The organism is Erythrobacter rubeus, from assembly GCF_014705715.1.
Lineage (GTDB): Bacteria > Pseudomonadota > Alphaproteobacteria > Sphingomonadales > Sphingomonadaceae > Erythrobacter > Erythrobacter rubeus.
This window is the reverse complement of the sequence record NZ_JACXLC010000001.1, coordinates 2347203-2403102: the sequence shown is the minus strand read 5'-3', so window position 1 is coordinate 2403102 and position 55900 is coordinate 2347203. Positions and strand designations below refer to the sequence as shown.

Below are 55900 nucleotides of genomic sequence, written 5' to 3'. Positions count from 1 at the left end.
CTGCCCGTGCTGTGGTTCATCGTCGCGGTGAAATACTTCTCCGGATGAGCGAGGCCATGGCGATCATCACCGCGATCGTCCTGATCGCTACCGGGATGGTTTTCGGCTGGAGCGGCTGGACGGTCTTGCGCGGGCGAAACCGCCAGGTCCAACCGTCTGCCAGCGCCTACAATCAGACGCCGTTCAACCGCGCGCTGCTCTTCTGGACGGCGCGGATCGCAATTGTCTTCGGCCCGGCCTTCGCCTTGCTCGGGGCTGCAATGCTGCTGGTCGAGATGTCATGATCGGACGGATCGCCGCCGCTTTCGCGCTCGCATTGCTGCTGTCGGCTTGCGCGTCGCAGATCGATGCCGGGGTCAGCGCAGGCGCGGAGGTGCCCGGTTTCTGGTGGGGCCTGTGGCACGGTTTCATCTTTCCATGGGCCTGGATCGGATCGCTCTTCAGCCCGGACATCGCCGTCTACGCCGTCCCTAACACCGGCGGCTGGTACGATTTCGGCTTTTTCGTCGGGATTACCGTGCTGGGCGGCGGCAGTTTCTTCGGGTCTAAGAAACGCGGTTCGGGGTAACGCAAACGGCCCCGGAAAGGCACGCACCGGCCCGCACTTGCACAGCCCGCAAGCAAGGGTGTTGAGGCCCGTGCAAGTCAGCCGAACACCCGCTCTGTTCGACTCAGATTTTGCACGGTTTATCCCCGCCGAATTATACCTGCTTGCCTTCGAATTCCGGCTCTGATTCCCTATATGAGTCGTTCACGCCAAACAAAGGGACCACAACATGTCGTTGCTCGAAGCCAGAAAGACCTACAAGCCCTTCGAATATCCGTGGGCCTACGACTTCTGGAAACGCCAGCAGCAGATCCACTGGATGCCCGAAGAGGTGCCGCTGGGTGAGGATTGCCGCGATTGGGCGCAGAAAATCACCGAGCATGAGCGCAATCTGCTCACCCAGATCTTCCGCTTTTTCACCCAGGCCGATGTCGAGGTGCAGGATTGCTACCACGACAAATACGGCCGCGTGTTCAAGCCGACCGAAATCAAGATGATGCTCACCGCGTTCTCCAATATGGAGACGGTCCACATCGCCGCCTATTCGCACCTGCTCGACACGATCGGCATGCCCGAAAGCGAATACAGCGCCTTCCTCGAATATGAGGAGATGAAGGACAAGCACGATTACATGCAGCAATTCAGCGTCGACAGCGACGAAGATATTGCCCGCACGCTCGCCATGTTCGGCGGCTTCACCGAAGGGCTGCAGCTGTTCGCAAGCTTCGCGATGCTGATGAACTTCCCGCGCTTCAACAAGATGAAGGGCATGGGCCAGATCGTATCGTGGTCGGTCCGCGATGAAAGCCTCCACTGCGAAGGCATCATCAAGATGTTCCACACCTTCTGCGAGGAACGCAACTGCCTGACCAAGGCGGTGAAGGAAGACATCATCGATGTCTGTCAGAAGACCGTGCGGCTGGAAGATGCCTTCATCGACCTCGCGTTCGAAATGGGCCCGGTGAACGGGATGACCGCGACCGAGATCAAGCGCTACATCCGCTACATCGCCGACTGGCGGCTGAAGCAGCTGGGCCTGCAGCCGGTCTACATGATCGAAGAGCACCCGCTGCCATGGCTCGCCCCGCTGCTGAACGGCGTGGAGCACGCGAACTTCTTCGAAACCCGCGCAACCGAATATTCGAAAGGCGCAACCACCGGCAACTGGAACGACGTGTGGAGCTCATTCGACAAGCGCCAGAAGGCGAAGGCGGTCAATGAGGACGAAGAGGCCGATGGCGGGCCGGATATGTTCGGGGAAGTTGAAGCGGCGGAGTGAAGGGCTGTCTCCAAATTGTCACAAAAGAGTCCTCAATTTAGAACATCTAGTGGCTAAACCGCGAACATCACGAAAACTTAGGAGTTCGTCATGTCGAATGGTAAGGATTACTGGACCGCACCACATAAGGATGGTTGGCAAGTGAAACGCGAGGGCGCTTCAAGAGCGACTTCGGTCCATAAAACGCAAGCCGAAGCGTGGGCAGAAACAAAGTCCCGCGCTCGCGATGCGCAAAGCGAAGCATATTTGCAAAATCAAGAAGGTCGGATCAGAGAACGCAACACCTACGGGAACGATCCGCGGAAGACGAAGGGTTAATGCGATCGCGACCGGCCAGCATCCTTTAGATGGTAGAGACGACTGGGAGTGCTACGACCAACATATTGCGGAGCGGAATAGGCTAATTGACAGTAAGCGGGCGGCAGAAGACGCTTTCGTAAAGACGGTAATTCAACTGTCCTCGGCGATAGCGCTTCTTGTGCCAGGATTTATGCTAACCCAGCAAACTGAACTTCTAGAGCCCTCGGCTATTTTGCTTGTGGGCATCAGCCTCATCTTCGTCTCCCTAGTCTCTGGACTTTCGGAGCAATTCGTCAGTTCGCTAGCGTACGGCAAACAAATCCAGAAAACCGACGATTACTACACTCGCAAGAGCGCCGATGCATCAATGCCAGCTCTTTCGAGAGTCGTTCTGTTTCTGCTTTTCTCGACTTTCATTTCATTCCTTCTGGGGGTGGTCGTGACTAGCTTTGCTTTGCTTTCAGGCCCTTGGAGCTAATCATGTCAGATAAAAATCGCCCGACCCCTAGACCCACGCCACGACCGACCCCTCAACCTCGTCCAAATCATGACAGTCCGGGCAGATCCTCGCCCGGCAAATCAGTCCCCCCGACAACACCGCCGCCGCCTCCAACTAGCCCGCGAAAGTAGTAGCTGCTGAGCTTTGCGCTGGATGTGTCGTCATCGCGTCTAAGGTGCATAAATGTGGCTTTAACTCAATCATCGCCCCGGGACTTGATCTGGGGCCAACCTCTTTCCGCGAAGCTCGTTTAAGAACAAGCGGGATCCCGGCTCGGGGGCCGAGATGACGGATGGAGGGGTATCTTCAGGATTTGCCGCTATTCGCGTTGAGATGGGTAGCCTTCATAAATTCAACCCCGATAAGCCAAGAAAGCTCGGCCAGACCGAATGGACCGAGGGCGGCATGCGGCTCGCGCCGGTGAAACGCGTTGTCGAGAGTGACTGGTTCCTGCCTGCTATGCTGACTTTACCGGTCGGCGCGTTCGTTCTCGTGTTCTTCTGGTAGCTAGACCCCACCCAACAGCACCCGCGAATACCAGACATGCGCGTGCATCAGCCCGCGCCAGCCGGATTGGTCGATCCCTCCAACCCATGAACCAAAGTAAAGGCGCGTCCCGTCCTTTCTCGGCTCCACAGCGAACCAGCTTGCGGTGTTTGTGTCCTTGGACTCGAGCAAAATCTCTTCGAGTCTTGTTTTGCGCAGCGCCTCCGCGCTGCGATTTCCTCGGCCCTTTCGGGCCTGCGGGCGCCCGGTCGGGCTTGCGGACCCTGCGGGTCCGTGCTCCGCGACTTCCCCTCCAGCGTTGTGATCTCGCCGCTCCACCACCCTCCAAGCGCCGAACCTGTCCGTCTCGCCTCTTGCCAGCGCGCGGATGTCGGCGCGTGAGGCGGGGGTGCCGAGGGCTTTCAGGATCAGGCGTTCGGGCAGGAAGGCCGTGCTGGAATAGAACCGCTCGATAAACTGCGCGAGCGAGACCTCGCCCCCGTCGACATTGGGTACGTCACGGATAAAACAATCGCGGTAATCCTCGGGCCCGCCGAATGCGGCGAGAAGGCTCCCGGGCGGCACCTCCGTCTGCCTGACTTTGCTGTGCGAGGCTCTACCCATAGGCGGCATTGTATCGCAGAAATCTGCCGCATGCAGGTGGTCCCTGATCGCGCTCTGCATCGGCCCCAAGCCGCGCTGAAAAACGCCTGCAATTCAGATACCTGCTCTTCGGTTCCCGATTACTTTTCGGAACACGCGCGGCCGCTTTCGCATTGATTAACCAAAACACACATCATCAGGAATCAATCATGCGAACCACATTCAAACCCATCGCTGCCGTCATGACGGCATTCAGCGCGGCCAGCTTTGCGCTCGCCGCCTGCACCGCCGAAACCGCCGACCCCGCCGCCGATGCGGGCGAGACCGCCGCCGCGCCTGCCGACAATGACGCGCTCACCGGAGCCGAAATCGAGCAGGCCGTGCCCGGCATCGAGGACGCCGATCCAGAAGGCGAAACCGGCGTCACTGCCGACCTCGGCGAAGAAGAGAACGTCGAATACACCGACGACGCAGACAGCGACCGTGAAGCCGAAACCGCGCGCGACTGACGCACCGCAATCGCGGGCTGCGCGCGCCGGCTTTCCTACTGCAGACCGTCTGCGATAGGACTGGTGCATGGCCCGCGCCTTACCTTTCTCCCCCAAGTTTTCAGAGCCACCGCGCTGGCGGCTCATCGTGCGCTGTGCGGGCGGCGAAACCCGCAGGGAACCGCCGAATTTTTCTTCTCCAAGACCGTGTAACATGCGGTCCATGTCTCCCCCGGCGCTCTCGATGGCCGGAAGGCGGGGAGCGCTAACGCTTTCTTCACGCCCCGCGGCGATAGGGGGTTTGGTTAACGGCCTTTCGGCCCATAGACGGGGGTTCTCACATGGTGTTTCTGGAAGCAGTCGGCGGATGCGTGCTCGGCCTGATCGGCGGGTTGTGCGTGTTCGCCTATGTGATGTAACGCGATGCTCCAGCCCTGCCGAACCGCTTTGCGCAGCGCCTCGCAGGCGCTTTGACCCATATCAAAGACAGGCCCTGCGGCGGCGCATAGGCTCTCCTTCGCAATCACAGGAGAACGCCTCTATGTCCGCACACACGCCGCATGAACTGCACGACGAGTTTCCGCACGATGTGGAGGCCATGCGCTGGCTGAAGCTCGGCAATGCGCGTTTCAGCAAGCTTGCCGATCATTACCATGCGCTCAACCGCGCGATCCACCGGTTCGAAACCGAAGTGGAACGGTGCAGCGATTTCCACGTCGAGCGGCTGAAGAAGCAGCGGCTGAACCTGCTGGACGAGATCGCGGTGATGCTTGAAAATGCGGAGCCTGAGCGCGCCCATGCCTAAGATCGTCTTCCCCCACCGCCGCCGCGCCAATCCCATCACAACGCTCGCGCGGCGGCGGCGATTGCGACATGCGGGTGTCGCGGGAATCGGCGCGGTGATTGCCGCACGGCGTGCGGCGAAGGCTGCGCGCACCCTCGCCCGGCGAATGGGCTGATCACGCGAATATCGCCCTGTCGCCTCGACGAAAAGGGCGTCATCCGCGCCGGGCCAAGGCCTGTGGGAGAGAGGCGCGGATCCCATGAGGACAGCGCATGAGGCGATGCGCTGTCCTCGCCAATTGGGGCAGGCTGACGAGGTATTTCGGACCTCAGCCGCGCTTTGGGCATTGATGGTGTGAAACGATCACAACAGGAAAGCCCAATTATGCGAAATCCTCTCAGATACGCCGCGCCGCTGTGCCTCACCATTGCCGGCCTGACCGCCTGCACTGGCGAAACGATGCCCGATAGCGGAGACGATGTGAGCGACGAGGTCATCGATGCAACGTCCAGCGATCTCAATGTCGAACAGCCGGTCGTGCGCGAAACGCCCCTTCCGGTCGATGCCAACGGCGCAAAGAGCGCGGACACCGAGCAACCGACTATCGGCGCGGACGCTGTCTCAGGTGAAGTGGGCTCCGGAGCGGAGGCGCCAAACCCTCCCGGAGGCTGAGCCTAAGCGGCGGCAGAGTCATTCATGCCCCCAGGCGGGCGGAGGCGGCGCGACCTCATCTGTCAGATCGTACTCGACGCGGAAGAAGCGGGGTCCGGGCGCGCCGCCGTCGACGGTGCGCTGCAATTGAAAGGCGAAAACGCCGTCCTCGGTGCCCGCGGGATCGACTTCGACCCGCCAGACATTCGTGACGGACGCGGTTAGATCTTCTGCGCGAAACAGCGCTACGCTCTCCGCGTCGACGGGAAAGTCCTGCGCGTGGGCGGTACCATCGCTCGCCGTATCACCGCCATACATCGTGACGGCATCGCTCTCGCCGTCCTCATGACGGTGATCGTGTTTTAGCCGCAGCCCGTCACCGGTGCGGGTGATCACCCACGTCCGCGACCGATCCCATTCACCGTTCAGCTCGACATGGAAGGGCACGGCGATCCGATCCTCAGAACACTCGCGCACATGCATCACCATATCCGCACCGGCGAAATCCGCATCGGCCTCGTCGGTGCTGACCAGACTGCCGCGATAGGCCTTTCCGCAATGGCTCGACAGCGCATCCCAGAACTCGTCCTGAGCGCTTGGCGGCCGATCGGGCTGAGGCTCGTCGGCTGCTGTTTCGGCGCAACCGGTAAGAATGAGCGCGGGGACGACTGTCGATAATGCGAAATGCCTATTGATCATTTCCGGTGTGTACCGCGTGCGTCCAAGCTTTCCTACTCGCAAAGATAGGCCGCTTGCGGTTGCCGGTGTCTGTACGTTCTCTATACCTCGGCCTGGGACGCTAGGTTTGAGAGCACATTATGAGCAGCGAGAAAATCGGCCGGGCGCGTACCATAGAAGGATTCGGCGAAGTGATGGGCGCCGCGGCGCAAGGCGAGCGTCCGAGCCACCGGCCTTACAGTCCGCAGCGCGGTGACACCTTCATCACCAGCTGGGCGAAAAGCGGCACCACGTTGATGCAGCAGATGTTTCATCAGCTGCGCACCGGCGCGGCTGGCGGCGATATGGAGTTCGACGATATCAGCCGCGTGGTCCCCTGGGATGACACGGCATATCTCCTCGATTTCGACATGGAGACCGAGCAGGCCGGCACCCCGCGCGGCTTCAAGTCGCATCGCGAGTACGAGCGGCTTCCCGCCGGAATGCGCTACGTCGTCACTTTGCGCGATCCGAAGGAGACCTTTGTATCGTTCTACCGCTTCATCAATGGCTGGCATCTGGAACGCGGCGCCGTATCGATGGAGGAATTCATGCCGCTATGGATGGGCGGCGGTCCCGGCGGGTGCGACTACTTCACGCACCTGCTCAGCTGGTATGACCGGCGGCATGAGCCGGATAGCCTCGTCATGACCTATCGCTGGGCGGTCAAGAACAAGTCTGCAGCGATCCGCGCCTTGGCTCAGCTTTGCGAAATAAATCTGACTCCGGAGATCGAAGAGCTCGTAATGAAGCGCACAACGCGCGAGTTCATGCACGAGCACAAGGACAAGTTCGACGATGGCATGATCTGCCGCGTGCTCGAGGAAAAGTGCGGAATCCCGGCGGCGAGCGATTCGAGCAAGGTGCAATCCTCCGGCAGCAGTGCGGACGCCCTACCTGCATCGGTGGCTGACGCGATCGATGCGATGTGGGCCGAGCGCCTCTTACCTGTCACCGGACATGCGGATTTCGTATCGCTCGCGGCGGAAGTGGATGCGGCTTTCGGTTCGTCTCGAGCCTGACAGCGCCAGGATAGATGGCCGCAGTCAGGTTGGCGGTGCTCAGCGGCACCAATCGACTTTGACCGCGTCCCAGCCATTTTCCGAGGCCAGGTTGCGCTCAATCAGGACGCGGCCGACATATTCACGCGATCCATCAGGCAGAACGCGCCGAACCTCCCGCAGCTCTCTTCCATATTGGTCGCGCGGGGGATCGGCATCGCCGTTCCACTCGAACGGGCCGCGGGAAAGCCATTGATGCAGCGCTGTGCGCGCCTGCCGGGCTCGCTCCGCCTCGGCTGCGCAGGCTCCGTTCAATTCTGGCGCGTCGAACCCAAGGAGCCTGATCCGCCGCCGATCCCTTCCGTTTCCGAGGACAAGCGTATCGCCATCGACGACGCAGCCGTCCGCGCCCGACCAGGCTTCACCGCACAGGGCGAAATCATCGGAAACCGGGACCCAGCCCTGTTCGTGCGCGTAGGGGCGATAAAGAAACCACCAGGCTGCGCTGACAACTACGAGCAGGGTCGGCGCGCGCCAAAGCAGCCACCATGATCGAAGTTTGGAATGCCGACTGGGTCTTCGGCGACGAGAGCGGCGCTTGAGCATTGGGTAGGCAGCGTAGCAGGATCGGCGGTCAACCCAAACGCCGGAGGTCGCAAGGCGGCTGCTGCACGCTCCATCGCGGCCAACAAAAAAGCCGCCGAGAATCAAACCTCGTGCGGCCTTCTGGTCGGCACGGTGTTAGCCGTGCTGCCTGGCTCGAAGCTTAGGCTTCGATCGGCTCAAGCGAACCGGTGCCGTTCGGCGTGGTGATATCGAGGCAGGTGCCCGCGTCGACATAAGTCCATGCGTTGCCCTGGTAGTCGACGACCGACGTACCTGCACAGCTGGTGCCCGGGCCTGCAGCGCAGTCGTTCTCGCCGGCTTTGGAAACACCGTAGCATTTCTCCTTTTCGCCGCTGCCCGCTGCTGCAAGAGCGGCTTCTTCGGTGTTGGCTTCAGCGCTGGTACCCTCGGCAGGCGCGTCGGCGCCGCCCGAACATGCGGCGGCAAGGCCGGCGGCTGCGGCAAGGGTAATCGTACCTTTGATACGTGCGGTGTTCATAAAACTTCCTCCAATCCAAGATCTCAACGAAAGCGCGTGAAGCGCCGTCACCAAGCGATTCGCATAGAACAGGCAAAAGGTTACGGTGCCAAGCGCAAAATGTTCAACAGTGCCTGAGGTGCGGATCGGCGCCATGGTGCTTTGCAGTCGGCGAACGAAGCGGCTAAGCGCGCGGCATGTCCGAAGCGAATTGCGGCGCTTTCAAGCCAAAGGACGGCCCGAATGACGATGAAGAACGACCTTCCTGCTGACGAGAATGTCCGGGCGCTGGACCTGTCGAAGGCAGAGACGCTGATCGAGGCTCTGCCCTATTTCCAGCGCTATGCCGGACGGACTTTCGTGGTGAAATACGGCGGTCACGCCATGGGCGAGCCTAAGGCGGCGCGCGATTTCGCCGAGGACATCGTCCTTCTGAAAGCCGTGGGCATCAATCCCGTGGTTGTGCATGGGGGCGGTCCGCAAATCGGCGATATGCTCTCGCGGCTGGGCGTCGAGAGCACGTTCGTCGACGGCTTGCGAGTGACTGACGAAGCGACGGCCAAAGTCGCGGAAATGGTGTTGTCGGGCGCGATCAACAAAGAACTCGTCGGGTGGCTTTCGGGTGCCGGCGGGAAAGCCATCGGCATTTCGGGCAAGGATGGCGGGCTGGTCACCGCGCGCAAGGTAGAGCGCACGACACGCGATCCGGAAAGCCTCATCGAGCGCGTAGTCGATCTTGGCTTCGTCGGCGAACCGGCTCAAGTCGACACCAGCGTGATCGATACGGCGGTTACAGCGGGCATGATCCCGGTGATCGCTCCGATCGCAGGCGGCGAGGACGGGGCAACCTACAATATCAATGCAGACACGATGGCTGGCGCGATCGCCGCCGCTTTGGGCGCGGCGCGGCTGTTCCTGCTGACCGATGTTGCGGGCGTTCTCGACGCGGATGGCCAATTGCTGTCCGATCTGACCCCGGCGGATATCGCGAAGCTGCGCGAAAGCGGCGTGATCACGGGCGGCATGGTGCCGAAACTGGAGACATGCGTGTCCGCGGTCGAATCCGGCTGCGAGGCGGCTGTTGTGCTCGATGGCCGCGTACCGCATGCAATGTTGCTCGAATTCTTCACCGCTCGCGGCGCGGGCACTCTGGTGCGCGCCTGACCACGCTGCTAGTGGCTTGATACTGGATTTTAGCGTATTACATCGGTAACACGCCTGTTGTCCGTTTGCAGGGCGCATTGAACTAAAAAAGTAGGAATTCTTGAATGTCCGGATTGGTTGCAGTTCAACAGATTATCAGCTTGATCACCAGCGCGTTCATCATGCTGATCATCATCCAGTTCGTGATCGGCCTGCTGTTTGCATTCAACGTGGTGAACACCTCGAACCAGTTCCTGATGCAGGTGTACGAATCGATCAATCGTCTCCTCGATCCGGTCCTGCGTCCGATACGCAATCTGATGCCCAACACCGGCGCGATCGATTTCTCTCCGTTGGTGCTGATCATCCTGCTGCAGATCCTCCAGATCGTCGTCGGATCGATCGTCAGTTCGGCCGCTTATTGATGAGCGCAACCCGGATCGACGGCAAGGCGTTCGCGGCCCGCTTGCGCGAGCGTGTGGGCGAGTACGCCGCGCGCTTCGCCGAGGCAGCTGGACGCCGTGCCGGGCTGGCAGTGGTGCTGGTGGGCGATGATGCCGCAAGCCAGGTCTATGTCGGGGCAAAGAACAAGGCGACGGTCGCTGCCAACATGGCGAGCTTCGAACATCGCCTGCCCGCCGATACCTCTGCCGCAGCGCTGCTTGCTCTGGTCGAGCGGCTCAACAACGACGACAGCGTCGACGGTATCCTGGTGCAATTGCCGCTGCCCGATCACCTCGACGAACAAAGCATCATCGCAGCGATCAGCCCGGACAAGGATGTCGACGGGTTTCACGTCATCAACGCGGGGCGCCTCAGCGTCGGCCAGAGCGGGTTTGTGCCCTGCACGCCGCTTGGCTGCATGATGCTCTTGACCGACCGGCTGGGCGATCTCTCGGGTCTGGAGGCAGTCGTGATCGGTCGCTCCAATATCGTGGGCAAGCCGATGGCGCAGCTCCTGCTCGATGCCAACGCCACCGTGACGATCGCGCACAGCCGGACCAAGGACCTAGCCAGCGTCGTGCGCCGCGCCGATATTGTAGTTGCGGCGGTCGGGCGACCGGAGATGATCCGCAAGGACTGGCTGAAAGATGGTGCGACGGTGATCGATGTCGGCATCAACCGCCTTCCGCCCGAACCGGGCAAGGACAAGGGCAAGCTCGTCGGCGATGTGGCCTATGACGAGGCGAGCGAGGTTGCCGCAGCAATTACGCCTGTTCCAGGCGGCGTCGGGCCGATGACCATCGCCGTTCTCCTGCGCAACACGCTGGTTGCTGCTCACCGCAATGCCGGTCTGGACGTCCCCGAAGGTCTTTAGCCGCGGCGCAGGTTGCGCTGGCGGTCAGCTGCGGTAAATCGGACGGGCTGCATTCCTGCGGCGACAGTCTCCTGGAGGATCGATGAAGAAACTGCCTCTCGCCCTGACAGCCGGTGCCTTCACACTCGCGCTTGCCGCGTGCGGCGGTCAGCCGCGTCCCGCTGGCCCTCCTACCCAGGTCATCAATCGCGTGTTGCAGAACGCGCCCGGTGCGGCGCAGCCTAGCGCTGTCGTGAAGACCGAGCTCGCCTTTGCAAGAGCGGCGAGGGAAGAGGGACAATGGACAGCCTTCCGCCAGTATGTCGCACCCGGCGCGATCCTCCATGGCCGCAACGGTGGCATCGACGCCGCTACGTGGCTGGCTCCGCTTAGCGATCCCGAACAGGCGGTTCAGTGGGCACCGAAAACGGTTGTGATGAGCTGCGACGGCTCGCTCGCCGTTAGCCTCGGCCGGTATCAGGACCCCGAAGGAATCGTCGGCGATTTCGTCACGGTGTGGGAACGGCAGCCCGATCTACAATATCGCTGGGTCTACGATGTCGGAGGGCCCGACGTACCCCAGCCGCCCCCGCGCAGGCAGTTCGAGGATGGCGATATCGTCGTCACCGCTATCGATGCGGTGGAGGGGCTCGTCGCGACCTGCCCGCGGGCCGGCACAGCAATTCCGCCGCCGCCTTCGGATTCCGCCGTTGGCATGCGCGCCGAGGACGCGAAACTCTCAGGCGATGGCACATTGCGCTGGCGCTGGCAGCACCGCGGGGAAAGCGAGAAATACGTTGCCGCGGAGTATTTCTACAACGGCGAGTGGGTCACTGCGGTCGAAGAAGTGCTTGCATCGCCCGCCGAAGAGTGATGAGGGCGGCGCGACTTTCCTAGCGCAACTTTTCGGGTGAGCCCGGCCCATGGTCCTGACCGAACTCTTCATTTCCGCCTTTATCACGCTGTTCGTCGTGATCGATCCGCCAGGCTGCGCGCCGATCTACGCCGGGCTGACCAAATCCGCGCCGCCGGCAATGGCGCGCAAGATGGCCCTGCGCGCGACGGTTATCGCGACCATCATCCTCACGATCTTCGCTTTCTTTGGCGAAGACCTGCTCAAAGCGCTTCATATCGAGCTCGACAGCTTCCGCATTGCAGGCGGGCTGATGCTGTTCTTCATCGCGTTCGAAATGGTTTTCGAAAAGCGTACACAGCGCCGCACAGAACGTGCGGAGAAAGTCTCCGCGTCCGAAGTCGAGGACGTATCGGTCTTCCCCATGGCCATGCCGATGCTCGCAGGACCGGGCGCAATCGCGGCGATCATGCTGCTGATGAACGAGGCTGACGGGGTAGAGCAGACAATCGAGGTCTTCGCCGCGCTTGCTGCGGTTTTGGTCATAACGGCCGCGGCCCTGGTTGCGGCAGGCCCTTTGATCCGTCTGCTCGGGGATAAGGTCGAGGCCGTGATTACCCGGCTGCTGGGCGTGCTGCTCTCAGCGCTCGCCGCGCAATATGTGATCGACGGTCTCAGGGGCAGTTTCGGCTTCTGACGCGCTGGCTGGCGAGCGCGCTTAGGCCAGAGCGCTCGCAATGCCGAACGCCGAACCGAGCGCCACGCCGAGAGTGCCGAAAGCGCCCATGGCGCGCATCCCCGCAAAGGCCTTCCTCGCGCCGGTAAGGTCATCGCCGTGCGATCCCGCAAGCGAAGAAAAACCAAAAGCGTGCAGCAGGCGTGCGACCGCGAATGCCAGGCACAGCACAAGCACGTAAGTCGTCTGCCCGACCAGCATCTCGAACAGGGCGATCACCACCAGAAACAGCCCGGAATTTTCCGCTAGATTGCCGTGGCGCCGAACCTTCCGTTCAAGATCGCGGTCCTCTCCGAGCCCGATGAACTGCCCCTTGGTCCGATGGAAACCTACGCTAAGCATCAGTGCGACCTGAAGGACTATAACGAACGCGCCGAGGGCAGCGGTGTATACGGGCAAGTTCATGAGCTGGGCTGCTCCTTGTTGAGTATCGGTTTGTCGGGAAATCCGATCAGCGCGAGTGAAGCGCGGCCTGCATCGAGAATACGCGAAGGATCGGATGCGACCCGGGCGGAGGCAAACGCGCCGTGGAGAAGCTGGGTAAGGGTTCGGCCTTGGGAGATGGCGTTGACCTCTCGGCCCAGGATCGCCGCAGCAGTCTCGGCGATGTCGCAAAGATAAGTCTCGACCTGGTCGAAAATGCGCTGCGCTTCCTCGCGGATCTCCGGCATGTCCTGCCCGAGTTCGAGCGCGAGCCCGACGATAGGACAGCCGTGAACATCTCCGCTTTCCTGCTGCATGCCGACATGCGCGCAGTAAACCATGCGGTAAATCGCGGCGAGGCGGTCCTGCGGCGCATCGAATGTTTCGAAATTGGCGACGAACACTTCGGCCAGTGTCATCTCGCCATTATAACGGATCACCGCGAGGGCGAGATCGCGCTTGTCGGCGAAATAGCGATAGACGGTCGCCTTATTCACTTCGGCCGCTTCGGCGACGAGATCGACCGAAACGCCGTGGAAGCTATGCCGCCAGAACAGGGCCGATGCCGAAGCGACAATATGCGCCCTGGTGCGTTCACCTTTGGTCGGGAAAGCCGCGATGTTCATAGGTAACTGGATAGTTACTTTTGGTCGCTGGGCAAAGCGCTCTCATGCGACAGATTGTCGCGCTCTCGTCTCAACGACGCGATGCTATTGCAGCGTCATTATTTCTTCGCCGCCATCACTGCGACCGAAGAATTGCATGAGTTGCACGAGCAATTCGCAGCGAGCCGACAGGTTCTCCGCTTCCAGCAGAGCCTGCTTCGATGCGGGATCGAACGGGGCGATCTGCGAGACACCGTTGATAAGGGATTGATCGTCGAGCCGCTCGACCGAATCCCAATCGACCGAATATCCCTGCCGATCGGCGAACTTGCGCGCCTCTGTCTCGAAGCCGCCGCGCTGGGCGTAGCTGAGCGTTTCATTCTCATCGTCTTCGATCAGCTCGCCCTCGACCTGGCGGAAGGCGGTCGCCACATCGAGTTCGCGGATGAGTTTGAACCGGCTCTGCCCTTCAAGAATGAGGTTATAGCGGCCATCGTCCATCGCCTCGATCTCGCCGATCCGGCCGACGCAGCCCACAGTATAAAGCGGCGCTCCTTCGACAGGCTTTTGCGGCTGGATCATCGCGATCTGGCGGTCGCGCACCAGCGAGTCCCCGATCAGCGCCTGATAGCGCGGCTCGAAGATATGGAGCGGCAATTGCAATCCGGGGAAAAGGACCGCGCCAGGCAAGGGAAAGATCGAGAGGCGGGTTTTCATGGTTTTGTTTCGCGAGCTCACCCGAACAGTATCTTCGACAGGCGGCGACGGGTCGCGACAACCCATTCATCCTCGAGCCCGACCGCCTCGAAAATCTGGAGAAGCTTGGCGCGCGCAGCGCCCTCGTTCCATTCGCGGTCTTCTTCGATCATCGAAAGCAAGGTGTCGGCGGCGGCATCGCGCTCGCCCGCTGCGAAGGCTGCTTCGGCATAGGCCAGCTTTGCATCCATACCGGCGCCGTCCGCTTCCGCTGCGGACTTGAGGCTGGCCAGTTCGCCGTCGTCGACCTGCGTCCCCGCGAGATCGAGCGCGCTCTTCGCCGCAGCGATTGCAGGGTCTCCGGCCAGTTTCGGGTTGGCCTCGATCGCTGACATGACTTGTTTTGCTTCATCGACCTGGTCGAGCTGCACCATTGCACGCACAAGACCCGCATGCGCAGCAGCGTGGTCGGGCGCGAATTCGGTCACCTGCGCGAAGATGCCTGCCGCGCGCTGGGCGTCGCTTTCGGACAAGGCATCCTCGCCCATCTTCACGAATTGTTCGATTTCTTCTGCCGATGGTCCTTGCTGGCCGTTTGCGCCAGCGTCGCCTGCTTCGATGGGGAGCTGCGAAAGCAATTGGTCGAGAACCTGTTTGAGCTGGGATTCGCTGCGAGCATTGGTCAAATCGGCAACCGGCTGACCCTGAAACATGGCGTAGACCGTAGGGATCGACTTGACCTGAAACTGGCTGGCGATGAACTGTTCTTCATCGACATTGAGCTTCGCGAGGACGACGCCCTTATCCGCATATTCGGCGGCGACTTTCTCAAGCATCGGGGCAAGCGCCTTGCACGGCCCGCACCATTCCGCCCAGAAATCCAGGATCACAAGCTTGGTCTGCGAGGGGTCGACGACCTCAGTGCGGAACCGCTCGACTGCCTTTTGCTCTTCGATATTCAGACCCATGCTGGCCAAGTGTTCGCTCCTGAAACTGATCTGTTGAGTTTACGCGTGCTCTATGTGGGGCGTTTCGGCCCGATTTGAAGCGCGCTTTTGCCGTGCCCGATTTGCTGACCTGTTGCCTTCGGGCGATCAAGGCAAATTTGCGTGAACTTTGGGCTTGCAGCGTCGGCGCACCGCTGTTAATTGCCCGCCTCCCCAGCAGATGGATTGGCTTTGGCCCGAATCTGCTGAGCGCCAGTGAGCGGGCGTAGCTCAGGGGTAGAGCACAACCTTGCCAAGGTTGGGGTCGGGCGTTCGAATCGCCTCGCCCGCTCCATTTTCATCACAAACGTGGAAACATCGATGAAGTGGCTGCGCGCCATCGCTTCTGTTTGCCATGCGCGCGTCTGCGCGCCTACATCGGGAAGATCGACTGTCCGCCATCGATGACGAGCGAATGGCCCGTCACCAGATTGCTCTGCTGCGAGGCCAGGAAAACCGCGACGCCTTCCATGTCCTCCAGCGTTCCGAGCTTTCCCGAAGGCGTTCGCCGCAAACAGGCATCGCGGAAGGCCTGCGGAGTGTTCAGCGACATTTCGGTTTCGATGAAACCGGGAAGGATGGCGTTTGCCTGGATTCCGGCAGGCGCAAGCTCGACCGCGAGGCTGCGAACGAGCCCTGAGACGGCGGCCTTGGTCGCTGAATACCCGCCGCCGGGTATGCCCATCAGCGCGGCAATGGAGGATGTCACGATCAGCTTGCCGCCGGTGCCCTGAGCGATAAATTGTTTGGCCGCCGCCTGAAAGGTCGACACCACGCTGTTTACATTGAGATCGGTGGTCGATTGCCAATCGGCGAGCGTGTGCTCTGTAAAGGGCTTGCGCACGCCCGATCCGCCGGCATTGGCAAAGCAGCTGTCGAGCCTGCCGAAGCGAGCGACGGTTTTCTCCATGGCCGAGACGACTTCGTCCGGTTTGGTGACATCGCAAGAGAAGTCGGCGGCTTTCACTCCCATCGCCTGCAATTCTTCAGCGGCGGCCAGATTGCGCTCTGGGTTGCGGCCCCAGATGGCAATGTCCGCGCCTGCTTTGGCGAGACCGCGTGCCATGCCAAGCCCGAGGCCGCCATTGCCTCCGGTCACAAGTGCTACGTGACCGCGCAGGTCGAAAAGTCCGCTCATGCTGCTGTCCCCCAAGGCGTCTTCGTCCAGTCAGTGGTGATGGTGAAACCCGGCCCGCATTTGCGAGGCGGACCGGGCTCGATTAGTCAGTATCCGACGCGCAAGGCCACGCCGTAGATCCGCGGGTCGATCAGGAAGGCGCTGCGGAAGCTGCCGACCAGGTTGGAGTTTACTTCTAGGAAAGTGATGTCGTCATTGTTGGTGACATTCTTGACGAAGCCCGTGAGGCTCCAGTCACGGTCCTTGAGCGCAACCTGCACCGATATATCGAGCTGTTCCCAGCCGTCCACGCGGTCAGCGGGCACATTGAATTCGCGGCTGAAGAAGCTGCTCTGGGAATAGAAATCCACACGCGGTCGGATCGTCCAGTTGTCGCCGCCGTCGAAGGTGTACTCGCCGGCCAGTTTGAGTGTGTAATCGGGCGCATTGGGCAGGTCGTTACCCTGCAGATCGAAGAATTGCCCGCCGCGCGATGGATCGGACGAATCGAACTGGCTGCGGATTTCGGTGTCGAGCAGGCCGAGAGCCCCTTCGAGACGCAGTCCGTCGACGGGTTCAGCGACAGTCTCGAGCTCGAAGCCCTGCACGCGCGAAGACGGAATGTTCACATTGGTCGCAAGCGTCCCGACGATGTTGCCGACGATCAGGTCGGAATAATCGTAACGGAAGATCGCAGCGTTCACCGTCACCCGGTTGTTCAGGAAAGTGTTCTTCGTGCCGAGCTCATAGCTGTCGATCGTTTCCGATTGGAAAGTCGGCGTGCCGAAATTGCCCGGGTTGAACCCGCCGGATTTGAAGCCGCGCGAGTACGTGAAGTAGATGTTGTTGTCGGGCGCGGGCTGCCAGCTGATGCTCGCCCGACCGGTCACATCGTTGAATGACGCCTCGTCGGAGAACGGCTCTCCAAGCGATACGAAGCCGCTCGCTGTGGTGATCGACTTGTCGTCATTGGTGTAACGAAGGCCGCCCAGAACGCTAAGCTCCGGCGTGATGTCGAAATAGACCTCGCCAAAAACTGCGGTGCTCTCCACGTCGGCGTCGTCGGTCTTGCCGCTCGTGGTGAAATCGCCGACCGTGCGCGTGACCGGGAGATAGGTGGTAACTTCGCCGGAGAAATCCGCCCACAGATAATAGCCGCCGACGATGAAGTTGAACGGCCCGTCGAAATCCGATGCGAGGCGCAATTCCTGGCTGAACTGTTCGCGCGTGCCGAATGCTTCCTGCGTGGTGATGTAATCGGTCGTCGTGACCGTCTCACCGCCAGCGCGGATGAGGTAGGTCAGCACTCCGTTTCCGTTGCCGTCATCGGTGATGGTCAGAGGGCCAAACGGCGTCAGGTAGTCTCCGGGTTCGAAGGCATTGGGACGGATGCCCTGGTCGAAATCGCGAAAGGATTCGCTGTTCCCGTCCCGGTAGCCAGTAACCGAAGTCAGGCGCAGATTGCCGATTTCCTGATTGATTTCGAGCGTGGCGAGGAAGTCCTCATTGTCCTGCAGCGGATCGGTATCGATGCGTACTTCGCGCAGATCGTCCGGGTTGTCGCCGAATGAGCCGACCCGCACGGCATTGCTGAGCAATCCGAAGTCGAGCGGGAAGAAGTTCGGGAACAGCGTATCGACTGTTTCCGAGGAGCAAACGAAGGTCGCGTCCGGCGTGCAAAGGCTCTTCACCGCATTGGCCCGATCGCTATCCTCGCTGAAATAGTTGAGCACGAGGTCGATCGTGGTGGTCGGTGTCGGTTCGAACCGTGTGCTCGATCGCAGGCTGAACTGATCGCGGCCATCGATCTGGCGACCGTTTTCAAGGTTCAGCGTGTAGCCGTCACGATTGAGCGTGTGGGCCGAGAAACGCTGGTACAGTCCGTCCGCTAGAGGAATATTGACCGCACCTTCCAGCCGCCGCCCGTCGAAATTTTCGAGCTGGACCTGCACGTAGCCTTCGAATTCATCGGTCGGGCGCTTGTTGACGATGTTTATGAGACCGCCAGTGGTGTTGCGTCCAAACAGCGTGCCTTGTGGACCGCGCAAGACCTCAATCCGTTCAAGGTCGAAGAATTCGCCGAAGGTGCTTCCCGCCTGCAGGAATACGCCGTTAATGAGAACGCCGATATTGGTGTCGGCGCTGCCGCCAAAAGACTGCGAACCGACACCGCGGATCGTCAGATTCCGGTTTGCCGACAGAATCACGTTCGGCGCATTGAACTGCAGATCCTGCGAGTTCTCGATACGCGCAGCGGCGAGCGTCTCGTCCGTGATCGCCGTGATCGAGATCGGAACGTCCTGGATGTCTTCTTCGCGCAGCTGCGCGGTCACGATGATGACGTTGTCGTCTTCGAAGTCGGTCGTCGCCGTTTCGGCATCCTGCGCGAATGCCGGTGTCGAAGCCAATGCCGCGCCGAGCGCGACGAGCGAGCACAAAGGTGCCCCGTGATTGAATTTCATGAAACCTCTCCCCTTCCGATCAGAGAAGTGACACGAATTGTACATATAGTCAATAAGAGGCAATGTTGGTGCAGAAAGCGGCGCGCAGATGTGGCTTTCGCGCCGCTTATTGCGGGCGTTGTCACTAAGCACGTCGAATGTCGGAGCTTAAAAAAGAGCGGGGATTAGCAGCAATGCTGCGAGCAGCGATGCGAGCGTCGCGAACGCGATCGGCACGATCGGCCGCCACCCTTGCACTAAGGCGATTCGAAGGTTTGCTCGCAAAACCGTCGCAATGATGCCTGCAAGGATCAGAACCTTGGCTACATCGAGCGCCGCCTCGCCGATCCATGGGGGCATGGTCGCTGCCGAATTAACGATAACCACCGCGATATATGCAATCACGAAAAGAGGCACTTGCAGGGCGCGTTTGGCCTCGCTCTGCTCGCCCCCTGCATTCCTGCTCACCCACGCCGCTATTCCGAACGCGATGGGCGCGAGCAGCATCACCCGCGTCATCTTGACCGCTGTCGTGGTTTGACCCGCACTATCCGAAATCCCGTAGCCCGCTCCTACAGCTTGAGCCACGTCGTGGATCGTCGCTCCGGTCAGGAAACCGGCTTCGATATCGGTGTAGGCGAGCGCGGCGGCGATAACGGGATAGGTGATCGCGGCCAGAGCGCTCGCCAGCAATATGCCGAGAATGATCGCAGCAAACTGGTCGGGCCCAACCTTGTTCTTGCCGATAAGGGCGTAGAGCAGCAGCGCTGCCGACGCCCCACAAATGGCCGTTGCCCCTCCGACGATAAGGCCGAACTCAGTCGAGAGCCGTGTCATACGGGCGGCAAGGATCGCGGCGCCCAACGCCGCAGTCATCACTGCCAGCAGGGCTAGCAATGCGCCCAGACCCAGAGCACCCAGAGACCCAAGCGAGACCTGAAAGCCGAGCAGCACGATGGCGAAGCGCAGCAGTGTGGAACTGCAAAACTCGAGCCCTGGCTTCGTCGACTGGACGTCGGAAAGGAAGTTCAGCGCGAAACCGACAAGCAGCCCGGCAAGCACGAGCGGCACAGAGTAATAATTCGAAAGCCAGCCAGCTGCGGCAGCTGCGGTCGCCACCAGAGCCAATCCGGGAAGCAGGGCAACCAGCCGAGGCTTCTCCGCGCTCGCGCCGTGCTGGTCCGCGATGTATATCTCGCCGTAGAGATCGCCCGCGGTAAAAACCGGATCGTGTTTGTGTGGCTTCGACATCATCCTGTTCCGGCTCGGCGGCTCGCGATCCCCCAGATCGCCAGGTTGACGATAACCAGAGCCGAGCCAAGCGCGTAAAACATGGTGCTGAAGCCGCCAGTCGATGCCAATGCCAGTGGCGAGAACAGCAGATACAGGCCAACGACACAGGAAAAGAGCGTGACCGCCAGCGGCTTTGCGAAGCGCCACTCGGTCAGGTCCACCTCATCGCGCGTGGTGAAGCGCCAGGCTTCCTTCAACGGCTTCCAATAGCCGACCGCCAGCATGATCGCGACTTCGGCCACGAACAGCAGCGCGTATTGGTGGATGAAGTGCAAAGTCACCACGTCGTCGAAAACGAAGCGCAGCAGACCGTAGGTCACGACATGGAAGACGATCACGATCTTCGCACCGAGCGCCGGAACGCGCGCCGTGAACAGGCCGACGATTACGATGGCGATGGTCGGGATGTTGTAGAAGCCGGTGAAGATGCGAATGACCTGCCACAGTCCGGCTTCGGCAAAATGGAGCAGGGGCGCGACAGTGAAGGAGAACAGCGCAATGACCACGCTGGCGATCTTGGCGATCCGCACCAGTGACTTGTCGTCGACCTTGCCGCCGCGTGCGGGCGCATAGACGTCGAGCGCAAACAGGGTCGCCGCGCTGTTGAGCAGTGAGTTGAACGAACTGAACACTGCGCCCAGCAGCACGGCGAGGAAGAACCCGGCGAGCCAGATCGGCAGCAGGTCGTTCGCGAGCCGGGGATAGGCTTGGTCGATGGTCGCAAAACCAGGACCGTAGAGATGGTAGGCGATGACCCCTGGGATCATCATCATGAAGGGCACCATGATCTTGAAGAACCCGGAGGCGAGCACGCCCTTCTGCCCTTCGGCGAGCGACTTTGCGCCTAGTGTGCGCTGGATCACGTACTGGTTGGTGCACCAGTAGAAGAGGTTGGCGAAGATCATGCCGGTGAAGATTGTGCCGAACGGCGTCGGATCAGTGCTCGATCCGATGGCATTGAGCTTTTCCGGGTGGTCGGTGGTGAGTGTGGCCAGCCCTCGCGCGAAGTCTCCTCCGCCCAGCGCGATCAGGCCGAGCACGGGGATCAGTATTCCGATGATCAGCAGCCCGATGCCGTTAATCGTGTCCGAGATCGCGACTGCCTTGAGCCCGCCTAGCACCGCGTAGATCGCGCCGGTCACGCCGATCACGATCACCGTGGTGATCAGCGCCGGGACATAGTCGAGGCCCGTCAGTCCCGGCACGTCGAACAGCTGCATGACCGCGATCGAGCCCGAATACAGCACGGACGGGATCGTCACGAGCCCGTAGCCGAGCATGAACAACACCACCGACATGCGGCGCACCCCGTCATCGAACCGGTCGGCGAGGAATTGCGGCAGGGTAGTGAAGGCGCCAGCGAGATAGCGCGGCAGGAATATGAGCGCCATCGCGATGGTCGCGACCGCCGCGGTCACCTCCCATGCCATGCTCGACATGTTGAAGCCGTAAGCCGACCCGTTGAGCCCGATTAGCTGTTCGGCCGACAGGTTGGTCAGCAGCAATGATCCGGCAATGAAGGTCGCACCAAGCCCGCGCCCGGCGAGGAAATAGCCGTCCCTGTCCTCCACCGTTCCGCGCGTCTTGTACCAGCTGACAAATCCGACGAGCCCCATGAAGAACACGCAGGATGCCAGCGTGAAGATGATGCTGCTTTGCACCCGTTGCCCCTCGTACCCTCGACCAAACGCCGCTGGGGTTGGCGTGAATTCGCAGGCTTGGCAAGGCAGGGGACGAAAGGAACACGTGGGGCGCAGCCTTACCTTGCACGGTCTGCGCGCCTCGGATTGCCCACCAAATGGTGCCTAATCGTCACAAAAACGCCCTTCGTCGAAGGGATTGCCAAATTATTCTCGGAGAGGGTTGCGAAACGAAATCATCCTGCTAGGCGAATGATACGTTATCACATACTCGGATCGACTGGACGGGGTCATCATGAAAATACTCACTTCTCGCATTGCGGTTGCGACCGCCATTTCCTTTGCTGTCGCGGCAAGCCCGGCGCTTGCGGAGACGGCGGAAGATACCGAAACCTCTGCTGAAGCCGACGAGCAGTCGGAGCGCCAGATCGCGCGAGAAGAGGCAGCCGCGGAGGATCCGCATTATCGCGGCGACATCCTTGTATCGGCTGACGGTCTGGAAGAACTGGACTTCATCGCCGGTCAGGACGTCATCGGGCTCGACGAAATACAGCGTGACCTCAGCGGTCAGATCGGCGAACTGCTGGTCAAAATCCCTGGCGTCTCGGCGACGAGCTTTGCGCCCGGATCTTCGCGTCCGATCCTACGCGGCCTCGATGCGGAGCGCGTCCGCGTCCTGATCGACGGCGTGGGGACTGCCGATGTCGGCAACACCTCTGCCGATCACGCAACCACGATCGATCCGCTTACGACCACGCGTGTGGAAGTTCTGCGCGGCCCGACGGCGCTTCTTTACGGCAGCCAGGCAATCGGCGGTGTGGTCAACGCCATCGACCGCCGCATCCCCATCGAAGTGCCGGAGAACGGCGTCCACTTCGACGCGCTCACCGCGTTCGACACAGTCAGCGACTTGCGGAGCGGTGGTGCGTCGATCGATGTCGCGGTCGGCGAGAGTGTGGTGTTCCACCTCGACGGCTCTTTCCGCGAAACCAACGACCTGGAAATCTCCGGCTTCCAGCTTTCGCCCGAGCTGCGCGCGGAATTGCTTGAGGAAGCGGCTGAAGAGGAAGCGGAAGGCGAATTCGAAGAGGCGGCCGAAATTCGCGAAGCGGCAGGCCAGACCGAATTCATCCCGAACAGCGCGACCGAAACCTGGACGGTAAACGGCGGCGTCGGGTTCTTCTTCGGAGATTCCAGCATTGGTGCTTCCGTTGGTTATTTCGACACCGATTACGGTGTCGTTGGCCGCCCAGGTGCCGAGCATGCCCACGGTGAGGAAGAGGGCGAAGAAGAAGAGGAAGAGGGCGAGGAAGAAGAAATCGTGACGATCGGGCTCGAGCAGCTGCGCGTCGATTTTCGCGGTGACTTCGGCCTCGGCGACGGCTTCCTGTCGCGCCTAAAGGTGCGCGGCGTCTATTCGGACTACGAGCACACCGAGTTTGAAGGGGCCGAAGTCGGCACAGTCTTCGACACCGAGACGGTCGAAATCCGCGCAGAGCTTCTGCAGCGCGAAGGCGGCGTCATCGGCGCGCAATTCGTCTCGCGGGATTTCGAAGCGGTCGGCGAGGAGGCTTTCGTTGCGCCAAATGAAACCACATCCTTCGCGATCTTCACCGCGCAGGAGCTTGATTTCGACGGTTTCCAGATCGAAGGTGCAGCACGGTACGAGAATGTGGACGTGGAATCCGACGTGTTCGGTGTGGATCGCAATTTCGACCTGTTCTCAGGCGCCCTTTCCTTCGTCGCCGTTCCCGGTGATGGAGATGTGCGACTGGGCGTAACCGGCTCACGTTCCGAGCGTGCCCCCGCAGGTGAAGAGCTGTTCTCCGACGGTCCGCACATCGCGACGCAGGCCTTTGAAATTGGCGACCCAACCTTCGATGAGGAAAGCGCATGGGGACTCGAAGCCTTCGCGCGCGGCAATATTGGCGCGGTACAATTCAGCGCATCGGTCTACGCACAATGGTTCGACGATTTCATCTTCCTCCAGCCCAACGGAGAGGAAGAGGATGATCTTCCGGTGTTCCTGTTCCTGCAGGACGATGCGAACTTCTTCGGTTTCGAAGGCCAGGTGACCTTCCCGCTTTTCCAGAGCGACACCTTCGGCCTCAACGCCGATCTTCGTGCCGAATATGTCGAGGCAGAACTCGACAATGACGACAATCTGCCGCGCATCCCGCCGCTCAGCCTACTGGGCGCGCTCGATGCGGAGTTCGGGCAGTTCGATGTGCGCGGCGAAGTGCAATGGTTCGCCGAGCAGGACGAGATCACCGACTTCGAAACCCCGACCGACGATTTCGCTTTCGTCAATCTCTACATTTCCTGGCGGCCGCTGGAGAACAACCAGAACGTCGTCCTGCAACTCGCTGGCGAAAACCTGTTCGACACGACCGGTCGGCGTCATTCGAGCTTTACCAAGGACTTCGTGCCGCTACCGGGCCAGAACATCCGGGCGAGTGTGCGCCTAAGCTTCTAAGCTTCCCAGAGAGAGGGCGGGGGCGGCCATCACCGTCCCCGCCTTTTCGTCCTATTGCGTGCCGATCAGTTCTCTGCCGCGAAGGTCAGCTCGGCGCGCTCTTCCAGCCGCTTCACTAGATCCTCACCCAGGAAGGACCCCGGCGTGCCGATCCCGCCAGGCGCATCGCTCTCGGTGAGCGCGATGGCCGTCTCCGCAATCATGCGGCTGGTCGAACCGTAGCCCGGATCGTACTTGCCCTTCACGCCGTAATGGAGCATCTGCCCGTCGGGCATTTCGCACACGAACAGCACATCGTAGAAGCCGTTCTCGCGCTCTTCCGCCGTTGGACCTTCGCCCGGCTTGGGCGGCTTTGCACCGAACGGGTTCTTCATCATCTCCGCCGCAGCTTCGGCCATCTTCTTGCCCGCTTCGCCGGGGCTGGTGAGCACCATTTCATCGTACTTGAAGTCCTCTCCATAGGGATGACCAAGCAGGAAGTTGGTGCGGTGGACGTTCTTCGTGTTGATGGGCGCCATCACGAACGGCGCGGCCCATTTGTCGATGTCCTTCTCGTATTTTGGCACCATGCCCGATGGCTGGTCCGGCCCCTCGAAACCGGGCGTCAAGGCGAAGGGATCGCGCAGCACATTGATCAGCTTGGGGTTCTTCGCCGCGGCCTTCATCGTCGCGCCAAGGCTCGCTGCCGTGCCGCCCGAGAACGTGCCCTGCATCGCGCGCACGCGCCCGCGAACGCGCGGTGCCGGTTTGCCGAAGCGTTTCTTCGCCTCCTTTTGCGCCATGAGAACACCGAGATCGAACGGGATGGAATCGAAGCCGCTCGAGAAGCAGATGCGCGCGCCGCTCTCCTTGGCGATGTCTTCCAGTTCCGCGATCTTCTCCGCCATCCAGGCGGGTTCGCCGGACAGGTCGGTGTAATCGGTGCCGGTGCGCGCACAGGCGGCGACCAGCTCGTCGCCGTAGAGCTGGTAGGGGCCGACCGTCGTGATCACGACCTTGGTGCGCTTGCACATCGCCTCGACCGCTTCGCGGCTGTCGGCATCGGCAACCACAAGCGGCGTATCGTCCGGCGCGCCGATCAGGGTGCGGACGTCTTCGAGCTTTGCCTGGTTGCGTCCGGCCATGGCCCATTTCGGCCCATCGGCCGTGCCCCCATATTCGCGTACGAAGTGCTCGGCGACGAGACGGCCGGTATAGCCGGTTGCGCCGTATACGATGATGTCGAATTCGCGGGTATCGTCATTATTGGCAGCCATTGGGGATCTCCTTCATGAACGCCATGCGCGTGTAGCAGGCATGTGTCAAAGGCCGATCCAGCGTACGGGCAAGCACTCGGTTCGTCGCAGGTGAGAGGCACATGGACCGCCTGTTACACGGCCCTGGAGAGGAAAATCCTGAGGGGCGGTGGTTTCGCGGGGACGGGGTATCCAGGCAGGCGGAACGAGAGATCGGATGAGCGTGCGTCATGCCCGAACCCTAGCGTTTCCCTGCCGCGTAGGAAAACGGCGAATGCCGCTTTGGGGGTGGGGAGGCGGAAGTTCCGCTCTTAAGGAAGCCGGACGCCTATTCAACATCGGCTTTCTGAGATAGTCTTGCTTTATGTTCGCTACTGCGACCTCGCGCCGTTACTCGATTGCTCTGGTCGGCCTTTTTGTTGGTTTGGCGCTCGTTTACGCGGGGCAATGCTGGCTGTCGGCGACGGCAGCAGGACTATCAGTCGGCCCGAAAGCACCCTTTCGCTGGGGTCTGATTGCAGGCCTTTTGACGACGATCGTGATTGTAATTGGGTATAGGCAAAGGCGCCGGCTTTCATCAATGACCGCGGATTGCGGCTCGCAGTTCGTTGCAGCGGTTTTCATTTTTTCGACCACAATAGTTGGATATGCCGCCGCACATCTTTTGGCGGCCGCGCCCGGGACGACGTCTGATGCCCTTCGGCTCATCACCTACGGGTCGATTGACCGCTGGCCGGTAGCCGCGCTTGCTGCTGCGGTTGCGCTCCTACTCGTGCGCGTCCACGCAATGAGCGTTGAGCCCAGCATTGATGCTGCCGCGCGAGAGGCCTCGCCCTGGATCACCTTTCCGAGTGAGCCTAAGCTCCGGCTGCACGTGAACGATCTGATTTGCGTAAGATCCGCGGGCAATTACTGCGAAGTCAGAAGCGTATCGCGCGCCTATCTTGTGCGCGCTACCATGCGGCAGATTGCAGAGATGCTTGTCCCATTCGGGTTTGTGCAGGTTCACAGAAGCGCGATCGTGAACGCAGCACGAGTTTGCTCGGTAGAGCGGCAGGGAAAATCGGGTGCTATTGCCATTACGCTCGATACTGGAGAGCGGCTGCCCCTATCGCTCAAACGCTTAGGGCAACTTGATGACGCGCTAAGTAGGGTTTCATCACAGATGGGGCTCTTTCGTCCCTAAAGCTTAGCTCAAGCTCCACTCGCACGTCATGACTTAGAGATGACCGTTAACCGAACCTCCGGCGGCGCTCTCGCACCTACGTGGCCTTCTCGTCTAGCCTCGCTGCGAGTTGCCGCCATCTGAGCCTTGCTTTCGGCCGTAACGACGGTTTTGCTCTGGTGGCTGCCGCAAAACTACTCCTCTCCGGCAAGCTTCGAAGCTGGCGTAGCACTTGCGGCAAACCCGGCATATCTCGCTCGCCTATGGGTCAACTTCCTCCACGTTTTCATCGCGCTCGTGGCTTATGGGGGGCTCGCCGCAGTGCTGGCTCGCCGGGCACCCGCCCTGGCATGGACGGGACTGGTGGCGATGGCCTTCTGGGCGTTTGCCGAAGCGCTTGGCCTTTCAATCAATATCTGGGCTCAGAACGGTGCATGGCGTTCTGGCTATGCGGCTGCCGATCCGGCAACCCGTGACCTGATTCGCAATGCGGTGTTCGTCTATCAAGGAATCTGGAATGGCGTTTTCTTTGTTGTACTCGTCTGCTTTGCACTAGGCAGCTCAGCCTTGGGTCTAGCCTGTTGGGCGCCGGCGCTATCCGACCGAATTCTATCGACGCTCTTGCTGCTGGCCGTGCCGCTCACCCTCGTCATCACGGTGGATGGTTATTTCGGTGCACGTCTGGGAATTTGGATCGACTGGTCCTACCCGATACTGCAACCTGTGAGTCATACTGCGATGGCAGCTTGGCTTTGGCACGCGGCAGTTAATCCCGGCCTTGACGGAAGGCAGCTCGTATAAGTCATCTCTGACGACGGCATCGGCCGGAGGCGGGGCGGCAAGCTCACAAAAGGCACTGCTCAACCAGTGACGCTTGGCCTTTACAACCGCGGCAACGTCACACCCTTCTGGCCCATATATTTGCCGGCGCGGTCCTTGTAGCTCGTTTCGCAGCGCTCGTTCCCTTTGAGGAACAGGAACTGGCAGGCGCCTTCATTGGCGTAGATTTTCGCAGGCAGCGGGGTGGTGTTGGAAAACTCAAGCGTGACGTGGCCTTCCCACCCCGGTTCCAGCGGGGTCACGTTCACGATGATCCCGCAGCGCGCATAGGTGCTCTTGCCGAGGCAGATCACCAGCACGTCTTCAGGCACGCGGAAATATTCTACTGTGCGGGCGAGCGCGAAGGAATTGGGCGGGATGATGCAGACATCGGTTTCCCGGTCGACGAGACTTTCTGCATCGAACGACTTGGGATCAACCGTCGCCGAATTCACATTGGTGAAGATCTTGAATTCGGGCGCAACCCGCGCGTCATAGCCGTAGGAGCTGAGGCCGTAGGAGATCACACCCTCACGCCGCTGCGCCTCCACGAACGGCTCGATCATGCCGTGCGTCTGCGCCTGTTCCCGAATCCACTTGTCTGAAAGAATCGCCATGGAGAAGTGATTCCCGATTGTGGGGAGAGCGGCAAGCGGCGGCGAGGTTTTAGGTGTGGGAGTCTTGGGTGGGAGCCTTCCTCAAACCCTCTCAAGCGGATGAAAGGGCGGATCTGGCAATATCGCCATGATCGTGTCGCCGGCCTCAATCGGTCCTCCCTCGATCACGGTGGTCATGATACCGGATTTGCGGATCAACTCGCCATTGGGACCCTTATCCAGAACGGCCGCAAGCAGCCCCTTCTGAAACGACTCTATCTGTGCGCAAGGATTGCGCAGACCGGTGACACGCAGGCGAACGTTCGACCCAATTTCCAGAATGGTATCCCGAGGGAGCGCGAGAAGATCGATTCCCTCTGTGGTTATGTTCTCTCCCAAATCGGCTGGCCTAACGTCGAAGCCTTTCTCTTTTAGTTCTGAAAACAACTCCGAATGAATGAGGTGCACCTGGCGAAGATTTGGCTGCGTCGGATCAGCCTTGACCCTAGACCGGTGCTTCACTTTGACGCCGTTATGCGCATCGCCTTCGACGCCCAGCCCGGCGATGATATGGATTTGCTGCACAACCAGCTTCGAGAATCTGTGGTCTGCGTCTCTGGCGACCGCTATCACTCTGCCCGGCATGGACTGATTATCTCCCGTTTTTTCCAAGGGCCGCAATCGAGCCATTGACGTACACCGTCCAGAGCCGCGTCCCACCTTTTCGGTCAGCTCGCCAGCAGACTTGCGTTTCCTCCCGCAGCGGTCGTGTCGATGCAGGTCACGCGCTCGGTCGCGAAGCGCGCGAGGTAGTGCGGGCCGCCTGCCTTGGGGCCGGTGCCCGACAGGCCTTCGCCGCCGAAGGGCTGGCTTTCCACGATGGCCCCGATCTGATTGCGGTTGACGTAGAAGTTTCCGACCTTCGCCCGCGCCTGGACGAAGCGGCGCGTGGCCGCGATCCGGCTGTGCAGCCCCAAGGTGAGCCCGTACCCGGTCGCGTTGATATCGGCGATCACTTGCCCGAGATCCTCTGCAGCGTAGCGGACTACATGCAGCACCGGCCCGAAGTTCTCGCGCTTGAGATCGAGGATCGAATCTAGTTCGATGATCGTCGGCGCGACGAAACAGCCTTTGGCTGTCGAAGGGTCGAGATCGAGCCTCCAGACTGTGCGATCGTTCTGCTGGCGGCGCGCGACGTGGCGTTCCAGAGCGGCCTGCGCGTCGGGATCGATCACCGGGCCGACATCGGTTGAGAGCAGCGCTGGGTCGCCGACATGCAGCGCCTCAAACCCGCCGCGGATCATCTCCAGCATCTCGTCCGCGACATCGTCCTGCAGGTAAAGCACGCGCAGCGCCGAGCAGCGCTGGCCTGCGCTCTGGAACGCGCTCGCAAGAACGTCGCGCACGACCTGTTCGGGCAGCGCGGAGGAATCGACGATCATCGCGTTTTGCCCGCCGGTCTCCGCGATAAGGGTGGCAATCGGCCCGTCGCGCCCCGCAAGCGCCTGATTGATCAGCCGCGCGGTTTCGGTCGATCCGGTGAAGGCGACCCCGGCAAGGCGCGGATCGGCGGTGATCAGCTGGCCGACTTCGCCCGCGCCGGGCAGCAATTGCAGCGCCTCGGGCGGGATGCCAGCCTCATGGCACAGCTTCACCGCGAGCGCGGCGATCAGCGGCGTCTGCTCGGCAGGCTTGGCGATGACGGCATTGCCGGCGGCCAGCGCAGCCGAGGCCATTCCGGTGAAGATTGCGAGCGGGAAATTCCAGGGCGATATCGTCGCGAACACACCGCGGCCATGCATGCACAAAGTGTTCTCTTCGCCGGTCGGGCCGGGGAGGGTAAGCGGGTGTTCGAACTGACGCCGCGCCTCAGAGGCGTAATAGCGGAGGAAATCCACCGCCTCGCGCACCTCGGCAACCCCATCGAGCAGGGTCTTTCCCGCCTCGCGCTGGCACAGGGAGAGAAACTCGTCGGTGTGGTCCTCGAACAGCTTGGCGGCTTCTTCGAGCAGGAGCGCGCGCTTCTCTCCGCCCAAAGCGTCCCATCCCGGCTGGATCAGCTCGGCGCGGGCGAAGGCGGCGTCCACTTCCTGTTCGGTCGCATCGCGCCGCGTGCCGACCGTCGATGTGAGATCGTGCGGCATGGTGATCGGCGCGGTTTCGCCCTCCTCTTCGCCGAGGAAAGTCGGTTCGGCACGCCACGGGGTTTCGGCAAGCTCTGCAAGGCGTGCCTGCAAGGGGCCGATCACCAGCGGATCGGACAGATCGACCCCGGCGCTGTTGAGGCGCTCACCCAGGATATCGCGGGGCAGCGGAATTGCAGGATTGCGGCGGGGGTCGAACGCGGCGAGCTCGCCCACAGGATCGCCGACGAGTTCCTCTGCCGGAATGTCGGCATCGCCCATCCTGTTCACGAAGCTGGTATTGGCTCCGTTTTCGAGCAGGCGGCGCACGAGATAGGCGAGCAATTCCTTATGCCCGCCAACGGGCGCGTAAATGCGAACAGGCGTGGGATCATTGCCCTCCAGCTTGCGCAGCGCATCGTATACTTCCTCGCCCATGCCGTGGAGGCGCTGGAACTCGAAGAACCGCCCCTCACTCATCTCCTTCACTGCCGCAACGGTGTAGGCGTTGTGCGTGGCGAAGGCGGGGCGGATCACGTCGTCGTGTTCGAACAGGCGCGTGGCGCAGGCGAGGTAGGAGACATCGGTCGCGATCTTGCGGGTGAAGACCGGGTAATCGGTGTAGCCGCCGACCTGGCTGATCTTGATCTCGCTGTCCCAATACGCGCCTTTTACGAGCCGCACGAACAGTTTGCGTCCGTGACGGCGCGCGAGTTTTGCCGTCCAGTCGCACAGCGGCACGCCGCGCTTCTGATAGGCTTGGATGGCGAGGCCGAACCCTTCCCAGCGCGATCCGTCCGGGCGGATGAAGATCTCATCGTCGGAAACGAGATCTTCGATAATGTCGAGCGACACTTCGAGCCGCTCTGCCTCTTCGGCATCGAGGGTGAAATGGATGTTCGCATCCCGCGCTTTCAGCGCCAGCCGCTTGACGATCGGCACGATATCGCGCCGCGCCTCATCCGCGTGGAAATGCGTGTATTTCGGATGCAGCGCGGAGAGCTTCACCGAGATGCCGGGCGAAGGTCCGATGCCGCCGTCAGCCTCCCGCGCCAGTCGGTCAAGCGCGCCTTCATAGGCGTCTGCATAACGCTGCGCATCGGCGAAGGTCATCGCTGCCTCGCCGAGCATATCGAATGAATGGGTGAGGCCTTTCGCACGCTCGGGCTTTGCGCGTTTCAGCGCTTCACCGATATTGCGCCCGAATACGAACTGCCCGCCAAGGATGCGCATGGCCTGCAAAGTGGCCTTGCGGATCACCGGTTCGCCCAGCCGGTTCATGGTCCCCTTGAGCACGCGGCCCATGCCTTTCTGATGCGCTTCGGGTTGTTCGAGCACCTCACCCGTCAGCATCAGGGAGAACGTCGCGGCGTTTACGAAAGTCGATGAGCTTTCGCCGAGATGGTCGCTCCACTCGATCTCGCCGATCTTGTCGCGGATCAGCGCGTCGGCGGTGTCTTCGTCCGGCACGCGCAGCAACGCCTCGGCCAGACACATGAGAGCGATGCCCTCTTCGGTATCGAGCCCGTATTGCTGCAGAAACGCATCGATGCCGCTCGCCTTTTGCGCCCGCGCGCCTTCGATGAGATCGATTGCGAGGCTTGCCGCTGCATCCTTCACCTTGCGTGCCGGGGCGGCCTGTTCGATCCGCTGGGCGATGCACGCTTCCTCTTCCGCGCGGTAAGCGCGGCGCAATTCGGATCGATCGAGGTAATGGGCTGAATTCATGGGCAGGCTGCTGGTCGTCACGTGGCGGTTTTCTCTTTCCTCATTCGCGCCGCTAGCGGCGACTCGGGATGGGGAGGGACTTGGACCCAGCCGCTTTCGACTTCAAGAAAAGTCGCTCTTTGTGCAGGTTGAACAGCCCTGCAAATTCACGCTACGGCATGGGGATGAGCAAGCTTGAAGGCATCCGGGTAATCGACCTGACGCAGTTCCTGCCCGGCCCGATGATGACCGTAATGATGGCCGATCAGGGGGCGGAGATCATCAAGGTCGAACCGGTGGGCGGCGATCCGGCGCGCGAACAGGGGCCGTTCGATAGCTATGGCGGCACCCAGCATTCCGTCTGGTTCGCCAATCTCAATCGCGGCAAGAAAAGCGTGACTCTCGATTTGAAGAGCGAGGGCGGCAAGCAGGCGCTACGCGAGCTGATCGAGACTGCCGATGTCTTCGTTGAAGGCTTCAGACCCGGCGTGATGAAGCGGCTGGGCTTCGATTACGACCGCGTGAAATCGATCAAGCCCGATATCGTCTACTGTTCGATCTCCGCCTTCGGACAGGAGGGCGCACTGGCGCATCATCCTGCGCATGACATGGCGGTGCAGGCGCTCGCCGGGTTTCTCAGCGTGAATGACGGACCGGACGGCGCGCCGGTCGTCCCCGGCGTGGCGAACAGCGACATGGCCGCCGGTCTCACATCGCTTTCGGCAGTGCTGATGGCGCTGATCGGACGCGAGCGAACGGGCGAAGGTGCGTATGTGGACTGCGCGATGTTCGACAGCCTGCTGCCATGGTGCGCGCACACGGCGAGCAGCGCGATTGCAGGCGGGCCAAGCCCGGTTTCGAGCACGCAGCGATCGCTCGGCGGGGCGGCGTTCTATCAGGTCTATCAAACGAAAGACGCAAAGCATGTTGTGCTCGGCGGGCGGGAGATGAAATTCGCGCGCAACCTGCTGACCGAGCTGGGGCGCGAAGACCTAATCCCGGTCGCAGAAGCACCCGCCGGCGAGCAGGGCGTGCTGATCGATTTCCTGCGCGACACTTTCCGGCGCAAGACGCGCGATGAGTGGACCGAATGGTTCGAAGAACTCGACGTCGCTTTTTCGCCTGTGCTCGATTTCCGGGAGGCTCTGGATGAACCGCACGTGGCACAGCGCGGGCTCTGGGTCGCGGCTGAAGACGGAGGCAAGCACATCGCTCCTTCAATACGCTTTGCTGGCGAGGACTGGACGCCCGCTCCCGTGCCGCAGCTTGGTGCCGACAACCGGGGCGAAGACTGATGGCGCTGTTCTGCTTTCACTGCCGCGATGGCGAGTTCGGCGAACGTCTGCGCGGTCTCCACCGCGAAGCGCACCTCGCGCATGTCGCCGCCAATGCAGAGGATTACGCGGTCGCCGGGCCGCTCAAGCAGGATGGCAAGACGATCGGATCGCTGCTCGTCATAAAGGCCGAAGATGAGCAGGCCGCACGGGCCAAGCTTGAAGCCGATCCCTATTTCTCGGCCGGCGTATGGCAGGCGATCCGGGTGAACCTTTTCGAGCCGCTGCTCGGCGACTGGGCCGGGCCTGATGCGGGCGAGACCTAGGGGATCAGAACGGTCGATCCAGTCGTCCGGCGCGCCTCAAGATCGCGGTGCGCCTGCGCCGCTTCGACAAGCGGGTAGGTCTGTCCGACGGTGATCTTGACCTTTCCGCTGCCGATCATGTCCCACACCCGCGCCATTCCCGCTTCGCGGTCTTCGGGCGTGGCATAGTAATGGAACAGGGTCGGGCGGGTCACGAACAGCGATCCCTTTTGCGCAAGGATGCCGAGGTTCACGCCATCGACCGGGCCGCTGGCATTGCCGAAACTGACGAGGAGACCGCGGGGCGCCATACTGTCGAGTGAGGCTTCGAACGTGTCCTTACCCACCCCATCGAAGACGGTCGGCACGCCTGCACCCTCGGTCAATTCGCGGACTTTCGGCGCGATGTCTTCGCGGTCGTAGCGGATCACGTGATCGCACCCGGCCTCGCGCGCCAAAGCCTCTTTCTCTTCCGAGGAGACGGTGCCGATGACGGTGACGCCGAGCGCTTTCAGCCATTGCACCATGATGAGGCCGACGCCGCCCGCAGCCGCATGGACGAGCACCGTATCGCCTGCCTGCACATCGGCGCAGCGTTCGACCAGTCCTTCGGTCGTGGCGGCTTTCAGGATGGCGGCAGCGGCGATCTCATCCGAGATTCCGTCTGGCACCTTGAACAGCGCAGAGGCGGGCATGATCCGGTGCGTTGCATAAGCGCCAAAGCCCGGCCCCATATAGGCGACGCGCTCGCCGACCGCGTAATCGCTCACCCCGTCGCCCAGCGCACTGATCGTGCCCGCTGCCTCAAGGCCGAGGCCGCTCGGCAGCTCGACGGGATAAAGCCCGGTGCGGTGATAGGTGTCGATGAAGTTCAGACCGATCGCGCTCTGATCGATCAGCACTTCGCCCGGTCCGGGCGTGGGCACATCGCCCACTTTCCAGTCGATCACCTCCGGCCCGCCATGCGTGCCGATAAAGGCGCGTTTCCAGCTCATTCGGCGGCTTCTGCGAACTGCGGATGTTCGCCCCATTCGGGCTGGATCGGCGCGGGAAGGCCGGTCTCCTCCTCGCAATTGGCGCGAAGCTCCTCGATGCTCGGCCCGTAATCGAAGAGTGGCAGATCGCCCCGCGCGTTCTTCATGTCCTTGCGCAAGGCGTCTGTGGCCTCGGTGTCCACAATGCCCTTGTCGTCGGCGACGACGCCGTAGGCTCGCGCCCCCTCGGAAGTGACGAGACCCTGGCGTATCTCGAGGCCGACCAGATCGGGATCGCGCTCCAGCGGGTCTCCCCAGCCTCCGCCGCCCCAAGTGATGAAGTGGAGCAATTCGCCGGCCTTGACCGCCACATCCTCGATCTTGTTGCCGACGATTTCGGTCGTGCTGTCCTCGCGCTCGAGGACTTTCTTCGCCCGCGCGCCGGGATGGCCGCCATTGACGCCCCAGGGCGGAACGAACCAACGATCGTCATGGATTGCAATCTCACCGTCCGCGAGGAAGCGGTATGTCATGTGGATGCCATTGCCGCCGCGGTGCAGGCCCGCGCCGCCGCTGTCGGGTTCGGTCGAATAGCGTTCGATCCGCAGGGGGAAGTACCGCTCGAGGAACTCGTTCGGCACATTGGTGAAGCCCGGCCAGAGCGAATGCCCGTCCGGCCCGTCACCCAGCGGCCTGCCGGGAATTCCGCCAAAGCCGATCTGGAACAGCTGGAACCAGTCGCGCTTGCCCGGCTCACGCGTATCCCAGCCCGAATAGAACAGGTGCGGCGAGGACGAGAAACCGGCGGCATTGAGGAATTCAGGCGTGCCCTGACCCAGCAACCCGCCAAGAATATCGAAGATCCGCCCCAGCGCGTGGGTGCGGCCTGAAAGCGCAGCGGGAAATTGCGGCTTCAGCAGCGATCCTTCAGGAATGCGCACTTCGATGAGATCGTAGAACCCGTCATTGAACAGGATCTGCGGGTCGAAGACCATGATCATGTAGATGCCGAAAAACATCTTGAACATGTTCTCGTTGAGCAGGAAATTGATCGAGGCGGCGCTTTGCGGGTCGGTGCCTTCGAAATCGAGGATGACCTTGTCGCCCTCGCGCCACATCGTGCATTTCATCTTGTATGGCCCGTAGCCCTTGCCGTCATCGCACAGGTAATCCTCGAAGCTGACCGGCTTCTCACCGACAGCCTGCGACAGCAGCGCCTTCATCGCGCGGTGGTTGCGGGCGAGAAGTTCCTGCGTGGCGGAGACATAGACATCGTCTCCGAACCGTTCTGCCATTTCGATCACCCGCTTCGACGCGACGCGGCACGATGCGATCAGCGCGTTGAGATCGGCGGCGCACCAGTCCGGCTTTCTCGTCTGGTGCATGACGAGCTTCATCAGGTCGTCATTGTATTCGCCCTTTTTCCAGATCTTCACAGGCGGGATGCGGACGCCCTCCTCGAAAATGCTGGAAGCGCCGATGGGCATCGATCCGGGCACCGATCCGCCGATGTCCGATTGGTGGCCGAACATGGCTGTGTAGGCGATCAGGCGGCCATCCTTGAAAACCGGGAGCAGCACCAGCCAATCATTGGAATGGCTGACCGCTCCGTCGCAGGAATAGGGGTCTGACAGGAAGATCATGTCGCCGTCTTCCAGCGTATCGTCGTACCCTTTCAGGAAGCCGTCGATGAAGCTGCCGAACTGGCCGACGATCATCTTGCCGGAAGGATCGGCGATTAACGGGAAGGCATCGCCCTGTTCCCGAATGCCGGGGCTCATGGCGGTGCGCACGAGCGTGGCGTCCATTTCGATCCGGGCATTGCGCAGCGCGTTCTCGATAATGTCGAGCGTCACTGGGTCGATATCGATCTTGTCGAACGGCGTGTCGTTGGTTTCGATGATTTGTGCAGGCATCGGATCAGCCCTCGCTCGTCAGGTTGATAAGGATATTGCCGACCGCATCGACGGTGGCGGTGCAGCCGGTTTCGACCAATGTGGTGGAGTCCATCTCGGTGATGATGGCCGGGCCGGGGATGGTATCGCCCTGCCTGAGCTTCGACCGGTCGTAGATCGCGCCGTCCTGCTCCTTCCCGTCCATCCAGAGCTTGTGATCGCGGATTTTCGCTGCCGAGGGATCACCATCGCCTTTCGGCAATTCGTTCGCGGGCAGGGCGGGCGCTTCACCCAGCGCGACCGCGCGCAGGTTCACGATTTCGTGCGGCGTATCCATGTTGAAGGTGAACAGCCGCAAGTGCTCCTCATCGAAGCGGGCAAGGATGCCCTCGATACCGTCCGCATCAAGCACCTGCTTGTCGATCGTTAGCGGGACTTCGAAAGCCTGCCCGGCATAGCGCACGTCGACTTCGAACTGCACGACGATCTGGTCTTCGGGAACGCCATCGGCCAGCAGCTCGCCGCGCGTCTGCTTTGCCATTTCGTCGAGCACAGCCTGAAGGTCCGCGATCGAGGTGTCGCGCGCGAGCTTCGAAAAGCTGCGCGCCGTCTCGGTCCGCATCTGCGTCGTCGCATCGCCGAGCGCGCAAAGCACGCCGGGGGAAACGGGCGAGACCGCAGGCCAGCTACCCATCAGCCGCGCGACGGCGTTGACATGGAGCGGGCCCGCGCCGCCAAAGCCCATCAGCGCGAATTCGCGCGGGTCGTAGCCTTGCTGGACGCTGATCATCCGCAGCGCGCCGAACATGTTCTCGTTGACGATATCGATGATCCCGCGCGCCGCTTCCATCAGGCTGACGCCCAGCGCATCGGCAATGGTCTGCACCGCCGCCTTGGCACCGTCGCGGTCGAGCTGAAAACTTCCGCCGAGCAGGTCCTCGGGCAGATAGCCGAGCACCACGTTCGCATCCGTCACGGTCGGCAATTCGCCGCCCTTGTTGTAAGCTACCGGGCCGGGAACAGCGCCTGCGCTTTCCGGGCCGACGCGCAGCGCCTTGGTAAGCTCGGGAACGTGCGCGATCGAACCGCCGCCTGCGCCCACCGTTTTGACATCGAGCGCAGAGGCGCGGACCGACAGGTGGCCGACATCGGTTGTGCGCACGCGCCTTGCTTCCAGTCCTTCGATCAGCGCAACGTCGGTCGATGTGCCGCCGACATCGAGGGTCAGGATGTTCGAAAGGCCTGCGTTCTTGCCGACCCATTTCGCGCCGGTGACGCCGCCTGCCGGTCCGGACATCAGGATATTGACGGGATGCTCCTCGGCCTTCTGGCTGCTCATCAACCCGCCATCGGAGCGTAGCAGCGAGAGCCGCCCTTCCAGCCCCTCATCCTCCAGCTTGTCGCGCAGGTTGGAGACGTATTTGCTAACGACGGGACGCACGGCTGCGTTGGCCACGGTGGAAAGCGTGCGCTCATATTCCTGCATCTCGGGCAGCACTTCATGGCTGAGCGAAACGGGTACACCGGGCAGTTCTTCGGCGGCGATTTCGCCGATGCGGGTTTCGTGCGCGCCGTTGACGTAAGCGTTGATGAGGCTGACGGTCAGTGCCTCGATACCCTGATCCTTCAATTGGCGAAGCGCAGCGCGCACCGCGTCCTCATCCAGCGGGCGTACCTCTTCGCCATCGGCACCCATCCGGCCCGGCACTTCCAGAGTGTCTTCGAGATGGGCGAGCGGCTGCGGCTTGGGCCAGACGATCCATGCGGCCAGACCGCCCGGCACGAAGCTGCGGGCGATCTGCATGATGTCGCGGTACCCCTCGGTCGTGATCAGGCCGACTTTCGCGCCTTTCCCCTCCAGCACGGCGTTCGTTGCAACCGTGGTGCCGTGGAGGAAATAGGCGATGTCCTTCGCCGAAACGCCCGCCTCTTCGGTGATCGCCTTCACCCCGTTGAGGATACCCTCGGAGCTATCATGCGGGGTCGATGGCGTCTTGTGCCGCCAGAACTTGCCGTTCTCCTCGTCGAACAGGAGCAGATCGGTAAATGTGCCGCCGACATCGACGCCCAGCCTGTAAGTCATAAAGTCACCCTGCTCCTCAAACGTATTCAGGCCGCGCGGGCGACCCGGGAAGGCAATTCGCGCCCCAACCGCCCGGCGAACCAGCGGTTGGCAGCGATGGCGGCATCAAGATCGATGCCCGTGTCGATACCCGAACGCTCCATCATGTAGATGAGGTCCTCGGTCGCGATATTACCCGTGGCATTGGGTGCGAAGGGGCAGCCGCCCAATCCGCCCAAGGACGCATCGAAAGTGCGTACACCCGCGCCGAACGCCGCCCATGCGTTGGCAATGCCGGTCGCGCGGGTATCGTGGAAATGGCAGCGCATGGGAATGCGCCCTTCGAGCAGCTCGCCGAGCCTGCCGAACAGGTCCTCTACCTGCGCGGGCACCCCAACCCCGATCGTATCGGCAAGCGCGATCTCGGCAGGGTCTTCGGCGGCCATTTCCTCAGCGATGGCGAGCACGGTTTCCGGTTCGACCTTGCCTTCGAATGGGCAGCCGAAGGCCGCGCTGATCGTGACCTGCGCGCTCAATCCCTCGGCCTTGGCAAAGCGAATCATGTCGCGGTTTTCCGCGATCCCTTCGGCGATCGTCTGCCCCTGGTTTTTCTGGCCGAACGTATCACTTGCGACGAGTACGCAGCCCGCCTGATCGATGCCGCGCCCTCTTCCGTCTTTCGTGCCGCCTTCTCTGGTCGCAAGGCCGCGCATAACGCCCCGCTTGTTCAGCGTAAGGCCGATATAGGTCACGTCGTCGCGGTCGGGCAGGCCCGCAATGACCTCTTCGGCATCGGCCATCTGCGGCACGCGCTTGGGATGGACAAAGCTCGCCACTTCGAGCCGCCGCGCACCGTAATCGATCATCCGCCCGATCATCGCCAGCTTGTCCGCGGTGGTGACGACTTCGGCTTCGTTCTGGAGCCCGTCACGCGGACCGACTTCGACCAGTTCGATGCTGTGTGTTGTCATGACCGGAATCGCTCTCGGGTGTTGCGCTATGTCGCGCCTGATACGCAAATTGTATACAAATGCAAATGGCCAGCCTATAGGCCCGTCCCACCAGATCGGTATTCGTGTTGCGATGGCGGCGGTGCCGGTCCCGGCAGAGCCCCGTGCAAGTGAGTGGCAGGACGCGCAGAGAATCAGAAAGGCAGCAAATGGCTCAAGGTGCATTGGACGGACTGCGGCTCATCGAGATGGGACAGCTGATTGCCGGTCCGTTTTGCGGACAGCTGATGGGCGATCACGGCGCGGAAGTGATCAAGGTCGAGCCGCCGAAAGTCGGCGACGCCATGCGCAATTGGGGGCAGGGCATTCCGCTGTGGTTCTCGGTCGTCGGACGCAACAAGAAATCGATCACGCTCAATCTGCGCGAGAAGGAGGGCCAGGCCATCGTCAAGCAGCTTGCCGCAAAGGCGGATTTTCTGCTCGAAAACTTTCGGCCCGGCACGCTGGAGCGATGGAATCTCGGATGGGACGAGCTTTCTGCCGTTAACCAGGCGCTGATCATGATCCGCGTTTCGGGCTACGGGCAGACCGGTCCGTACTCCAGCCGCGCAGGCTATGGCGGCATCGGTGAGGCGATGGGCGGCATGCGCTACATCGCTGGCGAGCCCGATCGCCCGCCGAGCCGGGCGGGGCTCTCGATCGGGGATTCGCTGGCGGCCACCTATGCGTGCCTGGGAGCGCTCATGGCGCTCAATCACCGGCACAATACCGGCAAGGGGCAGGTGGTCGATTCCGCGATTTACGAATCCGTGCTCGCTATGATGGAATCCACCATTCCGGAATTCACCGTGGCGAACCATATCCGCGAGCGCACCGGATCGATACTGCCCAAAGTCGCCCCTTCCAATGTCTATCCAACGAAGGACGGCAGCGTCCTTGTCGCAGGCAATCAGGATAGCGTTTGGAAGCGCATGGCGACCATGATGGGGATGCCGGAGCTGGGCGATGACCCCCGCTACAATTCGCATATGGGCCGCGGCGAACGTCAAGGTGAGCTCGACGACCTGATCTCGGAATGGACCAAGAAGCACACCAGCCGCGAAGTGCTCGATCTGTGCGAAGAGCACGGTGTGCCGGCAGGCAACATGTACCGCGCGCCGGAGATGCTGGAGGATCCGCATTTCGCCGCGCGCGAAGCCATCATCGAAGTGCCGCATCCGCGCCACGAAAATTTCAAGATGCAGAACGTCGCGCCGAAGCTCTCCGAAACGCCGGGCCATGTCGATCATGTCGGCCCGGAGCTCGGGCAGCACAATGAGGAAGTTTACGGCGAACTGCTCGGCATGGATACGAGGACGATGAGCGACCTCGAGGAGCGCGGGATCATCTAGGCGACTTCTTGCTGGATCGCGGCATGAGACAGCGGAATGTCGCGGATCACCCAGACTGTACCTGCACCGCCGGGTCCATTCGTGCGCTCGATCGTTGCCCTGATCTGCGCGGCAAGGTCATCGATCAGCGATAGTCCGATACCGTCCCGACCTGCAGTGTCTTCAAAGCCGATACCATCGTCCACCACCGTAACCATCGCGCGGCTATCGTCGGCTTCAAGACGCATCGAAATAGTGCCGCCGGTCGATGGAAAAGCGTGTTTGTAAGCGTTGGTGACGAGCTCGCTGACGAGCAGTCCGAGCGGGGCGGCGATATCAGCCTCTATCAATGCTTCGTCGAACTCCGCATCTAGCGTGACGTTCTTCCGCCCGAGACTGTTTTCCAGCAAGTCCTTAAGCTCGGTCAGGAACACGTCGGTCCCAACCAGTGTCCCGCTTTGCCGCGCGCGCAATTTCTCGTGCAGCAAGGCCATGGTCCGCAGCCTGATCGCAGCAACGGATTCTGGCGCGCCGTCATCGTCCTCATTCGCAGACCTGCGGCGCGCCTCGATCCTGAACAGGCTCAGCAGGGTTTGCAGATTGTTGGCGACCCGGTGATGCATCTCGGTGAAGAACATGTCCTTCGCTGCCGATGTCGCCATCTGTGCGCGATAAGCGCGGTACGCCGCAAAGGCGACCAATGCCGCCGCCAGCAACAGCGTCGCAGCCAGAGCGGCCATAATGGTTGCACGCTGGCTCGCTCCTGCTGCGAGCTGCCGTTCCTTCTCAGCAAGTTGTGCCGCCTGGGCGAGGTTGAGGGCGCGCTCCTCCTGCTCTTGGAGAGCGAAAACCAGATCGGCGTTACCCACTGCACGCAATTGCTCTCTTTCAAAGCGTTGTTCGCTCAGGTCGAGCGCGGCTGCGGCATATTTCGAAGCTTCCTCATATTCGCCAAGGCTGCGCTGGAGTCCGGCCATGGTGCTGAGATAAGGCAGCAGAAAAGCGCGATCCTGATCTTCGGGCTTGATATTGTCCGGATCGATTTCAGTGCCGAGAGCCTCCTCGGCCTGCCGCAGCATTTCCATCGCATCCTGATAGCGACCTTGCTCCAGATAGCTCTCGGCAAGCCATGCGAATGCCTCTGCATGGACGGATTCGGTGAAGTAATCGGCCTCATACAATTCGGTTGCGGCCTCGCGTCCCAGAGCCAGAGCGTTGGCGACTTGCGGTCCGCCTTGTCGATACTGAATCCGCGCGAGTTCGAAGCGTGAGTTATAAAGGCCTGGCTTTGCTGCCCCCTCGGTGCTGCCTGCCTCGACATGATCTGCGAAATGGCGGATCGCGACCTTTACAGCTGTTTCCGCCTCTTCGAGGCGGTCAGCAGCCGAAAGCGCCAAGGCCCTGTTCAACTGCAACTGCCCTGTCGTCAGAGGGTGTGCATCGCTCACGTCCAGGGCGCGATCGAAAAGCGCCACGGCACGTTCGTGATCGCCGATCTCGTAAAAAAGATAGGCAAGCGACCCCAGGGCGTTCATCCGCACTAGGGTAAATCTCGGCTCGTCCGAGTCATCGATCACCTTGTTCAGCAGCCGGACCGCTTCGGCATAGTCGCCCGATTGCTTGGCCAGCGTCGCTTTGAAGTTTAAGGCAAACAAGCCGATCCGCATCACGCCACCGCGGCGCCCGGCGTCGAAGGATTCCTCCAGCAGAGCGTCGCGCTGCTCATCGGTCTGTTCGACTTCTTCTTTGACGGCCCGGTAATACGCCCAGTAATAGGCGAAGCGCGACCGGGACCGATCGTCTTCGAGTCGGCGGGAATCCTCCAACCATTGGCCCAGTTCATCACCGTCCTCGACAAATGGCGACAGAATGAAGGGTACCCGAACCGCGTTGACTTTGAGCCGCGCTCTTTCGGACCAGTCCAATGACGCTTTGCGAAGGTTCTCCGGATTGATGAAATTCTGTGCCGTCAGTAGATATGCGTCGAGCGTGCGCAGGCGCTCTGCGTCGCTCATTTGGGATAGGGCATTGATGCATTCACTACTGGCTTGACGAAACTCATCGGTGATGGACGCAGCATTTTGCCAATTCCCTCGCACACCGGCGTTCATCCACTCCGTGCACGTGTGAGCCGAATCCTGTGCCGTGACCGAGTTGGTCGCGCCGATCATGGCTGCCGCGAAAAACGCTGCAATTATGAATAGCCTTCGCACGTTGTCTGCCCTTCCGCCTTCGCGCGAGTCGGCCCGGGACGGTGCGCCCGGCATCAACCAGTCCTGTGTTGTGCAACACTATCCGCCGCGAGGGAAGAGGTCCTTGCGGGCCGGCTGCTTTGTCCGCATGCGGGGTTCGTTGGCGAGCTAATCGCCGTCTGCGCCGTTCTCGTCGGCGCTGACGAATGTGTGGAAGGCGCGCCGCAGATGGCCGCCCATGACCGCCTTTGCCCACCCCGGATCGCCTGCGCGGAAGGCTGCGATCAGTTCATCGTGATCGCGCGCGGACTGCTTGAGATCCTCTGCCGAATATTGCCGCGCTGTTCGCAGGACGACCGGCTGTTCGACCAGCATCGCGAGAACCTGGCCCAGGCGCGGTGAATGGGCGGCCTCGGTAATGGCTTCGTGAAAGACGCGGTTGGCATCGAGGAAGCGCACGATATCGGGCGTGTCGCCATCGACCGCTTCGTGAAGCTCCCGGTTGACCTCTTCAAGACGATCGATTTCGGCCGGCGTCAGTCGTTCGGCCGCACGTCTGGCTGCGTGGCCTTCCAGCATTTGCCTGAGCGTGAACATCTCGTCGATATCGTCGCGCGACCAGTCGGCAACGAAGATCCGCTTGGATGGGCTGCGCACGAGCAGCATCTCGGTCTCCAGCCGACGCATGGCCTCGCGCACAGGCGTTCGGCTGACCCCCGCGACCTCCGCCAGCTGTTCCTCGGTGAGCTGCGAGCCCGGCTGTACCGTTCCGCCCAGCAGAAATCCCCTGATCTTGGCATAGGCCTGTTCGGATGCCTTGCTCATCGCGCGCTGCGAACTCTCGAAGTGTGGCTGAAAATCATCATTGGCAGTCCCATACCTATGCAATTTGACAAGGCTATCAATTCTCCTTGACGCAGGCAAATTGTATACAATAGGAGGCCTTCGCAACGGAGACCGCCTTGATGGCCGAAGACCAGCGAATAAAAGTGATTGTGCCCATCCCGATGGATGAGGCAGGGGTCGCGAACCGCGCCCAGCAATTGCCGGATGATTTCGTTCGCCCCGGTTTCAAGCCCGAATTCGAAGCTGTCCGCTGGGGCGCGGCGCTCGGCGATTCCTATCACGACACCATGCTGATGGACTGGACCGTGTTCCAGGCGGGCGTGAATGCCGAGCAAGAGGGCTATTCCGGCGTCCTGATCGATACCGTCAGCGATAGCGGTCTTCGCCCGCTGCGCAGTGCCCTGTCGATTCCCGTGGTCGGGCCGGGTGAAGCGAGCTTCGCGATGGCGATGATGCTCGGCAAGAAATTCTCGGTGCTGACGATGTGGCCCGAATGGTTTCCGCTCTACGAAAAGACGCTTACCGAATATGGCTGGAGCGGGCGCTGCGCATCGATGCGCTCGATCGACACCCGGCCGGATGTCACCGAACTCCTTGAAGGCAAGGAGGAGATCGTGTTCGAAAAGCTGAAAAAGCAGGCCATGATTGCGATGGAGGAGGACGGCGCCGACGTGATCGTGCTGGGTTCGACCACCATGCACCAGTCGGCCGCCTTCCTAGACAGCGAGCTGCCGATCCCGGTGCTGAACCCCGGTCAGGTCGCATACAAAATGCTCGAGACGCAGATCGAGCTTGGCCTGTCGCATTCGAAGAAGGCCTTTCCAGCACCCGAAGCGCCCAAGCACGAAGACATCCGAAAGGGGTGGTACTGATGAGCGAATGGAGCGAAGGCGGCCCCGGTCAGCATCCGCTGCCCTACCCTTTCTACGTCGACATCGTGACCAAGAGGTATTTCGACGGAGTCGACAACAAGAACCTCGACAAGGTGCTGAACTGCTTCACGCCAGACGCCATATTGCGCGAAGCGACCAGCCAGACCGTGCATGACGGACGCGATGCGATCCGGTCGATGTTCGAAAAACTTTTCGCCGATTTCGAAAGCATCTGGCACGGCAATTTCGTCCACACTGCCGATCCGCAGACCAACACCATCAATTCGCAGTTCACCGTGCTCATCACGCCCAATGGCGGTGACCAATTGCGCTATGAAAACTGCAACCGATTTTATCTCAAGGACCGCCTGTTTCACCGTGTCTACGTCTACATGAGCGGCGACAACCTGCTGAAGGAAGGGGACGCCTGATGCAGTATGAACCCACTCTCGGCCGCGAAGAGCTTATCCACTTTGCGACCAAGCAATATTTCGGAAACGTCGATGCGAAGAATATGGAAGCGACGCTCGATTGCTTTCACGACGAAGCGTTGTTCTGCGTCCAGACCGATTTCACCAGGCACAGCGGCATGACCGAAATCCGGCGCATGTTCGAAGATTTTTTCGGCGCTTACGAAACCATCATCCACCGCGATTTCGTGTGCACCGTCGATGAAGCCAACGGAAGGATTTCCGCTTGCTTCGTCGCCGAGCTGCACGATGCCGACGGGCAGGTCACCCTGCTCAACAACACCAATTTCTGGCGGTTTAGACCCAGCAGCGAGGAAAGCGGGCAGGGTCCGAAATTTCAGGAAGTGTACGTTTACATGAGCGGGGCGAACGTCCTCACGTAATTCACAGGACCGGCGGGGGCCGGGCAAGCAATACAGGTTCGTTTCAGGGAAGGACCGGCAATGAAAGATCTCAAGTTCAACCTCGTCAGCGGTACGGCGCTGGCTGCCATGGCAATCGCCGCGCCCGCCCATGCACAGGACAGCGCTGCTCCGGGCGCGCAGCCGGTTGCCGATAATCAAAGCGCGGCGAGCGACAACGCGATCATCGTGACGGCCCGCAGGCAGTCCGAAACGCTGGCCGAGGTGCCAAGCTCGGTCACGGTCTTCACTGCAGACACGATCGAGAAGACCGGCATCGAGCGCGCGGACGAATTCGTGCAGCTTACGCCGGGGGTCACCATCGTCAGCGGAACTGCCGAGGCCGGCGATACCCAGATCAACATTCGCGGGATCAACGGTGCGCGCGATGCGGAAAGCTCGGTCGCACTGGTGGTCGACGGTATCCTCAAGACCAATACGGCTCAGCTCAACCAGGATCAGGGTACGCTGCGCCAGATCGAAATCCTGAAAGGTCCTCAGGGCGCGCTGTACGGCCGCAACGCAGCCGCGGGCGCGATCGTCATCCAGACGCTGAAACCCTCCGACTTCCTGGAGGGCGGGATCGAAGTGTCCGCTGCGGAAGACAACACCTACAATGCCAACGGGTATATCTCGACCCCGCTCGGCGAGAATGCCGGTCTGGTCCTGTCCGGCAGCTATTTCCACACGGACGGTTTCTTCTTCAACCGGTTCCTCAATGACAACGTGGTGGACGATCAGGAGATCTGGTCGGTCGACGGGCGCTTTGTCGCCGATATCGGCCCTTCGACCGAAATCGACATCAAAGCGCGCTATGCGGACCTCTCTGGCGCATCGATCAACTTCAACGCCGCGTTTCAATTGCCGAACTTTGCGGCGGTCGATCCGGCATTTTTCGAAGACGTAAACGAGCATCCCTTCGACTTCTTCTCGAACATCCGCCCGACCAACGATCAGCAGACTTTCGAAGTCTCGGCCAAGATCGAGCATGAATTCGACACGATGACGTTGACCGCCTGGGCGCTGTATTCCGACGTGGATCAGGAACTGACCGCCGATGGCACGTCGGCGGACTTTGCCCGCTTTACCTTCCCGGGGGTCACGCAGGCATCGATCGATGCGTCCAATGCGTGCTTTGCCTCGACCGCCGCACTTACCGGCTTCCCGATCAACCCGCCGACCTTCATCGGGCAGACTCCGGTTCCGTTCATCTTCGATCCGGTGACCGGTTCGACCTTCGGGCCCTATAGTCCGACGACCTGTGACGGCACGCAGTTTCAGATCCGCGAGCAAACCGATATCAGCGGGGAAATCCGCCTCGCATCGAACACCGATGCGCCGCTGCAATGGCAGATCGGTGCCTATTACCTCCATATCGACCGCGAAACAGGCGTGAGCCTGGGGGCCGATCTGGGGCAGGGCATCACGCGGCAATTGTTCAACGGGCCGGATTCTTCGAACCCGACGACGCAGCTCTACAACGATGACTTCTCGACCGACGTCTATGCCGCGTTTGCTGCCATCGACTATCAGGTGACCGACCGGTTCGAAATCGGCTTCGCGGGCCGTTACGATATCGAGGATCGCTCCGTCACCAGCCTCGTGCCGGATGCGGTCGATCCGTTCAGCCCAACCGGTGCGCCGATCAATCCGGGGCAGGTTTTCGGACCGCTGCCGGATCAATCCGAAACCTTCCGCCAGTTCCAGCCGAAAATTTCGCTCCGTTACGAGCTGAGCGACAACCTTAACCTCTACGCGAACTGGGGCATTGGCTTCAAATCGGGCGGTTTCAACAACCAGGGTTCCGCCGCGATCGTCGATCAGGCGTTCAACCAGTTCATCGGCACGAACGTACTGATCGAAGACTTGTACGACAAGGAAACGTCGAGCGCCTTCGAAGCAGGCTTCAAAGGTTCGGCCGCCAATGGGCGGGTGACCTTCGACGTCGCCGGTTACTACACCGAGATCGACGACATGCAGTTCTTCGAATTCTTCGTGGGCGGGTTCGGTCTGCTGCGCGTTGTCTCGAACATCGACGAGGTCGAAGTGTACGGGGCCGAGGCGAACCTCAATTTCGAGATCGTGCCCGGCTGGGATTTCTTCGGCGCGTTCAACGTGACCGAGAGCGAGATCAAGGAGAACTCATCGCGCCCTGTGACCGTGGGCAACGAATCTCCCTACACCTCCGACTATACGATCAACCTCGGCACGCAGGTGGTGGCGCCGCTGGCCCAGACGTTCGATTTCGTGATGCGCGCCGATTATCGCATCACCGGTCCGACCTGGTTCCACACGGTGCAGGACAACACCTCGCCAACCCTGTTCAGCGGGCTGCTTCCCGGCTCGGCGCTGGCGCTTCCTGCATTTGTCGGCGATGCCGATTACTCGATTACCGAACGCGAAGCCTTCGGCGTGCTCGATCTACGCGTCGGTCTCGAAGGGGAGAGTTGGCGGATCACAGCGTTTGCGGATAACCTCCTCAATCGGGAATATCTGAACGAGGTGATCCCCGCCATCGAGTTCGGCGGATCGTTCATCTCGCCGGGCGGACGCCGCCGCTTCGGAGTTGAGCTGGGTTACAATTTCTGAAGGAGCCGTTCGGGTGGAAAATAGCGAAGACGTAGAGAGCAATTACGCCGGCGTCTTCGAAGGAAGGATAGGGTTCGGGCAGCGCCCGGCGTTGATCCTGATCGATTTTGTCGAGGCGTATTTCGCGCCCGGCAGCCCGTTGTTCGCGGATGTAGATACCGCGCTCACAGCCGGGATCGCGCTGCGCGATGCAGCGAGGGACGCCGGTGTTCCGGTGATCTACACCAATGTCGAATTTCATCCCTCGATGCGCGATGGCGGGGTGTTTGCTAAAAAGATTGGCGCGCTATCCAGCTTTGCGCGCGGCAATCCCCTTGGCGCATGGCCCGATGGATTGGAGCCGGGTGAGGACGAGCTTGTCATCACCAAGCAATATGCGAGCGCGTTTTTCGGGACTTCGCTCGCCTCGACGCTGACGGCGAATGGTCACGACAGTCTGGTGATAGCGGGCCTATCGACGAGCGGCTGTGTGCGCGCAACCTGTGTCGATGCCTGCCAGCACGGCTTCATTCCGATCGTGGTCGAAGAGGCCGTGGGAGACCGGCACGAAAACGTCCACCGCGCCAACCTGTTCGACATGAACGCGAAATACGGCGATGTCGTAAGCCTTGCCGAAGCGCAGGCGCACTTCGCCAGCCTAGCGTAAACTCAATCCTGGTCCAGCAGGCGTCCCGCGACCGCATCCAGCTTCGCCAGCAATGCCGGGTCGTGCTCATCGGGCGCGGTGATAACGGCATCGTCCAGCACCGTGTCGATCGGTGAGGGCTTGCGCTTTTTGGGCAGGCTTTCGATGAACTTTGCGACCATATCGCGGGCAAGCTCTCCGTTTGCCCCCATCTGCGCGATGACCTGCGGAACATCGACCTCCGTTGCATCGCCGTTTTCATCGACGCGCCAGCAATCGTAATCGGTCGCCATGCCGATGAGCGCATAGGGCAGCTCGGCTTCGCGGGCGAGCTTCGCCTCGGGCATGGCGGTCATGCCGATGACGTCCGCGCCCCATTGGCGGTAGAGGCGGCTTTCGGCGCGGGTGGAGAATTGCGGGCCTTCCATCGCGAGATAGGTCGCGCCCACGGCGACCTTGCCTTTGCAGGCCGAGATCGCCTTGGCGGCCATTTCGGATAGGCGCGGACAGACGGGATCGGCCATCGATACGTGGGTGACAAGGCCGCTGGTGAAGAACGTGCTGTCGCGCTGAACGGTCCGGTCGATGAATTGTTCGACGACTGCGAACCGCCCCGGCTCGATCTCTTCGCGCAAGCTACCCACGGCGGAAATGGCGAGGATATCGGTGCAGCCTGCGCGTTTCAGCGCGTCGATATTGGCGCGCGCATTTAGCTCGGTCGGGCTGATCGGATGGCCTCGGCCATGGCGCGGCAGGAAGCGGACTTTGACATCGCCGATACGGCCGCACAGCACTTCGTCTGACGGGTCGCCCCACGGGGTTTCGATCGCGATCCACTGTTCGTCTTCGAGCCCATCGATATCGTACAGGCCAGACCCACCGATGATCCCGATACACCATTCGCTCGCCATGTGTGTGCGCGCCTCGTCAGATACTTGCAGTCGGTCGGCCTTAGGTCAGGTCGAAGCGCTCCGGCAAGGCCCTGCGGATAAAGCTGTAGGCTTTGGCAAAGGGCCCCGCAATCGATGGGCGCGCCTGCATCCGCTCCAGATGCGCGGCGAGAGCGGGATAATCGTCAAGCGGTGTTTCCGCGACCAGCGAAATCTGCATGAAGACACAGGCGACGGTGATATCGGCTATGGAGAGCGCTCCGCCCGCGAAATACTCGTCATCGCCCAGTGCTTCGTTCAAATACGCAAAGATCGGCGGCAATTGCTCCGCCCAGGTCTGACGGGCTTTCGCAAGGTCCGGCTCCTTGCCCTGCGACACGGAGAAGAAGATCGGACGAAAGATACCGAGCCCGCCCGATGCGGCAAGGTTGGTATCGGCGAACTCTTCTATGAACAGCGCACGCCCATATGCATGGGCGTCCTCGGGATAGAGCGACGGGGAAGGGTGCTTCTTCTCGATATAGGCGCAGATCGCCGAACTGTCCGGGATCGTACCCTCAGCGCCCTCCTTGGCGATAGAGCGGTCGCGCATCACGGGGATGCGCTTCATCGGCGATATGTCGCGAAACCACTGCGGGGGATTGAACACGTCCACCGGCTCGACATCGAAAGCGACGTCTTTCTCGACACACACGGCGGAAACCTTCCGCACGAACGGCGATACCGGGCTGCCATAGAATACGAGGTCTGCTTGTGAATCGGCCATGGTTCTCTCCTGTGGCGCCCTGCATAATCTTCAGCTTGCGCAAGGCAACTGGTATGGCGCAACTGATAGGCGAACCCGCTCACCGCAGCCGGTAAGATCGCTTTGCAATTCACGATTGATTTCTTCCCGCGAATGGCCACCTTTCATGGCAAGGGAACAATCGCAGATACGAAATTCACGGAGAGGATTTAGACATGGTCACCCAGTACAAGAACCTGATCAATGGCGAGATGGTGGACACCGGCGAATGGCTGGATGTCGTCAATCCCGCGACCGAAGAAGTGATCGCACAGGTCCCGGCCTGCGGTGCGGCAGAACTCGACAAGGCTGTTGCCGCGGCGCGCGCTGCGTTCAAGACCTGGAAGAAAACACCGATCGAGGAACGTCGCAACGCGATCCGCGCGATCGGCAAGGCGATCAGCGACAATTCCGACGAGCTGTTCCGCTTGCTCACTAGCGAGCAGGGAAAACCGCACGCACAGGCTCAAGGCGAGATCGGCGGCGCTGCCTACATGGTCATGAACCAGGCCGAGCTCGATCTCGATGACGAGATCAACGAAGACAACGAAAAAGGCTCGGTCCGCACACGCCGCGTGCCGGTGGGCGTGGTCGGCGGCATCGTGCCGTGGAACTTCCCGGTGTCGATGGCGGTGCAGAAGATCGTTCCGGCAATGCTGTCGGGCTGCACCATCATCCTCAAGCCATCGCCCTTCACGCCGATCACCACTCTGCGCCTTGCCGAGCTGATCAAGGACGTTGCGCCTCCGGGAGTGGTCAACATCATCACTGGTGAAGATTCGCTCGGGCCGCTCATCACCGAGCACCCTGATATCGACAAGATCACCTTCACCGGCTCGACCGCGACCGGCAAGAAGATCATGGAAGGCGCCAGCGCCGACCTGAAACGCATCACGCTGGAGCTCGGCGGCAACGACGCCTCGATCGTGATGCCCGATGCCGACCCCAAGAAAGTGGCCGAGCAGCTGTTCTGGTCGAGCTTTACCAATGCCGGGCAAATCTGCATCGCGGCCAAGCGCATCTATATCCACGAGGATATCTATGACGAGCTGAGCCAGGCGATTGCCGAATACGCCAAGAACGTGAAAGTCGGCGACGGCGCACAGCAGGGCACCGGCGTCGGTCCGATCCAGAACAAGAAGCAATATGATCGCGTGATCGAGCTGATCGAGGATGCGAAGGACAGTGGCTACAAATTCCTGCTCGGCGGTGATGTCGACCCGTCGGGCACGGGCTATTTCGTGCCGCTGACGATCCTCGACAACCCGCCCGAAGACGCGCGGATCGTCGCCGAGGAGCAGTTCGGCCCGGTCATGCCGCTGATGAAATTCTCGACCGAAGAAGAAGCGATCGAGCGTGCCAACAATTCCGAATACGGGCTGGCTGGGGCGGTATGGACCGCGGATCAGGACAAGGGCGTCGAGATCGCCGAGCAGCTGGAAACCGGCACGGTTTGGGTCAACCAGTTCCTCAAACTGACAGCGCACACGCCGTTTGCCGGCCACAAACAGTCGGGCTTTGGCGCGGAATATGGCAAGGAAGGCCTGCTGGAATTCACCTACCCGCAGGTCATCATGGTCAACAAGGCGGCAGAGGTCGCCTGAGACCCGCAATGCATCGGTAAAACAAGCGGCCGCTAGGGAGACCCGAGCGGCCGTTTGCTTTCAGGCGGGTAGGCCGCAGCGCCTATTCGCCAGCAGGTTTGCTGTACATCTCGAGCCCTAAAGCCCAGCGACGCTGAAAACCGCGCCAATGCTGCGCCTCGTCATCGCCCGCAAGCTTCCCGTTGAGCTGTTCGCCGAAGGCGGTCTCCCACTGGCTATCATTCGAATTCTCGGTCGGCACATCGAGGTAGGCGGCCTTGCCCCCGTCCCTTTTCAGATGAAGATCGAGGAAAGCCGCGACGAAATGCTGGTTGATCCCGTTGATCCGGTCCTGCCGCCACACCGGTTCGTTGACGAATTCGATCGCCTGGAACGGGACGTCCTGTGACTGTTCGAAAGCGTTGCCGACGATGTTGTGGCGTGCCTCGCGAAACACGAGCATGTGCCGGTCCGCACCGGTCATGGACTCGAAAATCCAGCGAATGCCGTTCTCGTAATCGGAAACATCGTCCTGATTGCCGGCGACGATCAGCGTCGGTGCTTTGACGGCGGACAATGTCTCTTCACTCCAAACGCGGTTGTCTGGGCCGCCGCCCCACGGGGCAAAGGCCACCAGCGCATCGATCTGCGCATCTTCTTTTGCCGCCGCGCGCACCGGGGTCAAAGCATCGCCGGGTACTGTCGAAAAGGTGCCGCTGTCGTAATCGTAGTCCCCGCCTGCCGTCGCGATGGCGCCATAGCCGCCCATCGAATATCCGATCAGGGCAATCCGATCGCTGTCGATGAGCGTATAGGGACCTGCAGCTTCGCTGTCCGTTTTCGCCAGGATTTGCGCGATAACCTGTCGCTGATCGAGCGAACGGCTCGCCAGCACGGTCGAAAACGAATGGACGAAATCGGTCACGCCTTCGAGCTTGCGGTCGGCATGGTCGATCGATGCGACGACATATCCGCGCGAGGCAATGTGCTCGGCGAGATTGCTGAACTGAGTGCTCCACCCGTTGAAGCCGTGGCTCATCACCACCAATGGCAGGCTGCCTGCCTCGCCCTTGGCCGGTGCGCGCACAAAAGCGCGCCCGGAATAATCGAGCGTCACCGGCTCCATATTGGGCGGGTCGAAGGTGTGGCTGTAGCGCACTTGCTCTTCGCTGCCGGCTACCTCCGCCGGGTAATAGAGGCGCACTTTGAGGCTCCGCTCTTCCGGCTCGGTGCTGCCCGTCACCATTCCCGCCTTGGTGAACGTCACCCGGTCTGGAAGCGCGAACTCTACCTCTTGCGTGCCCACCGCAAATTCGCCGTATCGGCCAAGCTCCGGCATCTCCCCCGGCGCGCCTTCGTGGATGGTCGGCGCGGCTACGTAGGCGGCTGTGCCCGCGCCGATGCCGATCACGGCAAGGGCGGCGAGGGCGATATGGCGTTTTTTCATGAATGCATTTCCGATTGTGAAACTGGCATTTGCGAGGCTTGCAGCGGCACTCGCGGCGGTGCACTCATTGCAGCGAATTGACGCGAGGGGAAGAGATGACGGCGGGTGCCGACGATCTGATGCCGGGATTGACGCGGGCAATGGCGCGCGTCGGTTTCGGCTCGCCGAGCGCTCTGGAACGGCTGACGGGCGGAGCGACGATGGAAAGCTGGCGCTTCGGCTGCGACGGGGACGCCTTCGTCCTGCGCCGGGCACCCAGCCTCGAATTCATGGCTGACCGCCCTTATGGCCACGATGTCGAGGCGGCAGTGATCCGCGCGGCGCGGGCCGCGGGAGTGACCGCGCCCGAAGTGATTGCCGAACTGGAGCCAGGTGACGGGATCGGATCGGGCTTCGTCATGCGCGCGCTTCCCGGCACGCCGAACCCCAAGGAAATATTGCAGTTTGGCGAGGCGGACGCGCTGCTGAAGCAGGCCGCGCGCGACCTGGCCCGCATCCATTCGCTTGTGCCGGGTGACGTTCCCGAGGCCGTGCCAATGATGGATTACCGTGAGGCGATTGCCGACCTGCGCCAGCAGTTCGAGGAGGCTGGCGGCGACCGCCCGATCATTGCGCTGGGCCTAAAATGGATGGAGGACAATTGCCCCGACCCGGTCGAGCCGGTGTTGGTCCACGGCGATTACCGGATGGGCAATCTTCTGGCGAAGCCAGGCAAGCTGACCGGCGTGCTCGATTGGGAACTGGCGCATTTCGGCGATCGGCACGAGGATCTCGCATTCGGCTGCATGGCGGTATGGCGCTTCGCCCGATACGACCGGCCCGCGCTGGGACTGGGGAGCCTCGAGGACTACTTCGCCGCCTATGAGGCCGAAGCGGGCGTGAAAGTGGACCGCGAGCGCTTCCGCTACTGGCTGATCCACCGCACCGTGTGGTGGGCGCTGGGCTGTCTGAAGATGGCGCAATATTGGCGCAGCGGCGAGGACCGGATGCTGGAGCGCGTCGTAATTTCGCGCCGGACCAGCGAGCAGGAACTCGACCTGCTGATGCTCTTGCAGGAGGATGCGCCGGAGGAGGAGCGAGCCGTCCCAGCCGAACCGATGATCGAACCATCTCCGCATGATGGCGAGGCGACGAGCGGAGAGATCGCAATTGCCGTGTCCGAATGGCTCGAAACCATCAAACCGCAGATGACCGGTCACGACCGCTTCCAACTCGCGGTAGCGCGCAATGCGCTGGGCATGATTGCGCGCGACGATGCTATCGTCCCGCGGGTCGCAGAACCGGACCTCGCGCAGGCCATTCTTGACGGGGACGAAACGCTCGCGAGCCCGCGCCTGTTGGTCGAATTGAAAGAAGCTGCGCTGGAAAAACTGACAGCTGACGTACCGAAATACCCCGCGCTCGAAGCTTCTTGGGCGAAATGGGTGGGAGAGAACTGATGGACTTCGCAATTCCCAAAGATTTGGCCGATTATCTCGGCGAACTCGACGCTTTCATCGAGGCCGAGATCAAACCGCTGGAACAACAGGACGACAATATCCGCTTCTTCGATCATCGCCGCGAGCACGCGCGCACCGATTGGGACCGCGGGGGCCTGCCGCGCGAGGAATGGGAGGAATTGCTCAAGGAAGCCACCCGCCGCGCCGATAAAGCGGGCCACTGGCGCTTCTCAGCGCCCAAAAGATACGGCGGCAAGGATGGCTCGAACCTCTGGATGGCGGTGATCCGCGACCACTTCGCCCGGAAAGGGCTCGGCCTCCACAACGACCTCCAGAACGAGCACTCCATCGTCGGTAATTTCCCATTCGTCGCGATGTTCGATCAGTGGGGGACGGAGGACCAGAAGCAGGAATTCATTCTCGGCGGCTTCGAGCGCGCCCGGCGGGTCGCCTTTGGTCTCACCGAACCGCATCACGGCTCCGACGCCACGCATATGGAAACGCGCGCCGTTCGCGAAAGCCGCGAGGGGCAGGACGGGTGGCTCATCAACGGGGAGAAGATGTGGATCACCGGGATGCACACCGCGACCCACTGCGCGATGTTCGCGCGGACGGATGGCGCTGACGGCGCCGCGAGCGGGATCACCTGCTTCCTCGTCCCCAATCCCAATCCCGGGATCGAAATCGAAGAGTGGATGTGGACCTTCAACATGCCCACCGATCACCCGCGTCTTTCGGTGAAAGACGTGTGGGTGCCCGAAAGCGCGATCCTTGGCGTCGAGGGACGCGGGCTCGCGCTGGCGCAGAGCTTCGTCCACCAGAACCGCATCCGTCAGGCGGCGTCCAGTTGCGGCGCAGCGCAATTCTGCGTTGATGAAAGCGTCAAATATGCCCGCGCACGCAAACCCTTTGGCGAAGAGCTTGCGAAGAACCAGGCGATCCAGTTCCCGCTGGTCGAGCTCGCCACCCAATGCGAGATGCTGCGCCTGCTCATCTTCAAGACCGCATGGGAAATGGACAATATGCCGCATGAGGAGATCGAGCGGACAATCTCGGACAAGGTCTCGATGTGCAATTACTGGGCGAACCGGCTGTGCTGCGAAGCGGCGGACCGGGCGATGCAGGTGCATGGCGGCATTGGC

General features: G+C 61.3%; 55 protein-coding genes and 1 tRNA gene (2 of these 56 only partly in view). 31 read left to right on the top strand and 25 right to left on the bottom strand.

Translation table 11 applies throughout. The features are described 5' to 3' along the window. The 6 genes from IB285_RS11835 to IB285_RS11810 all read left to right on the top strand — a co-directional run. On the top strand, window positions 1–48 hold the final stretch of the coding sequence (locus IB285_RS11835) for a hypothetical protein (RefSeq protein WP_190788360.1). Its footprint begins 144 nt before the window's first position; 48 of the gene's 192 nt are visible here — the last part of the coding sequence; its start codon lies beyond the left edge, outside the window; its stop codon occupies window positions 46–48. Between the two features lie 8 nt (window positions 49–56). Then, window positions 57–284, top strand: a complete 228-nt coding sequence (locus IB285_RS11830; RefSeq protein WP_190788359.1) for a hypothetical protein — start codon at window positions 57–59, stop codon at window positions 282–284. Continuing rightward, entirely contained in the window at window positions 281–568 is a 288-nt protein-coding gene (locus IB285_RS11825) for a hypothetical protein (RefSeq protein WP_190788358.1), read from the top strand. Before IB285_RS11830 ends, IB285_RS11825 begins: the two co-directional genes overlap by 4 nt. A 208-nt stretch (window positions 569–776) precedes the next feature. Further along, complete coding sequence (locus IB285_RS11820; RefSeq protein WP_190788357.1) at window positions 777–1826, top strand: ribonucleotide-diphosphate reductase subunit beta; 1050 nt, start codon at window positions 777–779, stop codon at window positions 1824–1826. Window positions 1827–1916: 90 nt separating this feature from the next. Further along, complete coding sequence (locus IB285_RS11815) at window positions 1917–2144, top strand: DUF2188 domain-containing protein (protein ID WP_190788356.1); 228 nt, start codon at window positions 1917–1919, stop codon at window positions 2142–2144. Between the two features lie 814 nt (window positions 2145–2958). After that, entirely contained in the window at window positions 2959–3132 is a 174-nt protein-coding gene (locus IB285_RS11810) for a hypothetical protein (RefSeq protein WP_190788355.1), read from the top strand. Here the strand turns inward: IB285_RS11810 and IB285_RS11805 are convergent, their stop codons facing one another. Beyond that, complete coding sequence (locus IB285_RS11805; protein ID WP_234033139.1) at window positions 3133–3696, bottom strand: hypothetical protein; 564 nt, start codon at window positions 3694–3696, stop codon at window positions 3133–3135. Window positions 3697–3923: 227 nt separating this feature from the next. Between IB285_RS11805 and IB285_RS11800 the strand changes: the two genes are divergently transcribed. The 4 genes from IB285_RS11800 to IB285_RS11785 all read left to right on the top strand — a co-directional run bounded on the left by IB285_RS11800 (window position 3924) and on the right by IB285_RS11785 (window position 5658). Next, complete coding sequence (locus IB285_RS11800; RefSeq protein ID WP_190788353.1) at window positions 3924–4223, top strand: hypothetical protein; 300 nt, start codon at window positions 3924–3926, stop codon at window positions 4221–4223. 520 nt (window positions 4224–4743) lie between these two features. Then, window positions 4744–5007, top strand: a complete 264-nt coding sequence (locus tag IB285_RS11795; RefSeq protein ID WP_190788352.1) for a YdcH family protein — start codon at window positions 4744–4746, stop codon at window positions 5005–5007. Further along, window positions 5000–5161 carry a hypothetical protein gene (locus IB285_RS11790; RefSeq protein ID WP_190788351.1) on the top strand — a complete coding sequence of 54 codons (162 nt, stop codon included), beginning with the start codon at window positions 5000–5002 and terminating at the stop codon, window positions 5159–5161. The genes IB285_RS11795 and IB285_RS11790 overlap by 8 nt, the downstream gene beginning before the upstream one ends. A 209-nt stretch (window positions 5162–5370) precedes the next feature. After that, a complete protein-coding gene (locus IB285_RS11785; RefSeq protein WP_190788350.1) occupies window positions 5371–5658 on the top strand; it encodes a hypothetical protein in 288 nt (95 codons plus the stop codon). Between the two features lie 18 nt (window positions 5659–5676). Here IB285_RS11785 and IB285_RS11780 read toward each other — a convergent pair whose 3' ends face one another. Next, entirely contained in the window at window positions 5677–6336 is a 660-nt protein-coding gene (locus tag IB285_RS11780) for a hypothetical protein (RefSeq protein ID WP_190788349.1), read from the bottom strand. Window positions 6337–6455: 119 nt separating this feature from the next. On the opposite strand from IB285_RS11780, the gene IB285_RS11775 reads away from it, so the two are divergent. After that, entirely contained in the window at window positions 6456–7376 is a 921-nt protein-coding gene (locus IB285_RS11775) for a sulfotransferase domain-containing protein (RefSeq protein WP_190788348.1), read from the top strand. A 39-nt stretch (window positions 7377–7415) separates the two neighbouring features. Here IB285_RS11775 and IB285_RS11770 read toward each other — a convergent pair whose 3' ends face one another. Both IB285_RS11770 and IB285_RS11765 read right to left on the bottom strand, forming a co-directional pair. Beyond that, a complete protein-coding gene (locus tag IB285_RS11770) occupies window positions 7416–7961 on the bottom strand; it encodes a thermonuclease family protein (RefSeq protein ID WP_190788347.1) in 546 nt (181 codons plus the stop codon). Between the two features lie 160 nt (window positions 7962–8121). Then, window positions 8122–8460: a BufA1 family periplasmic bufferin-type metallophore gene (locus tag IB285_RS11765; protein ID WP_190788346.1), complete on the bottom strand. Its 339-nt coding sequence runs from the start codon at window positions 8458–8460 to the stop codon at window positions 8122–8124. Window positions 8461–8688: 228 nt separating this feature from the next. On the opposite strand from IB285_RS11765, the gene argB reads away from it, so the two are divergent. The 5 genes from argB to IB285_RS11740 all read left to right on the top strand — a co-directional run bounded on the left by argB (window position 8689) and on the right by IB285_RS11740 (window position 12429). After that, the gene (gene argB / locus IB285_RS11760) at window positions 8689–9603 is read left to right on the top strand and encodes an acetylglutamate kinase (protein WP_190789099.1); all 915 of its coding nucleotides are present in this window, start codon (window positions 8689–8691) and stop codon (window positions 9601–9603) included. A 104-nt stretch (window positions 9604–9707) separates the two neighbouring features. Further along, on the top strand, window positions 9708–10007 hold the full coding sequence (locus IB285_RS11755) for a YggT family protein (protein WP_190788345.1): 300 nt from the start codon (window positions 9708–9710) through the stop codon (window positions 10005–10007). Then, on the top strand, window positions 10007–10900 hold the full coding sequence (folD, locus tag IB285_RS11750) for a bifunctional methylenetetrahydrofolate dehydrogenase/methenyltetrahydrofolate cyclohydrolase FolD (protein WP_190788344.1): 894 nt from the start codon (window positions 10007–10009) through the stop codon (window positions 10898–10900). The genes IB285_RS11755 and folD overlap by 1 nt, the downstream gene beginning before the upstream one ends. A gap of 82 nt (window positions 10901–10982) precedes the next feature. Further along, window positions 10983–11753 (top strand): hypothetical protein, encoded by a 771-nt coding sequence (locus tag IB285_RS11745; protein WP_190788343.1) that lies wholly within the window; start codon window positions 10983–10985, stop codon window positions 11751–11753. 55 nt (window positions 11754–11808) lie between these two features. Further along, the gene (locus tag IB285_RS11740) at window positions 11809–12429 is read left to right on the top strand and encodes a MarC family protein (RefSeq protein WP_190789098.1); all 621 of its coding nucleotides are present in this window, start codon (window positions 11809–11811) and stop codon (window positions 12427–12429) included. 21 nt (window positions 12430–12450) lie between these two features. Here the strand turns inward: IB285_RS11740 and IB285_RS11735 are convergent, their stop codons facing one another. From IB285_RS11735 to trxA, 4 genes are all read right to left on the bottom strand, one after another. Then, window positions 12451–12873, bottom strand: a complete 423-nt coding sequence (locus IB285_RS11735; protein WP_190788342.1) for an MAPEG family protein — start codon at window positions 12871–12873, stop codon at window positions 12451–12453. After that, the gene (locus IB285_RS11730; RefSeq protein WP_190788341.1) at window positions 12870–13517 is read right to left on the bottom strand and encodes a TetR/AcrR family transcriptional regulator; all 648 of its coding nucleotides are present in this window, start codon (window positions 13515–13517) and stop codon (window positions 12870–12872) included. Before IB285_RS11730 ends, IB285_RS11735 begins: the two co-directional genes overlap by 4 nt. An 84-nt stretch (window positions 13518–13601) precedes the next feature. Then, window positions 13602–14213 (bottom strand): LON peptidase substrate-binding domain-containing protein, encoded by a 612-nt coding sequence (locus tag IB285_RS11725; RefSeq protein WP_190788340.1) that lies wholly within the window; start codon window positions 14211–14213, stop codon window positions 13602–13604. Between the two features lie 17 nt (window positions 14214–14230). After that, window positions 14231–15160: a thioredoxin gene (gene trxA, locus IB285_RS11720; RefSeq protein ID WP_190789097.1), complete on the bottom strand. Its 930-nt coding sequence runs from the start codon at window positions 15158–15160 to the stop codon at window positions 14231–14233. 238 nt (window positions 15161–15398) lie between these two features. On the opposite strand from trxA, the gene IB285_RS11715 reads away from it, so the two are divergent. Beyond that, a tRNA-Gly gene (locus IB285_RS11715) sits at window positions 15399–15473 on the top strand. Between the two features lie 78 nt (window positions 15474–15551). Here the strand turns inward: IB285_RS11715 and IB285_RS11710 are convergent. The 4 genes from IB285_RS11710 to IB285_RS11695 all read right to left on the bottom strand — a co-directional run bounded on the left by IB285_RS11710 (window position 15552) and on the right by IB285_RS11695 (window position 21690). Next, window positions 15552–16316, bottom strand: coding sequence for an SDR family NAD(P)-dependent oxidoreductase (locus IB285_RS11710; RefSeq protein WP_190788339.1), 765 nt, complete (start codon window positions 16314–16316; stop codon window positions 15552–15554). An 86-nt stretch (window positions 16317–16402) separates the two neighbouring features. After that, a complete protein-coding gene (locus IB285_RS11705; protein ID WP_190788338.1) occupies window positions 16403–18757 on the bottom strand; it encodes a TonB-dependent receptor in 2355 nt (784 codons plus the stop codon). Between the two features lie 147 nt (window positions 18758–18904). Continuing rightward, on the bottom strand, window positions 18905–19987 hold the full coding sequence (locus IB285_RS11700; protein WP_190788337.1) for a YeiH family protein: 1083 nt from the start codon (window positions 19985–19987) through the stop codon (window positions 18905–18907). Beyond that, window positions 19987–21690, bottom strand: a complete 1704-nt coding sequence (locus IB285_RS11695) for a solute:sodium symporter family transporter (RefSeq protein ID WP_328705886.1) — start codon at window positions 21688–21690, stop codon at window positions 19987–19989. Before IB285_RS11695 ends, IB285_RS11700 begins: the two co-directional genes overlap by 1 nt. Before the next feature lie 274 nt (window positions 21691–21964). Between IB285_RS11695 and IB285_RS11690 the strand changes: the two genes are divergently transcribed. Then, a complete protein-coding gene (locus IB285_RS11690; RefSeq protein ID WP_190788336.1) occupies window positions 21965–24145 on the top strand; it encodes a TonB-dependent receptor in 2181 nt (726 codons plus the stop codon). A gap of 65 nt (window positions 24146–24210) precedes the next feature. On the opposite strand, the gene IB285_RS11685 is transcribed toward IB285_RS11690, so the two are convergent. Further along, window positions 24211–25401, bottom strand: a complete 1191-nt coding sequence (locus IB285_RS11685) for a saccharopine dehydrogenase family protein (RefSeq protein WP_190788335.1) — start codon at window positions 25399–25401, stop codon at window positions 24211–24213. Window positions 25402–25744: 343 nt separating this feature from the next. On the opposite strand from IB285_RS11685, the gene IB285_RS11680 reads away from it, so the two are divergent. Together IB285_RS11680 and IB285_RS11675 are read left to right on the top strand one after the other, a co-directional pair. Then, the gene (locus tag IB285_RS11680) at window positions 25745–26566 is read left to right on the top strand and encodes a LytTR family DNA-binding domain-containing protein (protein ID WP_190788334.1); all 822 of its coding nucleotides are present in this window, start codon (window positions 25745–25747) and stop codon (window positions 26564–26566) included. 126 nt (window positions 26567–26692) lie between these two features. Further along, entirely contained in the window at window positions 26693–27346 is a 654-nt protein-coding gene (locus IB285_RS11675) for a hypothetical protein (RefSeq protein WP_190788333.1), read from the top strand. An 80-nt stretch (window positions 27347–27426) separates the two neighbouring features. Here the strand turns inward: IB285_RS11675 and dcd are convergent, their stop codons facing one another. The 3 genes from dcd to putA all read right to left on the bottom strand — a co-directional run bounded on the left by dcd (window position 27427) and on the right by putA (window position 31811). Further along, window positions 27427–27981 (bottom strand): dCTP deaminase, encoded by a 555-nt coding sequence (gene dcd, locus IB285_RS11670; RefSeq protein ID WP_190788332.1) that lies wholly within the window; start codon window positions 27979–27981, stop codon window positions 27427–27429. A gap of 81 nt (window positions 27982–28062) precedes the next feature. After that, window positions 28063–28605 carry an MOSC domain-containing protein gene (locus IB285_RS11665; RefSeq protein ID WP_190788331.1) on the bottom strand — a complete coding sequence of 181 codons (543 nt, stop codon included), beginning with the start codon at window positions 28603–28605 and terminating at the stop codon, window positions 28063–28065. Window positions 28606–28688: 83 nt separating this feature from the next. Next, complete coding sequence (gene putA / locus IB285_RS11660) at window positions 28689–31811, bottom strand: bifunctional proline dehydrogenase/L-glutamate gamma-semialdehyde dehydrogenase PutA (RefSeq protein WP_190789095.1); 3123 nt, start codon at window positions 31809–31811, stop codon at window positions 28689–28691. 164 nt (window positions 31812–31975) lie between these two features. Between putA and IB285_RS11655 the strand changes: the two genes are divergently transcribed. Both IB285_RS11655 and IB285_RS11650 read left to right on the top strand, forming a co-directional pair. Next, entirely contained in the window at window positions 31976–33085 is a 1110-nt protein-coding gene (locus tag IB285_RS11655; protein WP_190788330.1) for a CaiB/BaiF CoA transferase family protein, read from the top strand. Further along, window positions 33085–33390, top strand: a complete 306-nt coding sequence (locus IB285_RS11650) for a YciI family protein (protein WP_234033138.1) — start codon at window positions 33085–33087, stop codon at window positions 33388–33390. Before IB285_RS11655 ends, IB285_RS11650 begins: the two co-directional genes overlap by 1 nt. Here IB285_RS11650 and IB285_RS11645 read toward each other — a convergent pair. The 4 genes from IB285_RS11645 to IB285_RS11630 are packed head-to-tail and all read right to left on the bottom strand — an operon-like array spanning window position 33387 to window position 39271. Then, entirely contained in the window at window positions 33387–34364 is a 978-nt protein-coding gene (locus IB285_RS11645) for a quinone oxidoreductase family protein (RefSeq protein WP_190788329.1), read from the bottom strand. The two genes, IB285_RS11650 and IB285_RS11645, sit on opposite strands and share 4 nt — an antisense overlap. Then, complete coding sequence (locus tag IB285_RS11640; RefSeq protein WP_190788328.1) at window positions 34361–36259, bottom strand: hydantoinase B/oxoprolinase family protein; 1899 nt, start codon at window positions 36257–36259, stop codon at window positions 34361–34363. The genes IB285_RS11645 and IB285_RS11640 overlap by 4 nt, the downstream gene beginning before the upstream one ends. Window positions 36260–36263: 4 nt before the next feature. Then, window positions 36264–38321: a hydantoinase/oxoprolinase family protein gene (locus IB285_RS11635; RefSeq protein ID WP_190788327.1), complete on the bottom strand. Its 2058-nt coding sequence runs from the start codon at window positions 38319–38321 to the stop codon at window positions 36264–36266. Between the two features lie 26 nt (window positions 38322–38347). Next, entirely contained in the window at window positions 38348–39271 is a 924-nt protein-coding gene (locus IB285_RS11630) for a hydroxymethylglutaryl-CoA lyase (protein WP_190788326.1), read from the bottom strand. 188 nt (window positions 39272–39459) lie between these two features. On the opposite strand from IB285_RS11630, the gene IB285_RS11625 reads away from it, so the two are divergent. Then, a complete protein-coding gene (locus IB285_RS11625) occupies window positions 39460–40641 on the top strand; it encodes a CaiB/BaiF CoA transferase family protein (protein ID WP_190788325.1) in 1182 nt (393 codons plus the stop codon). On the opposite strand, the gene IB285_RS11620 is transcribed toward IB285_RS11625, so the two are convergent. Beyond that, complete coding sequence (locus tag IB285_RS11620; RefSeq protein WP_190788324.1) at window positions 40638–42635, bottom strand: histidine kinase dimerization/phosphoacceptor domain -containing protein; 1998 nt, start codon at window positions 42633–42635, stop codon at window positions 40638–40640. The genes IB285_RS11625 and IB285_RS11620 overlap by 4 nt on opposite strands. A 345-nt stretch (window positions 42636–42980) precedes the next feature. Next, complete coding sequence (locus tag IB285_RS11615) at window positions 42981–43637, bottom strand: GntR family transcriptional regulator (RefSeq protein ID WP_190788323.1); 657 nt, start codon at window positions 43635–43637, stop codon at window positions 42981–42983. A 140-nt stretch (window positions 43638–43777) separates the two neighbouring features. On the opposite strand from IB285_RS11615, the gene IB285_RS11610 reads away from it, so the two are divergent. Genes IB285_RS11610 through IB285_RS11590 form a run of 5 tightly spaced genes read left to right on the top strand, consistent with a single transcriptional unit; the run spans window position 43778 to window position 48636 of the window. After that, window positions 43778–44530, top strand: coding sequence for an aspartate/glutamate racemase family protein (locus IB285_RS11610; RefSeq protein WP_190788322.1), 753 nt, complete (start codon window positions 43778–43780; stop codon window positions 44528–44530). Further along, window positions 44530–44961 carry a nuclear transport factor 2 family protein gene (locus IB285_RS11605; protein ID WP_190788321.1) on the top strand — a complete coding sequence of 144 codons (432 nt, stop codon included), beginning with the start codon at window positions 44530–44532 and terminating at the stop codon, window positions 44959–44961. The genes IB285_RS11610 and IB285_RS11605 overlap by 1 nt, the downstream gene beginning before the upstream one ends. Next, window positions 44961–45383, top strand: coding sequence for a nuclear transport factor 2 family protein (locus IB285_RS11600; protein WP_190788320.1), 423 nt, complete (start codon window positions 44961–44963; stop codon window positions 45381–45383). Before IB285_RS11605 ends, IB285_RS11600 begins: the two co-directional genes overlap by 1 nt. 60 nt (window positions 45384–45443) lie before the next feature. After that, window positions 45444–47990 (top strand): TonB-dependent receptor, encoded by a 2547-nt coding sequence (locus IB285_RS11595; protein WP_190788319.1) that lies wholly within the window; start codon window positions 45444–45446, stop codon window positions 47988–47990. Between the two features lie 13 nt (window positions 47991–48003). Next, complete coding sequence (locus tag IB285_RS11590) at window positions 48004–48636, top strand: isochorismatase family protein (RefSeq protein ID WP_190788318.1); 633 nt, start codon at window positions 48004–48006, stop codon at window positions 48634–48636. A gap of 2 nt (window positions 48637–48638) precedes the next feature. Here IB285_RS11590 and mtnP read toward each other — a convergent pair whose 3' ends face one another. Beyond that, window positions 48639–49526: an S-methyl-5'-thioadenosine phosphorylase gene (gene mtnP / locus IB285_RS11585; protein ID WP_190788317.1), complete on the bottom strand. Its 888-nt coding sequence runs from the start codon at window positions 49524–49526 to the stop codon at window positions 48639–48641. A gap of 40 nt (window positions 49527–49566) precedes the next feature. Then, window positions 49567–50271: a glutathione S-transferase family protein gene (locus IB285_RS11580; RefSeq protein WP_190788316.1), complete on the bottom strand. Its 705-nt coding sequence runs from the start codon at window positions 50269–50271 to the stop codon at window positions 49567–49569. 194 nt (window positions 50272–50465) lie between these two features. Between IB285_RS11580 and IB285_RS11575 the strand changes: the two genes are divergently transcribed. Beyond that, window positions 50466–51893, top strand: a complete 1428-nt coding sequence (locus IB285_RS11575; RefSeq protein WP_190788315.1) for an aldehyde dehydrogenase family protein — start codon at window positions 50466–50468, stop codon at window positions 51891–51893. 82 nt (window positions 51894–51975) lie between these two features. On the opposite strand, the gene IB285_RS11570 is transcribed toward IB285_RS11575, so the two are convergent. Next, window positions 51976–53319, bottom strand: a complete 1344-nt coding sequence (locus IB285_RS11570) for an alpha/beta hydrolase family protein (RefSeq protein WP_190788314.1) — start codon at window positions 53317–53319, stop codon at window positions 51976–51978. 95 nt (window positions 53320–53414) lie between these two features. Here IB285_RS11570 and IB285_RS11565 point away from each other — a divergent pair, with 95 nt between their 5' ends. Next, window positions 53415–54758 carry a phosphotransferase gene (locus tag IB285_RS11565; RefSeq protein ID WP_190788313.1) on the top strand — a complete coding sequence of 448 codons (1344 nt, stop codon included), beginning with the start codon at window positions 53415–53417 and terminating at the stop codon, window positions 54756–54758. Continuing rightward, a protein-coding gene (locus IB285_RS11560; protein ID WP_190788312.1) for an acyl-CoA dehydrogenase family protein crosses the window boundary here: on the top strand, window positions 54758–55900 show its 5' portion. The gene runs 144 nt beyond the window's last position; 1143 of the gene's 1287 nt are visible here — the first part of the coding sequence; its start codon is at window positions 54758–54760; its stop codon lies beyond the right edge, outside the window. The genes IB285_RS11565 and IB285_RS11560 overlap by 1 nt, the downstream gene beginning before the upstream one ends.

Excerpts from the sequence above, each read along its gene's own strand:
- trxA (WP_190789097.1), bottom strand. The coding sequence starts at position 15,160 with ATGGGTCTGAATATCGAAGAGCAAAAGGCAGTCGAGCGGTTCCGCACT.
- IB285_RS11725 (WP_190788340.1), bottom strand. The coding sequence starts at position 14,213 with ATGAAAACCCGCCTCTCGATCTTTCCCTTGCCTGGCGCGGTCCTTTTC.
- folD (WP_190788344.1), top strand. The coding sequence starts at position 10,007 with ATGAGCGCAACCCGGATCGACGGCAAGGCGTTCGCGGCCCGCTTGCGC.
- dcd (WP_190788332.1), bottom strand. The coding sequence starts at position 27,981 with ATGGCGATTCTTTCAGACAAGTGGATTCGGGAACAGGCGCAGACGCAC.
- IB285_RS11810 (WP_190788355.1), top strand. The coding sequence starts at position 2,959 with ATGGGTAGCCTTCATAAATTCAACCCCGATAAGCCAAGAAAGCTCGGC.
- IB285_RS11610 (WP_190788322.1), top strand. The coding sequence starts at position 43,778 with ATGGCCGAAGACCAGCGAATAAAAGTGATTGTGCCCATCCCGATGGAT.
- IB285_RS11765 (WP_190788346.1), bottom strand. The coding sequence starts at position 8,460 with ATGAACACCGCACGTATCAAAGGTACGATTACCCTTGCCGCAGCCGCC.
- IB285_RS11615 (WP_190788323.1), bottom strand. The coding sequence starts at position 43,637 with ATGAGCAAGGCATCCGAACAGGCCTATGCCAAGATCAGGGGATTTCTG.
- IB285_RS11605 (WP_190788321.1), top strand. The coding sequence starts at position 44,530 with ATGAGCGAATGGAGCGAAGGCGGCCCCGGTCAGCATCCGCTGCCCTAC.
- IB285_RS11790 (WP_190788351.1), top strand. The coding sequence starts at position 5,000 with ATGCCTAAGATCGTCTTCCCCCACCGCCGCCGCGCCAATCCCATCACA.
- argB (WP_190789099.1), top strand. The coding sequence starts at position 8,689 with ATGAAGAACGACCTTCCTGCTGACGAGAATGTCCGGGCGCTGGACCTG.
- IB285_RS11680 (WP_190788334.1), top strand. The coding sequence starts at position 25,745 with ATGTTCGCTACTGCGACCTCGCGCCGTTACTCGATTGCTCTGGTCGGC.
- IB285_RS11705 (WP_190788338.1), bottom strand. The coding sequence starts at position 18,757 with ATGAAATTCAATCACGGGGCACCTTTGTGCTCGCTCGTCGCGCTCGGC.
- IB285_RS11565 (WP_190788313.1), top strand. The coding sequence starts at position 53,415 with ATGACGGCGGGTGCCGACGATCTGATGCCGGGATTGACGCGGGCAATG.
- IB285_RS11625 (WP_190788325.1), top strand. The coding sequence starts at position 39,460 with ATGGCTCAAGGTGCATTGGACGGACTGCGGCTCATCGAGATGGGACAG.
- IB285_RS11800 (WP_190788353.1), top strand. The coding sequence starts at position 3,924 with ATGCGAACCACATTCAAACCCATCGCTGCCGTCATGACGGCATTCAGC.
- IB285_RS11775 (WP_190788348.1), top strand. The coding sequence starts at position 6,456 with ATGAGCAGCGAGAAAATCGGCCGGGCGCGTACCATAGAAGGATTCGGC.
- IB285_RS11650 (WP_234033138.1), top strand. The coding sequence starts at position 33,085 with ATGGCGCTGTTCTGCTTTCACTGCCGCGATGGCGAGTTCGGCGAACGT.
- IB285_RS11830 (WP_190788359.1), top strand. The coding sequence starts at position 57 with ATGGCGATCATCACCGCGATCGTCCTGATCGCTACCGGGATGGTTTTC.
- IB285_RS11685 (WP_190788335.1), bottom strand. The coding sequence starts at position 25,401 with ATGGCTGCCAATAATGACGATACCCGCGAATTCGACATCATCGTATAC.
- IB285_RS11780 (WP_190788349.1), bottom strand. The coding sequence starts at position 6,336 with ATGATCAATAGGCATTTCGCATTATCGACAGTCGTCCCCGCGCTCATT.
- IB285_RS11690 (WP_190788336.1), top strand. The coding sequence starts at position 21,965 with ATGAAAATACTCACTTCTCGCATTGCGGTTGCGACCGCCATTTCCTTT.
- IB285_RS11635 (WP_190788327.1), bottom strand. The coding sequence starts at position 38,321 with ATGACTTACAGGCTGGGCGTCGATGTCGGCGGCACATTTACCGATCTG.
- IB285_RS11795 (WP_190788352.1), top strand. The coding sequence starts at position 4,744 with ATGTCCGCACACACGCCGCATGAACTGCACGACGAGTTTCCGCACGAT.
- IB285_RS11620 (WP_190788324.1), bottom strand. The coding sequence starts at position 42,635 with ATGAGCGACGCAGAGCGCCTGCGCACGCTCGACGCATATCTACTGACG.
- IB285_RS11700 (WP_190788337.1), bottom strand. The coding sequence starts at position 19,987 with ATGTCGAAGCCACACAAACACGATCCGGTTTTTACCGCGGGCGATCTC.
- IB285_RS11825 (WP_190788358.1), top strand. The coding sequence starts at position 281 with ATGATCGGACGGATCGCCGCCGCTTTCGCGCTCGCATTGCTGCTGTCG.
- IB285_RS11785 (WP_190788350.1), top strand. The coding sequence starts at position 5,371 with ATGCGAAATCCTCTCAGATACGCCGCGCCGCTGTGCCTCACCATTGCC.
- IB285_RS11595 (WP_190788319.1), top strand. The coding sequence starts at position 45,444 with ATGAAAGATCTCAAGTTCAACCTCGTCAGCGGTACGGCGCTGGCTGCC.
- IB285_RS11640 (WP_190788328.1), bottom strand. The coding sequence starts at position 36,259 with ATGCCTGCACAAATCATCGAAACCAACGACACGCCGTTCGACAAGATC.
- IB285_RS11645 (WP_190788329.1), bottom strand. The coding sequence starts at position 34,364 with ATGAGCTGGAAACGCGCCTTTATCGGCACGCATGGCGGGCCGGAGGTG.
- IB285_RS11735 (WP_190788342.1), bottom strand. The coding sequence starts at position 12,873 with ATGAACTTGCCCGTATACACCGCTGCCCTCGGCGCGTTCGTTATAGTC.
- IB285_RS11580 (WP_190788316.1), bottom strand. The coding sequence starts at position 50,271 with ATGGCCGATTCACAAGCAGACCTCGTATTCTATGGCAGCCCGGTATCG.
- IB285_RS11815 (WP_190788356.1), top strand. The coding sequence starts at position 1,917 with ATGTCGAATGGTAAGGATTACTGGACCGCACCACATAAGGATGGTTGG.
- IB285_RS11575 (WP_190788315.1), top strand. The coding sequence starts at position 50,466 with ATGGTCACCCAGTACAAGAACCTGATCAATGGCGAGATGGTGGACACC.
- IB285_RS11755 (WP_190788345.1), top strand. The coding sequence starts at position 9,708 with ATGTCCGGATTGGTTGCAGTTCAACAGATTATCAGCTTGATCACCAGC.
- IB285_RS11820 (WP_190788357.1), top strand. The coding sequence starts at position 777 with ATGTCGTTGCTCGAAGCCAGAAAGACCTACAAGCCCTTCGAATATCCG.
- IB285_RS11630 (WP_190788326.1), bottom strand. The coding sequence starts at position 39,271 with ATGACAACACACAGCATCGAACTGGTCGAAGTCGGTCCGCGTGACGGG.
- IB285_RS11730 (WP_190788341.1), bottom strand. The coding sequence starts at position 13,517 with ATGAACATCGCGGCTTTCCCGACCAAAGGTGAACGCACCAGGGCGCAT.
- IB285_RS11745 (WP_190788343.1), top strand. The coding sequence starts at position 10,983 with ATGAAGAAACTGCCTCTCGCCCTGACAGCCGGTGCCTTCACACTCGCG.
- IB285_RS11570 (WP_190788314.1), bottom strand. The coding sequence starts at position 53,319 with ATGAAAAAACGCCATATCGCCCTCGCCGCCCTTGCCGTGATCGGCATC.
- IB285_RS11710 (WP_190788339.1), bottom strand. The coding sequence starts at position 16,316 with ATGAGCGGACTTTTCGACCTGCGCGGTCACGTAGCACTTGTGACCGGA.
- IB285_RS11770 (WP_190788347.1), bottom strand. The coding sequence starts at position 7,961 with ATGCTCAAGCGCCGCTCTCGTCGCCGAAGACCCAGTCGGCATTCCAAA.
- IB285_RS11600 (WP_190788320.1), top strand. The coding sequence starts at position 44,961 with ATGCAGTATGAACCCACTCTCGGCCGCGAAGAGCTTATCCACTTTGCG.
- IB285_RS11665 (WP_190788331.1), bottom strand. The coding sequence starts at position 28,605 with ATGCCGGGCAGAGTGATAGCGGTCGCCAGAGACGCAGACCACAGATTC.
- IB285_RS11655 (WP_190788330.1), top strand. The coding sequence starts at position 31,976 with ATGAGCAAGCTTGAAGGCATCCGGGTAATCGACCTGACGCAGTTCCTG.
- mtnP (WP_190788317.1), bottom strand. The coding sequence starts at position 49,526 with ATGGCGAGCGAATGGTGTATCGGGATCATCGGTGGGTCTGGCCTGTAC.
- putA (WP_190789095.1), bottom strand. The coding sequence starts at position 31,811 with ATGAATTCAGCCCATTACCTCGATCGATCCGAATTGCGCCGCGCTTAC.